General features: G+C 71.1%; 49 protein-coding genes and 1 pseudogene (1 of these 50 cut by a window edge). 19 read left to right on the top strand and 31 right to left on the bottom strand.

The window, feature by feature from the left end:
* Positions 1-101: 101 nt before the first annotated feature.
* A complete protein-coding gene (locus O1Q96_RS08500) occupies positions 102-1,319 on the bottom strand; it encodes an ROK family protein (RefSeq protein ID WP_269247568.1) in 1,218 nt (405 codons plus the stop codon).
* Between the two features lie 145 nt (positions 1,320-1,464).
* Between O1Q96_RS08500 and O1Q96_RS08495 the strand changes: the two genes are divergently transcribed.
* Together O1Q96_RS08495 and O1Q96_RS08490 are read left to right on the top strand one after the other, a co-directional pair.
* Positions 1,465-2,970 carry an MGH1-like glycoside hydrolase domain-containing protein gene (locus tag O1Q96_RS08495; RefSeq protein ID WP_269247567.1) on the top strand — a complete coding sequence of 502 codons (1,506 nt, stop codon included), beginning with the start codon at positions 1,465-1,467 and terminating at the stop codon, positions 2,968-2,970.
* A complete protein-coding gene (locus O1Q96_RS08490) occupies positions 2,967-4,907 on the top strand; it encodes an amylo-alpha-1,6-glucosidase (RefSeq protein ID WP_269247566.1) in 1,941 nt (646 codons plus the stop codon). The genes O1Q96_RS08495 and O1Q96_RS08490 overlap by 4 nt, the downstream gene beginning before the upstream one ends.
* 114 nt (positions 4,908-5,021) lie before the next feature.
* On the opposite strand, the gene dusB is transcribed toward O1Q96_RS08490, so the two are convergent.
* Positions 5,022-6,200, bottom strand: a complete 1,179-nt coding sequence (gene dusB, locus O1Q96_RS08485; RefSeq protein ID WP_269247565.1) for a tRNA dihydrouridine synthase DusB — start codon at positions 6,198-6,200, stop codon at positions 5,022-5,024.
* A 98-nt stretch (positions 6,201-6,298) separates the two neighbouring features.
* Between dusB and O1Q96_RS08480 the strand changes: the two genes are divergently transcribed.
* Complete coding sequence (locus O1Q96_RS08480; protein WP_269247564.1) at positions 6,299-7,741, top strand: MFS transporter; 1,443 nt, start codon at positions 6,299-6,301, stop codon at positions 7,739-7,741.
* Positions 7,742-7,878: 137 nt separating this feature from the next.
* On the opposite strand, the gene O1Q96_RS08475 is transcribed toward O1Q96_RS08480, so the two are convergent.
* Entirely contained in the window at positions 7,879-8,862 is a 984-nt protein-coding gene (locus O1Q96_RS08475) for a helix-turn-helix transcriptional regulator (RefSeq protein ID WP_269247563.1), read from the bottom strand.
* A gap of 102 nt (positions 8,863-8,964) precedes the next feature.
* On the opposite strand from O1Q96_RS08475, the gene O1Q96_RS08470 reads away from it, so the two are divergent.
* Positions 8,965-10,392, top strand: coding sequence for an MFS transporter (locus tag O1Q96_RS08470; RefSeq protein ID WP_269247562.1), 1,428 nt, complete (start codon positions 8,965-8,967; stop codon positions 10,390-10,392).
* A 119-nt stretch (positions 10,393-10,511) separates the two neighbouring features.
* Complete coding sequence (locus O1Q96_RS08465; protein ID WP_269247561.1) at positions 10,512-10,721, top strand: hypothetical protein; 210 nt, start codon at positions 10,512-10,514, stop codon at positions 10,719-10,721.
* A gap of 202 nt (positions 10,722-10,923) precedes the next feature.
* Here O1Q96_RS08465 and O1Q96_RS08460 read toward each other — a convergent pair whose 3' ends face one another.
* A complete protein-coding gene (locus O1Q96_RS08460) occupies positions 10,924-11,856 on the bottom strand; it encodes a DUF4394 domain-containing protein (protein WP_269247560.1) in 933 nt (310 codons plus the stop codon).
* 229 nt (positions 11,857-12,085) lie between these two features.
* The gene (locus O1Q96_RS08455) at positions 12,086-13,468 is read right to left on the bottom strand and encodes a glycine--tRNA ligase (protein WP_269247559.1); all 1,383 of its coding nucleotides are present in this window, start codon (positions 13,466-13,468) and stop codon (positions 12,086-12,088) included.
* Positions 13,469-13,700: 232 nt separating this feature from the next.
* On the opposite strand from O1Q96_RS08455, the gene O1Q96_RS08450 reads away from it, so the two are divergent.
* The 4 genes from O1Q96_RS08450 (at position 13,701) to O1Q96_RS08435 (ending at position 16,931) form a co-directional block, all read left to right on the top strand.
* Positions 13,701-14,684 (top strand): metal ABC transporter solute-binding protein, Zn/Mn family, encoded by a 984-nt coding sequence (locus O1Q96_RS08450; RefSeq protein WP_269247558.1) that lies wholly within the window; start codon positions 13,701-13,703, stop codon positions 14,682-14,684.
* A gap of 44 nt (positions 14,685-14,728) precedes the next feature.
* Positions 14,729-15,523: a metal ABC transporter ATP-binding protein gene (locus O1Q96_RS08445; RefSeq protein WP_269247557.1), complete on the top strand. Its 795-nt coding sequence runs from the start codon at positions 14,729-14,731 to the stop codon at positions 15,521-15,523.
* A 5-nt stretch (positions 15,524-15,528) separates the two neighbouring features.
* Complete coding sequence (locus tag O1Q96_RS08440) at positions 15,529-16,443, top strand: metal ABC transporter permease (RefSeq protein ID WP_269247556.1); 915 nt, start codon at positions 15,529-15,531, stop codon at positions 16,441-16,443.
* A 68-nt stretch (positions 16,444-16,511) separates the two neighbouring features.
* A complete protein-coding gene (locus O1Q96_RS08435; RefSeq protein WP_217454462.1) occupies positions 16,512-16,931 on the top strand; it encodes a Fur family transcriptional regulator in 420 nt (139 codons plus the stop codon).
* Between the two features lie 159 nt (positions 16,932-17,090).
* Here O1Q96_RS08435 and O1Q96_RS08430 read toward each other — a convergent pair whose 3' ends face one another.
* The 7 genes from O1Q96_RS08430 to O1Q96_RS08400 all read right to left on the bottom strand — a co-directional run bounded on the left by O1Q96_RS08430 (position 17,091) and on the right by O1Q96_RS08400 (position 23,342).
* Positions 17,091-17,942 carry an isoprenyl transferase gene (locus tag O1Q96_RS08430; protein ID WP_269247555.1) on the bottom strand — a complete coding sequence of 284 codons (852 nt, stop codon included), beginning with the start codon at positions 17,940-17,942 and terminating at the stop codon, positions 17,091-17,093.
* Positions 17,943-18,070: 128 nt separating this feature from the next.
* Complete coding sequence (gene recO, locus O1Q96_RS08425; protein ID WP_217454464.1) at positions 18,071-18,823, bottom strand: DNA repair protein RecO; 753 nt, start codon at positions 18,821-18,823, stop codon at positions 18,071-18,073.
* Between the two features lie 22 nt (positions 18,824-18,845).
* Entirely contained in the window at positions 18,846-19,460 is a 615-nt protein-coding gene (locus O1Q96_RS08420) for a DUF1266 domain-containing protein (RefSeq protein ID WP_269247554.1), read from the bottom strand.
* A gap of 93 nt (positions 19,461-19,553) precedes the next feature.
* A complete protein-coding gene (locus tag O1Q96_RS08415; RefSeq protein ID WP_217454465.1) occupies positions 19,554-19,769 on the bottom strand; it encodes a hypothetical protein in 216 nt (71 codons plus the stop codon).
* 669 nt (positions 19,770-20,438) lie between these two features.
* Entirely contained in the window at positions 20,439-21,311 is an 873-nt protein-coding gene (locus O1Q96_RS08410) for a hypothetical protein (protein WP_269247553.1), read from the bottom strand.
* Between the two features lie 36 nt (positions 21,312-21,347).
* The gene (locus O1Q96_RS08405) at positions 21,348-22,499 is read right to left on the bottom strand and encodes a glycoside hydrolase family 113 protein (RefSeq protein WP_269247552.1); all 1,152 of its coding nucleotides are present in this window, start codon (positions 22,497-22,499) and stop codon (positions 21,348-21,350) included.
* A 402-nt stretch (positions 22,500-22,901) separates the two neighbouring features.
* A complete protein-coding gene (locus tag O1Q96_RS08400) occupies positions 22,902-23,342 on the bottom strand; it encodes a protein-tyrosine phosphatase family protein (RefSeq protein ID WP_269247551.1) in 441 nt (146 codons plus the stop codon).
* Between the two features lie 336 nt (positions 23,343-23,678).
* On the opposite strand from O1Q96_RS08400, the gene O1Q96_RS08395 reads away from it, so the two are divergent.
* From O1Q96_RS08395 to O1Q96_RS08375, 5 genes are all read left to right on the top strand, one after another.
* On the top strand, positions 23,679-25,307 hold the full coding sequence (locus O1Q96_RS08395) for an ABC transporter substrate-binding protein (protein ID WP_269247550.1): 1,629 nt from the start codon (positions 23,679-23,681) through the stop codon (positions 25,305-25,307).
* Between the two features lie 124 nt (positions 25,308-25,431).
* Positions 25,432-26,394 (top strand): ABC transporter permease, encoded by a 963-nt coding sequence (locus O1Q96_RS08390; protein WP_269247549.1) that lies wholly within the window; start codon positions 25,432-25,434, stop codon positions 26,392-26,394.
* Positions 26,394-28,382 carry a dipeptide/oligopeptide/nickel ABC transporter permease/ATP-binding protein gene (locus O1Q96_RS08385; protein WP_419587042.1) on the top strand — a complete coding sequence of 663 codons (1,989 nt, stop codon included), beginning with the start codon at positions 26,394-26,396 and terminating at the stop codon, positions 28,380-28,382. Before O1Q96_RS08390 ends, O1Q96_RS08385 begins: the two co-directional genes overlap by 1 nt.
* A gap of 1 nt (position 28,383) precedes the next feature.
* A complete protein-coding gene (locus O1Q96_RS08380; protein WP_269247547.1) occupies positions 28,384-29,457 on the top strand; it encodes an oligopeptide/dipeptide ABC transporter ATP-binding protein in 1,074 nt (357 codons plus the stop codon).
* A complete protein-coding gene (locus O1Q96_RS08375) occupies positions 29,454-30,389 on the top strand; it encodes a dihydrodipicolinate synthase family protein (RefSeq protein ID WP_269247546.1) in 936 nt (311 codons plus the stop codon). The genes O1Q96_RS08380 and O1Q96_RS08375 overlap by 4 nt, the downstream gene beginning before the upstream one ends.
* 88 nt (positions 30,390-30,477) lie before the next feature.
* Here O1Q96_RS08375 and O1Q96_RS08370 read toward each other — a convergent pair whose 3' ends face one another.
* From O1Q96_RS08370 to leuA, 5 genes are all read right to left on the bottom strand, one after another.
* Positions 30,478-31,146, bottom strand: coding sequence for a response regulator (locus O1Q96_RS08370; RefSeq protein ID WP_269247545.1), 669 nt, complete (start codon positions 31,144-31,146; stop codon positions 30,478-30,480).
* Positions 31,143-32,447: a sensor histidine kinase gene (locus tag O1Q96_RS08365; protein ID WP_269253531.1), complete on the bottom strand. Its 1,305-nt coding sequence runs from the start codon at positions 32,445-32,447 to the stop codon at positions 31,143-31,145. The genes O1Q96_RS08370 and O1Q96_RS08365 overlap by 4 nt, the downstream gene beginning before the upstream one ends.
* Before the next feature lie 167 nt (positions 32,448-32,614).
* The gene (locus O1Q96_RS08360) at positions 32,615-34,711 is read right to left on the bottom strand and encodes an MMPL family transporter (RefSeq protein WP_269247544.1); all 2,097 of its coding nucleotides are present in this window, start codon (positions 34,709-34,711) and stop codon (positions 32,615-32,617) included.
* Positions 34,712-35,000: 289 nt separating this feature from the next.
* Complete coding sequence (locus O1Q96_RS08355; RefSeq protein WP_269247543.1) at positions 35,001-35,711, bottom strand: TerB family tellurite resistance protein; 711 nt, start codon at positions 35,709-35,711, stop codon at positions 35,001-35,003.
* A gap of 173 nt (positions 35,712-35,884) precedes the next feature.
* Positions 35,885-37,606 carry a 2-isopropylmalate synthase gene (gene leuA, locus O1Q96_RS08350; RefSeq protein ID WP_269247542.1) on the bottom strand — a complete coding sequence of 574 codons (1,722 nt, stop codon included), beginning with the start codon at positions 37,604-37,606 and terminating at the stop codon, positions 35,885-35,887.
* Between the two features lie 416 nt (positions 37,607-38,022).
* On the opposite strand from leuA, the gene O1Q96_RS08345 reads away from it, so the two are divergent.
* The 3 genes from O1Q96_RS08345 to O1Q96_RS08335 all read left to right on the top strand — a co-directional run bounded on the left by O1Q96_RS08345 (position 38,023) and on the right by O1Q96_RS08335 (position 40,813).
* On the top strand, positions 38,023-39,093 hold the full coding sequence (locus O1Q96_RS08345; protein WP_269247541.1) for a M4 family metallopeptidase: 1,071 nt from the start codon (positions 38,023-38,025) through the stop codon (positions 39,091-39,093).
* Between the two features lie 39 nt (positions 39,094-39,132).
* Positions 39,133-39,399 carry a protealysin inhibitor emfourin gene (locus tag O1Q96_RS08340; RefSeq protein WP_269247540.1) on the top strand — a complete coding sequence of 89 codons (267 nt, stop codon included), beginning with the start codon at positions 39,133-39,135 and terminating at the stop codon, positions 39,397-39,399.
* Positions 39,400-39,478: 79 nt separating this feature from the next.
* Positions 39,479-40,813 carry a GH1 family beta-glucosidase gene (locus O1Q96_RS08335; RefSeq protein ID WP_269247539.1) on the top strand — a complete coding sequence of 445 codons (1,335 nt, stop codon included), beginning with the start codon at positions 39,479-39,481 and terminating at the stop codon, positions 40,811-40,813.
* A gap of 57 nt (positions 40,814-40,870) precedes the next feature.
* On the opposite strand, the gene era is transcribed toward O1Q96_RS08335, so the two are convergent.
* Positions 40,871-41,830: a GTPase Era gene (gene era / locus O1Q96_RS08330; RefSeq protein ID WP_269247538.1), complete on the bottom strand. Its 960-nt coding sequence runs from the start codon at positions 41,828-41,830 to the stop codon at positions 40,871-40,873.
* A gap of 186 nt (positions 41,831-42,016) precedes the next feature.
* Between era and O1Q96_RS08325 the strand changes: the two genes are divergently transcribed.
* The gene (locus O1Q96_RS08325; protein ID WP_269247537.1) at positions 42,017-43,342 is read left to right on the top strand and encodes an ammonium transporter; all 1,326 of its coding nucleotides are present in this window, start codon (positions 42,017-42,019) and stop codon (positions 43,340-43,342) included.
* The gene (locus O1Q96_RS08320; RefSeq protein WP_269247536.1) at positions 43,339-43,677 is read left to right on the top strand and encodes a P-II family nitrogen regulator; all 339 of its coding nucleotides are present in this window, start codon (positions 43,339-43,341) and stop codon (positions 43,675-43,677) included. The genes O1Q96_RS08325 and O1Q96_RS08320 overlap by 4 nt, the downstream gene beginning before the upstream one ends.
* Here O1Q96_RS08320 and O1Q96_RS08315 read toward each other — a convergent pair.
* The 13 genes and pseudogenes from O1Q96_RS08315 to O1Q96_RS08255 all read right to left on the bottom strand — a co-directional run.
* A pseudogene (locus O1Q96_RS08315) lies at positions 43,574-44,584 on the bottom strand (DUF916 domain-containing protein); the annotation flags it as partial. The gene O1Q96_RS08320 and the pseudogene O1Q96_RS08315 sit on opposite strands and share 104 nt — an antisense overlap.
* Positions 44,585-44,676: 92 nt before the next feature.
* Positions 44,677-46,002 carry a WxL domain-containing protein gene (locus tag O1Q96_RS08310; protein WP_269247535.1) on the bottom strand — a complete coding sequence of 442 codons (1,326 nt, stop codon included), beginning with the start codon at positions 46,000-46,002 and terminating at the stop codon, positions 44,677-44,679.
* Between the two features lie 256 nt (positions 46,003-46,258).
* On the bottom strand, positions 46,259-46,735 hold the full coding sequence (locus tag O1Q96_RS08305) for a hypothetical protein (protein ID WP_269247534.1): 477 nt from the start codon (positions 46,733-46,735) through the stop codon (positions 46,259-46,261).
* A gap of 366 nt (positions 46,736-47,101) precedes the next feature.
* Positions 47,102-47,455 carry a cytidine deaminase gene (locus O1Q96_RS08300; RefSeq protein ID WP_269247533.1) on the bottom strand — a complete coding sequence of 118 codons (354 nt, stop codon included), beginning with the start codon at positions 47,453-47,455 and terminating at the stop codon, positions 47,102-47,104.
* Positions 47,456-47,637: 182 nt separating this feature from the next.
* Positions 47,638-47,997, bottom strand: coding sequence for an MmcQ/YjbR family DNA-binding protein (locus tag O1Q96_RS08295; protein WP_269247532.1), 360 nt, complete (start codon positions 47,995-47,997; stop codon positions 47,638-47,640).
* Complete coding sequence (locus tag O1Q96_RS08290) at positions 47,994-49,298, bottom strand: hemolysin family protein (RefSeq protein WP_269247531.1); 1,305 nt, start codon at positions 49,296-49,298, stop codon at positions 47,994-47,996. The genes O1Q96_RS08295 and O1Q96_RS08290 overlap by 4 nt, the downstream gene beginning before the upstream one ends.
* Positions 49,295-49,792 carry an rRNA maturation RNase YbeY gene (gene ybeY / locus O1Q96_RS08285; protein ID WP_269247530.1) on the bottom strand — a complete coding sequence of 166 codons (498 nt, stop codon included), beginning with the start codon at positions 49,790-49,792 and terminating at the stop codon, positions 49,295-49,297. Before ybeY ends, O1Q96_RS08290 begins: the two co-directional genes overlap by 4 nt.
* Before the next feature lie 12 nt (positions 49,793-49,804).
* Positions 49,805-50,863, bottom strand: a complete 1,059-nt coding sequence (locus tag O1Q96_RS08280) for a PhoH family protein (RefSeq protein ID WP_269247529.1) — start codon at positions 50,861-50,863, stop codon at positions 49,805-49,807.
* Between the two features lie 140 nt (positions 50,864-51,003).
* Positions 51,004-52,113 (bottom strand): carbohydrate kinase family protein, encoded by a 1,110-nt coding sequence (locus O1Q96_RS08275; RefSeq protein WP_269247528.1) that lies wholly within the window; start codon positions 52,111-52,113, stop codon positions 51,004-51,006.
* A 202-nt stretch (positions 52,114-52,315) separates the two neighbouring features.
* Positions 52,316-53,308, bottom strand: coding sequence for an adenosine deaminase (locus tag O1Q96_RS08270; protein WP_269247527.1), 993 nt, complete (start codon positions 53,306-53,308; stop codon positions 52,316-52,318).
* 20 nt (positions 53,309-53,328) lie between these two features.
* Positions 53,329-54,234, bottom strand: a complete 906-nt coding sequence (locus O1Q96_RS08265) for a ribonuclease Z (RefSeq protein ID WP_269247526.1) — start codon at positions 54,232-54,234, stop codon at positions 53,329-53,331.
* A 32-nt stretch (positions 54,235-54,266) separates the two neighbouring features.
* On the bottom strand, positions 54,267-54,620 hold the full coding sequence (locus O1Q96_RS08260) for a histidine triad nucleotide-binding protein (RefSeq protein WP_269247525.1): 354 nt from the start codon (positions 54,618-54,620) through the stop codon (positions 54,267-54,269).
* A gap of 235 nt (positions 54,621-54,855) precedes the next feature.
* Positions 54,856-57,413: the 3' portion of a S41 family peptidase gene (locus O1Q96_RS08255; protein ID WP_269247524.1), read on the bottom strand. The gene runs 670 nt beyond the window's last position; the window shows 2,558 of its 3,228 coding nt (coding positions 671-3,228); the start codon falls outside the window, past its right edge; the stop codon is at positions 54,856-54,858.

Genomic DNA, 57,413 nt, shown 5'->3' with positions numbered 1-57,413 from the left:
AGAATCACGCCCGTGCCGGCGCCCGGATTTCACCATGCGGACCCGTCTCCGGAAGGAAACGCCGCCGTCACACCGGGCCCGGACACCCGAGCACACCGCTTTCAGACACCCATGGCGAGCAGCCGCTCCTCGACCCGCTCGGGCGCGTACAGGTGCTCCACGACCAGCGCACCCGCTCCGACCAGGCCCGCTCGTTCACCGAGCCGGGACGTGACCACCTCCAGCCGGGCGGTGGAGCGGGGCAGTGCGCGCTGGTAGAGCAGTTCGCGGACACCGGTGAGGAACGGCGTTCCGGCCAGATCCCCGGCGATCATGAGGACGCCCGGGTTGAGCAGGGTCACCACGGTCGCCAGGACGTCGCCGACGTGCCGCCCGGCCTCCCGCGCGAACGCGGCCGCGCCCGGGTGCCCGGAGGTGAGCAGGTCGCGCACGTCCGAGCCCGACGCCGCCGGAACCCCGGTCTCCGCCAGTCTGCGGGCCACGGCGCCCCCGCTGGCGACGGCGGCGAGACAGCCGTACGACCCGCACCTGCACAGCGCGTCGGCGCCTTCCGGCACCCGGATGTGCCCGATGTCGCCGGCACCTCCGTCGATGCCCCGGTAGATCGTGCCTCCTACGACCACCCCGGCGCCGATACCGGTGGAGACCTTCACCAGGACGAAGGCCGAGCAGTCGGGGTGGCCGGTGCGCTGCTCCCCGTACGCCATGAGGTTGGCGTCGTTGTCCACCAGGACCGGGACGGCCCCGGCGCCCGTGTGCTCGGTGAAGGCCCGGGTGAGGCGCCCTCTTATGTCGTAGCCGTCCCAGCCGGGCATGATCGGCGGCTGGACGACCCGGCCGGTGCCGAGGTCGACGGGACCCGGCACGGCGAGCCCGATGCCGCACACCTCCCCCGGCCGGTGCCCGGCCTTCTCCAGCAGTTCGCCGAACCAGCGGCCCAGCTCGCCGAGCACCGCGTCCGGGCCGTCCTCGACGAGCAGTGGTCCCGCGTGCTCGGCCAGCAGTTCACCCGTCAGGGACAGCACGGCGGCGCGCGCGTGCCGGGTGTCGAGGTCGGCGGCGAGGACGACGGCGTGGGAGTCGTCGAACTCCAGCCGAACCGAAGGGCGGCCGCCGAGCGGCGAGTCCACCGGACCCGCGGCGCCCTCGCGCAGCCAGCCGGCCCGGAAGAGCCGGTCGAGCCGCTGCCCGACCGTGGCCCGGGACAGTCCCGTGACCTGCTGCAACGCCCCACGGGTGATGGCCCGTCCGCTGCGCACCAGCTCCAGCAGGTCACCGGAGCTCGCCTGACTCCCGGTCTTCTGGGCCCTTGTGGCCATTCCTCTGCTCCCTGTGGTTCCGGTCGTGCGAACCTCTTGCGTTCACCAACTCTGCATTACATATTGAGTTTTGCGTGTTAAATAGACGTAACCCTACGGTAGCTACTGCCGAACTGGTCGGCCGCATGTCTTCGGGGAGACCTGAGTGGACCGCACAACCCAGCTCACCGCCCGCCGCGCCACACATCCTGATCCCGTACGCACCCACGCCCCGCCGCCTTCGTCCGGCCGCGTCGGGAACAGCCGGGCCCAGGAGGCCGTATACGATCCGGCCCACCGGTCGGCGCCGCTGCGCCTGCGGGCGGCCCAGGTGCTGGACAGCAACTGGACGGGCACGTCCACGGTGCCCTCGCGCAGCCTGTATCCGCACCAGTGGTCCTGGGACTCGGCGTTCATCGCGATCGGGCTGCGCCAGCTGTCGCCGCTGCGCGCCCAGACGGAGCTGGAGACGCTCCTCGACGCGCAGTGGGACGACGGACGGATCCCGCACATCGTCTTCAACTCCTCCGTCCCCCTCGACGCGTACTTCCCGAGCCCCGACTTCTGGCGTTCCTCGACCGCGGGGCGCGCCGCGGGCGCCCCGCGCACGGTACAGACCTCGGGCATCGTGCAGCCACCGGTGCACGCCCTCGCCGTGTGGCTGGTGCACGCCGCCGACCCGGGTCTGTCACGGGCGCGGTCCTTCCTCCCCCGGATGTACCCGCGCCTCGCGGCCTGGCACCGCTACCTGCTGCACCGCCGCGACCTCGGCGGCGGCGGTCTCGCCTCGGTGGTCCACCCGTGGGAACAGGGCATGGACAACGCACCGAGCTGGGACGCGCCGCTCTCCCGCGTCACGCCCGCCCCGGCCCGCTCCTTCCGCCGCGCCGACCTGGACCACGGCGCCGCCGAGGACCGGCCGACGGACCTGGACTACGGCCGGTACGTACGTCTGGCGACGGACTACCGGGACGGCGGGTACGCGGACGGCGGACACCCGGCCGGCGGCGGTGGTTTCGCCGTGGAGGACCCGGCGTTCAACGCCCTGCTGATCGCCTCCGAACACGCGCTCGCGCGCATCGCCGGGGAACTGGGTGCCACGGGAACCGCCCGGCACGCGCGCGCGGAGCGGCTCACGGCCGCGCTGGTGGACCGGCTGTGGGCTCCCGCGGAGGGCATGTTCCTCTGCCGGGACGTGCGCACCGACGAGCTGATCCCCGAGCGCGGGGTCTCCGGCCTCGTCCCGCTGCTCCTGCCGGCCCTCCCCCGTGAGACGGCCGCGGCACTCGTCCGGACGCTGCACGGGCCGCACTTCGGGCTGGGCGACACCACACGGCTCGTCCCGAGCTACGACCTGACCGGGCACGCCTTCGATCCGCACCGGTACTGGCGCGGTCCTGCCTGGTTCAACACCAACTGGCTGCTGGAGCGCGGGCTCAGGCAGCACGGGGAGCACGCCCGCGCGCACGCACTGCGCGACGCCCTGCTGGAGACGGCGGACACGTCCGGGTTCGCCGAGTACGTGGACCCGTACACCGGCGAGGCCTGCGGAGCGCTCGGCTTCAGCTGGACCGCGGCGCTGACCCTGGACCTGCTGCACGAGGCACCCGACGCGGTGCACGGCACGGCGCGAGAGTTCGGCGAGGACGCCGAGGGAGGAGACCTGCGATGACGGACCGGCATCATCTGCTCGTACACGGCGGGACGTTCGCGGCCGTGGACGACGGCGGAGACATCAGTGGAGTGCGCGGCGGCAGCTCGCACTCGACTCCCGACGGGCTGTTCGTGCGAGACGCCCGGCACCTGAGCCGCTGGCAGCTGACCGTCGACGGAGCGGTGCCCGAGACGCTGTCGCCGGTCGCCGACGGCGACAGCGCCCGCTGCGTGCTCGTGCCGCGCGGCGGTCGGCAGGAGCCGCCCGCCCACACGCTCTTCCGTGAACAGGCAGTCACGGACGGCTCGTTCGTCGAGTCGCTGCGGGTCACCAGCAACCGCCCGGTACCGACGACGATCCGGATAGCGGTCACCGCGGACGCCGATTTCACGGACCAGTTCGAGCTGCGCTCCGACCACCGGACGTACGCGAAGACCGGCGCCGTCCGCTCCCGCCGGATCCTGGACGACGGCGTGGAGTTCGGATACCGGCGCGGTGAGTGGCGGTCCTTCACGACCGTCACCTCCGACCCCGTGCCGGACGGTGTCGAGGAGACGGGCACGGGCGCGCGTCGCCTCGTGTGGACTTTCGACCTCGAACCGCACGGTTCGGCCGAGCTGGCCCTCCGGGTGGCGGCGCGCCCGCACGGTATGCCGCACCCGGAGGTGCCTCTCACGCCGGCCGCCGCGAACGCCCGACTCCGCGCGCTGGAGGGGGAGTTCGCGGAAGGCGTGCCCTTCCCGACGGGCTGGCCCGAGCTGGCCGCGGCCTGCGCGCGGGGCCTGTCCGACCTGGCCGTGCTCCAGGTGCCGGCAACAGGCCCCGACGGAGAGGAACTTCGCGTCCCCGCCGCCGGAGTCCCCTGGTTCCTGACGCTGCTCGGCCGCGACGCCCTCCTCACGTCGCTCTTCGCGCTCCCCTACCGCCCCCGGCTGGCCGCCGCCACCCTGCCCGCGCTCGCCGCGGCCCAGGCGACGGAGGTCGGAGCGGGCACGGTGGCCCAGCCGGGCAAGATCGTCCATGAGATGCGGCACGGGGAACTGGCGCACTTCGGGCAGGTCCCGTACGGGCGGTACTACGGCTCGGTCGACGCGACCCCGCTGTTCCTCGTCCTCCTCGGCGCGTACGTCGAGCAGACCGGCGACACGGCGCTGGCCCGCAGGCTGGAGCCCAACGCCCGCGCGGCGATCGGCTGGATGCTGGACCACGGCGGGCTGACCTCGCGCGGCTATCTCGTCTACCGCGCGGACGAGGGCGGTCTCGCCAACCAGAACTGGAAGGACTCCCCCGGCGCCATCTGCTCCGGCGACGGCAGCCGGCCGACCGGCCCGGTGATGGCCGCGGGCGCCCAGGGCTACGCGTACGACGCGCTGCGCCGGACCGCGCACCTGGCCCGGACGGTGTGGGACGACGAGGTGTACGCGGCGCTGCTGGAGCAGGCCGCCGGGGATCTCCGTGACCGGTTCCAGCGGGACTTCTGGATGCCGGACCACTCCTTCCCCGCGCTCGCCCTCGACAGCGACGGCAACCACGTCGACGCGCTCGCGTCCGACGCGGGTCACCTTCTGTGGTCCGGTCTGCTGGACAAGGAGTACGGGGAGGCCGTGGGGCGCAGGCTCCTGGAGCCGGACTTCTTCTCCGGGTGGGGCGTGCGGACGGTCGCCTCGGGCCAGCCCGCCTACCATCCGCTGTCGTACCACCGGGGGTCGGTGTGGCCGCACGACAACGCGCTGATCACGCTGGGGCTCGCCCGGTACGGGCTCCACGACGAGGCGCGGACGGTCGCCCACGGCCTGGTGGACGCGGCGACGGCGGCGGGGCATCGGCTGCCGGAGGTTCTCGCGGGTTACGGGCGCGAGACGCATGCGGAGCCGGTGCCGTATCCGCATGCGTGCGTGCGCGAATCCCGGTCCGCGGCGGCCCCACTGGCGCTGCTCACGGCCGTGGGCGCCTGAGGTTCGGTGTGTCGGGTGCGGGTTCGTTCGGGCTGGTCGAGCAGTTCCCCGCGCCCCTGCTTTCAAGGGGCGCGGGGAACTGCGCGAGCAACCCCACCGGCCCGCGGCCGACTCTCAACCGCCGGAGGTATCCAGCTCCGCGTCCTCACTGATGCCCGCGCAGTCGTAAGGGTCCTTGAGCCAACCGTCCGGCAGGACAACCCTGTTGTTGCCGGACGTCCGCCCGCGGGGCCCGTCAGCGCCCAGCGGCCAGGGCTGGTCCAACTGCAACTCCTCAAGCCCCTCGGAGAGTTCGGCCAGGGACGAGGTGATCGCGAGGCGCTTGCGCATCTCCGACCCGACGGCGAACCCCTTCAGATACCAGGCCACATGCTTGCGGAAGTCGATGACTCCGCGCGCCTCGTCCCCGATCCACTCCCCGAGCAGGGTCGCGTGCCGGACCATGACGGCCGCCACCTCACGCAGGGTCGGACGGGCGCCGTATCCGTCGGGGCCCCCGGCCCGCGCACCGGCCGGGCCCTCGAAGGCTGCCACCAGGTCACCGAAGAGCCAGGGCCGCCCGAGGCAGCCCCGGCCGACGACCACCCCGTCGCAGCCGGTCTCGCGCACCATCCGCAACGCGTCGTCGGCCGACCAGATGTCGCCGTTGCCGAGGACGGGGATCTCCGGGACGTGCTCCTTCAGCCGCGCGATGGCCTCCCAGTCGGCCGTCCCGCCGTAGTGCTGCGCGGCGGTGCGGCCGTGCAGCGCGATCGCCGTCACGCCCTCCTCGACGGCGATCCGCCCCGCGTCGAGATAGGTGATGTGGTCGTCGTCGATGCCCTTGCGCATCTTCATGGTGACCGGCAGGTCGCCCGCCCCGGACACCGCCTCGCGCAGGATCGCCCGCAGCAGGTGCCGCTTGTACGGGAGGGCCGAGCCGCCGCCCTTGCGGGTCACCTTGGGGACCGGGCAGCCGAAGTTCAGGTCGATGTGGTCGGCGAGGCCCTCGTCCGCGATCATGCGGACGGCCTTGCCGACGGTCGCGGGGTCGACGCCGTACAGCTGGATCGAGCGCGGGGTCTCCGACGCGTCGAAGTGGATCAGCTGCATGGTCTTCTCGTTGCGCTCGACCAGCGCCCGCGTGGTGATCATCTCGCTGACGAACAGCCCTTTGCCTCCGCTGAACTCCCTGCACAGCGTGCGGAAGGGCGCGTTCGTGATGCCCGCCATGGGGGCGAGCACGACGGGCGGCTGGACGGTGTGGGGGCCGATCCGCAGGGCGGACTTCACCGTGGACGTGGGCGTGGACATTCCCCCATTGTCGCGCACGCCGACCGGTGCCACGGAAGCCCCTGACGACCATGGTCGTTAGTTAGGCACACTACCGAAACGGGCGTACGCTGATGGGCATGCCCGAGCTCAGCCACCGCCGGCGACTGCTGGTTCTCGCGATCTGCTGCATGAGCCTGCTGATCGTGAGCCTCGACAACACCGTCCTGAACGTCGCGCTGCCCTCCATGCAGAAGGACCTGCACACGAGCCTGGCCGGCATGCAGTGGACGATCGACGCGTACACCCTGGTCCTGGCCGCGCTGTTGATGCTCGCGGGTTCGACCGCCGACCGCATCGGCCGCAGGAAGGTCTTCCTCGCGGGACTGATCGTCTTCACGATCGGCTCGGTCCTCTGCTCGCTCGCGCCCAACCTCGAATCGCTCGTCGCCTTCCGCATGATCCAGGCGGTCGGCGGCTCCATGCTCAACCCGGTCGCCATGTCGATCATCACCAACACCTTCACCGACCCGCGCGAGCGCGCCCGCGCGATCGGCGTCTGGGGCGGCGTGGTCGGCATATCCATGGCCGCCGGCCCACTGGTCGGCGGCCTTCTCGTGGACTCGGTCGGCTGGCGCTCGATCTTCTGGGTCAACCTTCCGGTGGGCCTGGCCGCACTCCTGCTCACCCTCCGGTACGTGCCCGAGTCCCGCGCCCCGAAGGCCCGCCGCCCGGACCCGGTCGGCCAGCTCCTGGTGATCGCCCTGCTCGGCTCCCTGACGTACGCGATCATCGAGGCGCCCGACTCCGGCGCGGCCAAGACCCTCGCCTTCGGCACCATCGCGTTCGCCGCCCTGGCCGCCCTCCTGTGGTACGAGCCCCGCCGCGACGAACCCCTCATCGACCTGCGCTTCTTCCGCTCGGCCCCTTTCAGTGGTGCCACGGTGATCGCGGTCAGCGCGTTCGCGGCGCTGGGCGGGTTCCTCTTCCTCTCGACGCTCTACCTCCAGAACGTGCGGGGCCTGAGCGCCCTCCACGCGGGCCTGTGGATGCTCCCCATGGCTGCCATGACGTTCGTCTGCGCGCCGCTGTCCGGCCGGCTGGTCGGCAGCCGCGGCCCCCGGCTGTCCCTGCTGGTCGCCGGCACCGCGATGACCGCGAGCGGAGTGCTCTTCGCCGCCTTCGAGGCCGAGACGGCGAACACGACACTCGTCATCGGGTACGTCCTGTTCGGGCTCGGCTTCGGCTTCGTGAACGCCCCGATCACCAACACCGCGGTGTCGGGCATGCCGCGCGCCCAGGCCGGTGTGGCCGCCGCCGTCGCCTCCACCAGCCGCCAGATCGGGCAGACGCTGGGTGTCGCCGTGATCGGCGCGGTGCTCGCGTCCGGTGTCGGCTCGTCCTCGTACCGGGACAGCTTCGTCGCGGCGGCCCGCCCCGCCTGGTGGATCATCGCCGCGTGCGGTCTGGCGGTGCTGGCCGTCGGCGCCCTGACCAGCGGCCCCTGGGCCCGGCGGACCGCCGATCGCACGGCACGGCACCTCTCGTCGGCGGAGCTCAAGGAGTCGGCGGGCGTCGTCTGACAGCGCGGGCCGGTGGCGCGCGGTCCGCCACACCCCACGGACGAAAGGCAGGGGCGCGTCCCGTCCAGCTGGAGCGCCGGGAACTGCGCGACCAGCCCTCCTCCCGGCCCGTACGCGACGATCGGCCCCGCCGGAGCTCAGCCCCGCTCCACCGCCAGCGCGTGCAGCTTTTCCAGGCGCTCGCGGGACTCGTCGTCGACGGGCGCGTACGTGACCATGCGCGGCCCCTCCGCGGGACCGAGCCACAGGTCGGTGTGGACCAGGTCGAGCCGCCCGACGTACCTGTTGTCGAAGAACTTGGTCTTGCTGCGCGAGCCGACCACCTCGTGCCGCTCCCACACCGCACGGAACTCCTCGGACTCCGCGAGCAGCCGCTTGAGCAGCATCTTCCAGGCGGGGTCGGCGAGATGCCCCGCCATCGAGGCCCGGAACTTGGCGGCGATCAGCCGCAGCGTCTCGTCCAGCAGCACGATCGAGGAGCGCCACTGCTCGTTCGTGGTGATGAGGACCATGCAGTTGCGGTCCTCCGGCGGCACGTCGTCGAGGTCGCACAGCAGCCTGCCGTACGTGCGGTTGTAGGCGAGGATGTCGTACCGGCTGTTCTGGATGCAGGCCGGGAGGGGCTCCAGCTGCTCCAGCGTCCGCAGCAGCGCCGGGGTGATGGTGGGGCAGCGCGAGGCCGGGGTGGGGTCGACGGCACCGGCCAGCCGGAAGAGATGGGCCCGCTCGTTCCCGTCCAGCATCAGGGTGCGGGCGAGCGCGTCGAGGACCTGCACCGACACCTGGATGTCCCTGGCCTGTTCGAGCCACGTGTACCAGGTGACGCCGACCGCGGAGAGCTGCGCGACCTCCTCCCGGCGCAGGCCGGGGGTGCGTCGGCGGCTGCCCCGGGGCAGGCCCACCTGCTCGGGGGTGATGTGCTCGCGGCGGTGCCGCAGGAAGGCGGCGAGCTCGTGCCGCCGGATCTCCGACTCGCCCGAGGGCCGGCTGCCCGCTCCGCCGGTCGGGCCGGACCCGGGCAGGCCGCCCGGCCCGCTCGGGGACCCGCCGGTCTCCCGGCGCCCGGCGACCCCGACGGCTTCGCCCGCCCGTACCGTCGTCTTCTCGGCCATGGTCGTCATGCCTCCAGCCTGCCGCCCCGCGGACCCTGTTTCCAGGTACTCCTTGTACCAGGACAAGAAGACTCTGGTACCACCCTTGGGAGGAGGCGCACGCTCGACTCCGTGACCGAAATCCTCGCTCCCCGCACCGCCCGCTCACCCGTCGCCCCACCCGTGCTCGGCGGACTCGGGCTGTTCACCGTGCTGCTCGGCGCGGCGCTGCCCCTCATCGACTTCTTCATCGTGAACGTCGCCCTGCCCACGATCGGCCACGACCTGGCCGCGGGGGACGCCGTCCTCGAACTCGTCGTCGCCGGATACGGGGTCGCGTACGCCGTGCTCCTCGTCCTAGGCGGCCGGCTCGGCGACATGTTCGGCCGGCGCAGGCTCTTCCTCGGCGGGATGGTGGCCTTCGGGCTGACCTCGCTGGCGTGCGGCCTCGCGCCGACGGCCTGGACGCTCGTCGCCGCGCGCGTGGCCCAGGGCGCCGCGTCCGCGGCGATGCTCCCGCAGGTCCTCGCGACCATCCAGTCGGCGACCGAGGGGCCGCGCCGCGCCCGGGCGATGGGCCTGTACGGCGCCACGGCCGGGCTCTCCATGGTGGCCGGGCAGATACTCGGCGGGGTTCTCGTGGCGGCGGACATCGCGGGCACCGGCTGGCGCGCGGTCTTCCTGGTGAACGTGCCGGTCGTGCTGCTGGGCCTGTTCCTGGCCGCCAGGACCGTTCCCGAGACGCGCTCGCAGCATCCGCAGCCGGTGGACGTGCCCGGCACGCTGCTGCTCGCCGTGGCCCTCGTGTCGCTGCTCGCCCCGCTGACCGAGGGCCGGGCGGCGGGCTGGCCCCTGTGGACGTGGCTGTCACTCGGCCTGTTCCCCGTCGCCGCGACGGCCTTCTACCTGGTCGAACGCCGGGCGGAACGCGGGGGCCGTACCCCGCTGGTCCCGCCGGGTCTCTTCGCCAATCTGCCGCTGCGCCGGGGCCTGGTGATGATCCTGCCGTTCTCCATCGGCTTCAGCGGCTTCATGTTCGTCATCGCGGTGGCGCTGCAGCAGGGCGTGGGTCTGAGCCCGGTCCGCGCGGGACTCACTCTGGCGCCGATGGCTGTGTCCTTCTTCGTGGTCTCGTTGCTGGGTCCCCGCCTGGTGTCGCGGTGGGGTACGCGCGTGGTGACCGCGGGCGGTCTGCTCCAGGCGGTCGGCGTGGGTGTCCTCGCGCTCACGGTGTGGGGCTCGTGGCCCCACGTCGGCGGCCTCGAACTGTGGCCGGGGGTGATCGTCGCGGGTGCCGGTCAGGCCCTTCAGCTGCCCGTCCTCTTCCGCGTCATCCTCTCCGAGGTCCCCGCGGCCCGAGCGGGTGTGGGCAGTGGCGTCATGATCACCGCCCAGCAGTCGGCGCTGGCCCTGGGCGTCGCCACCCTGGGCACCCTGTTCCTCACCCTCGTGCCGGGCCACGGCATGCGGGACGCCCTGGTGGTGACCCTGCTCGTCCAGCTCGCCGGGGTCGCGCTGACGACCGCCCTGAGCCTGCGACTGCCGCGCGTCATCGCCTGAGACGTCCACACCGTGCGCGGAACTCGCACACAACGCACCACCCCTGTACCCCTGTTGATGTTGTTCTTGCTGCACACTCCTTAGCGCGCGCAAGCGGAGCGCGACCACCAGGAGGCGTCATGCTGCAGACCAACACCAGCAAGGTGAGCCGCTGGGACCAGCACGGCCGCGAGCACATCGTCCGGGTCCAACGCGCGGGTGTGCAGCGGACGATCAGATGCGACACCTGCGGCTGGCGCAAGCCCGCCCAGTTCCTGCCCTGGCTCAAGGCCGAGGAACACCTCGCGGAGGCACACCAGGCGACGGTGGACCCGGCGCCGAAGGGCTGAGCACACCGGTCGCCCGGGCCCGGCGTCACGACGCCACGGCGCGGCGCGTCGGGAGTCGAACCCACGACTCCCGACGCGCCGCGCTGTCGTTCGGAGCAACATCCACGACATGGGCGATCGGGACAGGAACAGGTGCCTGACGGCGGGCGGCGATGTCCACCGCCCGTCGGTCAGTTCCCGGCAGCCGCTCCCGCCACCGTCGTCACCCCTGGTTCAGCGGCAGCGCGATGTCCACCACCTGCCGGCCGTGCCCGAAGGTGCCCAGTGAACTCAGCTTCCCCGTCAGCAGGTTGACCCGCCACGCCGTACGGCCGGTGACCGCGTAGCCGGTGTTCGTGCCGTTGCGCGTCGAACTGTGGATGTCGAAACCGGAGTTCAGCGGCACGTCCACGCCCTGCTTCCCCGTCGGCGCGAGGTTGCCCGCATTGGCGGGCGACTGCACCGACACCTGGTCCAGTGCGGTGTCGAGGTCGAAGAGGGTGGTGGCCGTCGACGCGTCGAGGTCGTTGTTCGTGTACGCGGCCCCGCTCACGCCGAGCGCGGTGGCACCCGGGTTCGGGGGCACCGGCGGGTTGGTGAGGATCCCGTCGACGGCGGTGGTGCCGGGAGCCGGGGCGCCCGCCTGGTCGTCGAGGTTGTGACGGAGGTTCTGGCCGGTGTCGCTGATGACCCGCAGCCGGTTGGCGGCCGGGTTGAAGTCGACACCGAACCCCTTGCCCTGCAGTGCCACGCTGAGCTGCGAGACCTTCGTGGCGCGGGCGCCCACCTCTCGGATCGTGTAGATGCCGCCCTGGTCCCCGACGGCGTACAGCTTCTTGTTCTGGACGCGGTGGTCGATCCCGACCAGCGTCCTGTCGCCCTTGAGTCCGTCGACCTTCCCGAGCGGCAGCGCGGCGCCCGGCCGGTCGACCCGGAACGACACCAGCCGCTGGTCCGCCGTGAGCCCGACGGCCCGCAGCCCGCTCGGCGTGAGCGCCTCCGGCAGACGGCCCGCACCGCCCTTGGCCTCGATCCCGGCCCCGGCCCCCGCGGACCCCTTCTCCGAGGACCCGCCCAGCGCCCCCGCTCCCACGGCCCCCACCGTCCCGATCGCCACGGCCATCGCCAGTACGCCAACAACTGCCTGCTTACGCATGAGTGCCCCCGTAGAAGGTGCCGGCCCGCCCCCTGCGAGCCGTACGCCCTTCCTTCGGAACCCCCGGCCCTCTGGATTGCAAAAGCCCCGGTTCCATTACATCCGTTACGGACGTGACAGAACCGGGGCATTTGCAGGGGCTGCGCGCCTTCAGGGACACGGGGCTTGTCACATGGCGGCTCCGCCGCGGGGCGCGACCGGCCCCCACCGCCGCGCCTCCGCGGAGCGACTAGCAGCCGATGAGGCGGCTCGCCAGGTACCCCTCGATCTGGTCCAGGGACACGCGCTCCTGCTTCATGGAGTCACGCTCGCGGACCGTCACCGCGTTGTCCTCGAGCGTGTCGAAGTCGACGGTCACGCAGAACGGCGTACCGATCTCGTCCTGCCGACGGTAGCGACGCCCGATGGCACCGGCGTCGTCGAAGTCGATGTTCCAGTTCTGCCGCAGAGCGGTGGCGAGACCCTTCGCCTTCGGGGACAGCTCCGGGTTGCGGGACAGCGGAAGCACGGCGACCTTCACCGGCGAGAGGCGCGGGTCGAGGCGCAGGACGGTCCGCTTCTCCATCTTGCCCTTGGCGTTGGGCGCCTCGTCCTCGACGTACGCGTCCAGGAGGAACGCGAGCATCGCGCGGCCGACACCGGCCGCCGGCTCGATGACGTACGGGGTCCAGCGCTCGCCGGCCTCCTGGTCGAAGTACGAGAGGTCCTGGCCGGAGGCCTTGGAGTGCGCGGAGAGGTCGTAGTCCGTGCGGTTGGCGACGCCCTCCAGCTCACCCCACTCGTTGCCGCCGAACTGGAAGCGGTACTCGATGTCGGCGGTGCGCTTGGAGTAGTGCGAGAGCTTCTCGGCCGGGTGGTCGTACCAGCGCATGTTCTCCTCGCGCATGCCGAGGCCCGTGTACCAGTTCCAGCGCTCCTGCATCCAGAACTCCTGCCACTTCTCGTCCTCGCCCGGCTTGACGAAGAACTCCATCTCCATCTGCTCGAACTCGCGGGTGCGGAAGATGAAGTTGCCGGGCGTGATCTCGTTGCGGAAGGACTTGCCCATCTGCGCGATGCCGAACGGCGGCTTGCGGCGCGAGGTCTGCTGGACCTGGGCGAAGTTGGTGAAGATGCCCTGCGCGGTCTCGGGGCGCAGGTAGGCGACGGAGCCGCTGTCCTGCGTGGGGCCGAGGTGCGTGGAGAGCAGGCCGGAGAACTGCTTGGGCTCGGTGAAGGTGCCCTTGTTGCCGCAGTTGGGGCAGTTGAGGTCGGTCAGGCCGTTCTCGGGCACGCGGCCGTGCTTGGCCTCGTAGGCCTCTTCGAGGTGGTCGGCGCGGTACCGCTTGTGACACGAGGTGCACTCGGTGAGCGGGTCGGAGAACGTGGCGACGTGACCGGAGGCCACCCAGACCTCGGTCGCCAGGATCACGGACGAGTCGATACCGACGACGTCCTCGCGCGACGTCACCATGTAGCGCCACCACTGACGCTTGATGTTCTCCTTGAGCTCGACACCCAGCGGCCCGTAGTCCCAGGCGGCTCGCTGGCCGCCGTAGATCTCACTGCACGGGTAGACGAAGCCACGGCGCTTGCTCAGGCTGACGATGGTGTCGATCTTGTCGGCGGCCACGGTGCTCTCTTCATTACGACGACGGGCGACGAAGCAGGGTTGCTTCACAGCGATTGCTTCAGAGCGAATGCCTCAGATTACCGGCGGCCCCGCCCCCCGGATCAAATCGGTTGGGGTCCTGGCCGGACACCGTCCCCCCGCCCACCGTCACACCCTTCTCATACCGGGATGAAGCCCAGATCACAAGACAGCTTATTGACAATCGTTTCCACACCAGCTGAAAATGAGTGTCATGAACGTACGACGACGCCTCGCCGCCTCTCGAATAAACACAGCCGGGATCGCGGTCGCGGCGGCCACCGCCCTCACGCTCGGCTCCCTCTCCGCCTGCTCGTCCGACTCCAGCGCGGCCGACGGCGACAGCAGCGGGAAGCTCGACGTGGTGGCGTCGTTCTACCCGTTGCAGTTCCTCGCCGAGCGGATCGGCGGGAACCACGTCGACGTGAGCACCCTGACCGAGCCCGGCCAGGAGCCGCACGACCTGGAGATCAGCGCCAAGCAGACGGCGCAGCTCCAGGAGTCGGACGTCGCCCTGTACCTGAAGAACCTCCAGCCCTCCGTCGACGACGCGGTCGCCCAGTCCGAGATCAAGACCAAGATCGACGCGGCCACCCTCACCAGCCTGGAGAAGCACGGCAACGAGGTCGGCGGCCACGCGGCCGAGCACGACGACCACGAGGGCGAGGAAGGCTCGGGCGAAGACCCGCACATCTGGCTCGACCCCGTGAAGTACGCCGAGGTCGCCGAGGGCGTGGGCAAGGCCTTCGAGAAGGCCGACCCGGACAACGCGGCGGACTACAAGAAGAACACCGCGGACCTGGTGAAGGAGCTGGACGGCCTCAACACCCAGTTCGAGGACGGCCTGAAGAACACGAAGACGAAGGTCTTCATCACGACGCACGCCGCCTTCGGCTACCTCGCCGAGCGCTACGGCCTCACCGAGGAGGCCATCAACGGCCTGGACCCGGAGAGCGAGCCCAGTGCCAACCGCGTCAAGGACCTTGAGAAGATGGCCAAGGCCGACGGCGTCTCCACGGTCTTCTACGAGACCCTCGTCAGCGACAAGACCGCGAAGACCATCGCCGCGGACGCGGACCTCAGGACGGATGTGCTCGACCCGATCGAGGGCATCACGGAGAAGTCCCGGGGTGACGACTACTTCCAGGTCATGGAGGCCAACCTCAAGGCGCTGCAGTCGGCCCTGGGCGCGAAATGACCGCGAAATGACCGCCACATGATCAGCTTCCGGAGGACGCCGGCATGACGAACGAGCCCGGCACATCGCCCGACACCCCGCCTGTCATCTCCCTGCGCGGTGTGACGGCCGAACTCGGCTCACGCCCCGTCCTGCGCGGCATCGACCTCACCGTGAACCGCGGTGAGGTCGTCGCGCTGCTCGGCGCCAACGGCTCCGGCAAGTCGACCGCCATCCGCACGATCATCGGCCAGGTCCCGGTCACGAGCGGCGAGATCGAGCTGTTCGGCACCGCCCGGCGCCGCTTCCGCGACTGGGCGCGCGTGGGGTACGTACCGCAGCGCACGACGGCCGCCGGCGGGGTGCCCGCGACGGTGACCGAGGTGGTGTCCTCCGGGCGGCTGTCCCGCGCCCGCTTCGGCATCCTGCGCAAGGCCGACCGCGAGGCCGTACGACGCTCCCTGGAGCTCGTCGGTCTGGCGGACCGCGCCAAGGACTCGGTGAACGCGCTCTCCGGCGGCCAGCACCAGCGCGTCCTGATCGCCCGCGCCCTCGCCTCCCAGCCCGAGCTGCTGATCATGGACGAGCCGATGGCCGGCGTGGACCTGGCCAGCCAGGAAGTGCTCGCGAGCACCCTGCGGGAGCAGGTCGCGGCGGGCACCTCCGTCCTCCTCGTCCTGCACGAGCTGGGCCCGCTCGAACCGCTGATCGACCGCGCGATCGTCCTGCGTGACGGCTGCGTCCAGCACGACGGCCCACCCCCGCGGGCTCTCGGCCAGCACGCTCTGCCGGGCCACGACCACGTACACCCCCATGCGGCTCACGACGCCGAACCGATCCGGACGGGACTGCTGAGCTGATCGCCATGAACCTCGAAATCCTCGACTACGCCTTCATGCAGCGGGCCCTGCTCGCCGCCGTCCTCGTCGGCATCACCGCGCCCGCCGTCGGCATCTATCTGGTGCAGCGCCGCCAGGCCCTGCTGGGCGACGGCATCGGCCATGTCGCGATGACCGGCGTCGGCCTCGGCTTCCTGCTGTCCTGGTCCCCGGTGTGGATGGCGACCGCCGTCTCCGTACTCGGCGCGGTGCTGATGGAGCTGATCCGCTGGTACGGGAAGACGCGCGGCGACATCGCGCTCGCGATGCTCTTCTACGGAGGCATGGCGGGCGGTGTGATGTTCATCAACCTCGCGCCGGGCGGTTCCAACGCCAATCTGACCTCGTACCTCTTCGGCTCGCTCTCCACGGTCTCCGAGGAGGACGTGACGGCGATCTGCCTGCTGGCGGCCTTCGTGGTCCTCGTCACGATCGGGCTGCGCCGGCAGCTGTTCGCGGTCAGCCAGGACGAGGAGTTCGCCCGGGTGACCGGACTGCCCGTGCGCGCGCTCAACCTCCTCACGGCCGTCACCGCGGCGGTCACGGTGACGGTCGCCATGCGCGTCGTCGGCCTGCTGCTGGTCTCCGCCCTGATGGTGGTCCCGGTGGCCGCCGCGCAGCAGCTCACCCGCAGTTTCGCGGCCACCTTCGCGATCTCGGTGGCCATCGGCGTCAGCGTGACCATCGGCGGCACGGTGACCTCGTACTACCAGGACGTACCGCCCGGCGCGACGATCGTCCTGCTGACCATCGGCGCGTTCGTCCTGCTCACGGTGCTGGCGACTCCGCTGGCCCGCCGCAGGGCACGGGCCGCCGCGCAGGTCGCGGCACAGGAGGCCGGCGATCCGGCGGAATGTGCGATTCCGGCCACCCGGACGCCCACCGGGAAGGTCGGCGTCTGACGGAAACTCGTCGACCTTGCCCGAGCTGGCACAATGGCCCGGCAAGCCGCAGACGTTTGGAGGCAACGGTGACGACCGCTGGACCGCCCGTTCGGGGCCGTTCCACCCGGCAGCGTGCCGCCGTGGCGGCGGCGCTCGACGAGGTCGACGAGTTCCGCAGCGCGCAGGACCTGCACGACATGCTCAAGCACAAGGGCGACTCCGTCGGACTCACCACGGTGTACCGCACGCTGCAGTCCCTCGCGGACGCCGGTGAGGTCGACGTCCTGCGTACGTCGGACGGCGAGTCCGTGTACCGCCGCTGCGCCAGCGGTGATCACCATCACCACCTGGTGTGCCGGGTGTGCGGCAAGGCCGTCGAGGTGGAGGGACCCGCGGTGGAGAAGTGGGCCGAGGCCATCGCGGCGGAGCACGGTTATGTGAGCGTCGCCCACACCGTGGAGATCTTCGGCACCTGCGCGGAGTGCGCTGCGCGCGGCCAGGCGTAGAGAAGCAGGTGGCCGGCGGGTCGTTCTCGGATGCGGCCCGGTCCTGGCTGGTCGCGCAGTTCCCCGCGCCCCTGAGAAGCGGGGCTCCGCCCCTGCTCGCAAGGAGCGCGGGAATTGCGCGACCAGCCAGGAACCGGTCGGCACCCGAGATCGAACCGCTCAGGCCCCTTCGGGGCGCCCCCGCATGCCCTCCTCCATCGCGAGGAGGTCCTCGTTCGGGACGGCGCCACCGAAGCGGCGGTCCCGCGAGGCGTACTCCACACACGCACGCCACAGATCGCGGCGGTCGAAGTCCGGCCACAGCACGTCCTGGAACACCATCTCGGCGTAACTCGACTGCCAGATCAGGTAGTTGGAGGTCCGCTGCTCACCGCTCGGGCGCAGGAACAGGTCCACGTCCGGCATGTCCGGGTAGTACAGGTACTTCTGGATGGTCTTCTCGGTGACCTTGTCCGGGTCGAGCTTCCCGGCGGCGACATCGGCGGCCAGCGCCTTCGCGGCGTCGGCGAGCTCGGCGCGGCCGCCGTAGTTGACGCAGAAGTACAGGGTCATCGCGTCGTTCTTCTGCGTCTGCTCCTGGGCGATCTGGAGCTCGTGGACGACCGACTTCCACAGCTTGGGCATCCGGCCGACCCAGCGGATCCGGATGCCGAGCTCGTCCATCTCGTCGCGGCGGCGCCGGATGACGTCCTTGTTGAAGTTCATCAGGAAGCGGACCTCCTCGGGCGACCGCTTCCAGTTCTCCGTCGAGAAGGCGTACAGCGACAGGTTCTTGACGCCCAGCTCCAGACAGCCCTTGAGGACGTCCATGACGACGCCCTCGCCGACCCGGTGCCCCTCGGTGCGCGGCAGACCGCGCTCCTTGGCCCAGCGGCCGTTCCCGTCCATCACGCACGCCACATGGCCCGGGACCAGCTCGCCGGGGAGCTTGGGCACGCGGGCGCCGGACGGGTGCGGCTCCGGCGTCTTGTACTCGCGGCGCTGGCGCCCCAGGATCCCGCGTACCACCATGTGCTTCTCGTCTCCCTCAGGCTCGTACGACTGTCAGTCGTCCTGCTACTGCTGCTGTGCTGCCGTGCCGCTGGTGTGCGGCTGTGCGTGGCTCGTCGCCGCGCGTTTCCCTCGCCAGGTGCTCTTCGCTAGCTGCTCTTCTCCACGTACCGCAGGGAGCGCAGCCCACGCTCCAGGTGCCAGTGCAGATAGGCCGACACCAGGCCGCTGCCCTCCCTGACGTACCGCGGCTCGCACGCGTCCGCGGTCGCCCAGTCCCCCGTCAGCAGCGCGCTGAGCAGTTCGAGGGCCCCCGCCGAGGGTACGACGCTGCCCGGCACCCGGCAGTCGACGCAGACGGAACCTCCCGCGGCGACGGAGAAGAACCGGTTCGGGCCGGGCATTCCGCATTTCACGCAGTCGCTGAAGCTCGGCGCGTAGCCGTTCACGGCGAGCGAGCGCAGGAGGAAGGCGTCGAGGATGAGGTGCGGTTCGTGCTCGCCCTGGGCGAGCGTGCGCAGTCCGCCCACGAGCAGCAGGTACTGCTGGACGGCGGGCTCGCCCTCGTGGTCCGTGAACCGCTCGGCCGTCTCCAGCATGGCCGTCCCGGCGGTGTAGCGGGCGTAGTCGGTCACGATCCCGCCACCGTACGGAGAGATCGTCTCGCTCTGCGTGCACAGCGGCAGCCCGCGTCCGATCAGCTCGCTCCCGCGCGCGAAGAACTGCACGTCCACGTGCGAGAACGGTTCGAGACGGGCCCCGAACTTCGACTTCGTCCGGCGCACTCCCCGCGCGACGGCCCGCACCCGTCCGTGACCACGGGTGAGCAGCGTGATGATGCGGTCCGCCTCACCCAGTTTCTGGGTGCGCAGCACGATGCCGTCGTCGCGGAACAGACTCATGGGCCCATTCTCGCGTACGGAGTCAGCGTGCGTGGTCGGGGTGGCTGATCGTCTCCCACGGCGCCATGATCCACGGGCTGGACCTGTTCGCCGGGTCCAGGAGTGACGTCAGGTGGGCGTCGGACACGGCCTGCGGGGCGGGGAGATCCGCGTCCCGCGCGCCGCGGAGATTGTCCCGCCAGACCATCCGCCCCAGCAGATAGTGCTCGCCGTACTCCTTCCAGGAGCCGTACGACCTCACCACCGCCGGCACGATGTTCTTGAGCGCGGTCCAGGTGCCGGCCTCGCTCAGCATCCCGCTCGCGAAACCCCTCCGGGAGATGTCCACGTACAGTCCGGCGTCCCACGCGAGTGGCTCGACCCCGAGCCGCAGCCGTGCGCGGGCCCGGTATCCGCTCCGTGCGAGGCCGTCGAGCCGGCCGACCAGCTCGTCACGGGAGGTGATCTCCCACTGGTCGGCCAGCCACTGCCGGGCCTTGTCGTCGTCGATGCGGGTGAACGGGTACAGGGTCGTCCGCGAGGCGTCCTTGTCACGGCTCACCGGCGCGCTGAGCGACACCATCCACAGCTGGTGCATGGTGAGCGGAACGGGGTACTTGCGCGCGGCCTTCTGCCTGCGACGTCTCCATATCGCCATGGCGCCGCACCCTGTGCCGGACCGTTCCCCGGCGATCCGGGGCGCCCCTCCCCTTCACAGAGCCCCTTCAAGAGGGCCTGACCGGGGGCTCCTTCAAGGGACCTCTCCACGGCTGCGTGCGTTGGTGTACGCGGTCGCCGCGCTGAGCCGCTCCGCCGCGGTGGCCCCCCGGACGGCGTCCGGGGCACAGTCCCACTCCCTGCCGCCGCCGTACGGCCTGAGTTGTACGTACGGGCCCTCGTGCCCCATCACCACGCCCACCCGCCCGGTTCGCGTGTCGACGACGTACGTCCCGACCTTCGGCTTCATCCGAGCACCGCCGCGCGCCGGGGCGCCGCCTCGACGGAACGCCGGCCCCGTGCCACGAGTGGGCCGACAATCCGTACCGGGCGCCGTGGATGCCGTGCGGGACTTTCAAAGCGACTTCCAAAGCACCCTCTGGGCGCCTGACGCACCAAAGTTGCCGGGCCGAACCCGAGTGTCGGCAGTGTAATTCCTGCCGTCGCGAGTGCTTCGCGCAATTCCTTCACCGTTTCCTCCGCTTGTTCGACACACGCCGTCGAGTGCCGTGCGTCGTGTCCCTGGCGGGCAGACTTCACGGTGTTCCCCCTTCTTTTTGGGTTTCACTCTTTTCGTCTCCACCGGGGCGCTTGCCGCTTAGACTTTGGAAGACCTCTACGCTCATCAACGTTGGTGCAGCGCAGGGGGTGTTCGGCCACACGGCGGACGGTTCACACCGGACGGCCTGGGAGTTCTCCGGAACGGAGTCGCGGAGACGCCGGGAGGAAGTCGGTTCGGCCCGGGTCGAGTCGGGTTATCGCGCTTTTGTGTCGGGCGACTTCATCAGGCAATGCGAACGGGCCATTCGGCGGCCGCAGTTGAAAGCGTCGCAAAGAATCGAAAAGCCTCCGCGAACCGGAGGCCCTTTCGAGAGGTCATGGCGAAATGCCGGTCAAGGACCGGCGTCGGGCGCCGACTTCAACCGGCGAGTGCGTAGAGAAGCGCTCCCGCCCACACCAGCAGGACGACCAGGCCGGTCAGCACCAGGAACAGCGTCACCGACACATGGTGGAAGCTGAGCGGGCCCGTCGCGGTGCGCGGGTCGAGCGGGTCGTAGGTGACGTCGACCGGTCCCACCCCGAGCGTCCCCCCTCCGACGGAGCCGCGTGACTCGACCCGGGTGAACTCCTCGCCGTCGAGCGTCCGGTAGCCGAGCCGCCGGAAGTAGAAGACGTTGCCGCCGAAACCCCGTACCGTCCCCTCGCCGCGGCCGGAGACCGTGATACCCCGGCGGCGCAGGGCGACGATGTCCCGTATCAGCCGGACCCAGCAGAAAAAGAGCAGGCCCGCACCCGCGGGCCCCATCCAGCTGGTGACCGCGAGTGCGATGCCCGCGCCCTCGGGGCCCTGCCACCCCACGGCCCCGAGCACGGCGGCGTACGCGAGGACGGCCACGCCGATCGCGGCCAGTCGGCGGACCCGCGGGCTCAGGATCCGCTGCCGGGTGTGGACGAGGACCAGAGCGTGGCCGTCGGCCGCGGTCGCCGTGGTGCTCAGAGCCCGCTGGAGCTGCTCGGTGAAAGCCCGGGCCGCATGGGCGTTGCGGCACGGGATCGACACCCCCGCACCGAGCCCGTGCCGGGCCGCCCGGCCGTCTCCCGGATCACCGCTCAGGTCGATGCGGACGCCCCCGCCCTGCGTCGGCTCGGCTGCCCGCACGGCCCGTACGGGCATGGTCCAGGTGGTGGTCCCCCGGACGATCCTCAGCCGCTGCCCGTCGAACCGGGCGGTCGTTCCCCCACCGGTGAGCACCACTTCGGGCACACCGGTTCTCGCTCGTCCGTCTGACATGACCGGATCATAGTGGTACGTACGGCTCGCGCCGCCTCAGCGGTGTGCCGCCCGGCCGTAGTGCCGGGCCACCGCGCGGTACGCCTCCTTCGGCTCCCAGTGCCAGTCCGACTCCGGGTCGTCGGGCCGGTCCTTGATGGGCTTGACGATGGCGTAGGAGGCCATGTCGAGGTCGTACCGCGGATCGTCGGGGCGATGCGGGGAGTCGGCGGTGACGAACTCGAACGCCATCGCCGCGTGCAGGTTCATCGACTCGAAGACGTCGAGAAGGTCGGTGAGGTACGCCGCCTGTACGCGTTCGCTGCGCACCACGTTCCCCTTGATCTCCGGCGGCGTCTTCTCGTGGTCGACGATGCTCCAGCCCATCCCGCCCTGCTCCGGGGCTCCGACGAACGTGCAGGTACCGAACTCGGTGATGGCGAGCGGCTTGCCCCAGCGCAGGTACCCGCGCAACTCGCGTACGTAGTCCTCCCGTCGGGGGAAGTACGAGTAGTGGTCGATCCCCACGATGTCGAAGAGGTTCCAGTCGACCGGCTCGAACGACTCGTCCTGTGCGGCGGCGTAGCTGAGCCTGCCGCCGAAGACGGAGCGGCCGACCGCCGCGGCCTTCGCGGTGAACCGGGCGAGCCGCTGCTGCATCTTCGCGAAGTCGACGTTGCCCTTCTGCAGGTTGTCGATCCGCTCCAGGACGTCGGCTCCGGGCACGATCCCCGGTACGAACAGCCAGAACTCGCAGCCCACGGCGAGTGTGACCTCGGCCCCCTGCTTCCGCAGCCGCTCCCCGTGGCGGCCCGTCTCCGCGAGATGGTCGAGGATGTCCCGCTCCGGCACGTCCCCCAGTGTCGGCTGCAGCCAGACGTGCAGGCCCCGTTCCGCCACCTCGCTCGCCGTGGCGTTGAGCCGCTCCACCCCGTCGCCGGTGACCTCGACGGAGTCCGCGTGCAGTTCGCGGCCGATCAGCCGGATGTCCCTGCGCATCCGGCGCTCGCTCCACGCCGTCCCCGGGGTCTCCCCCGCCCCGACGGTGTAGACGACCCCGCGGTGGGTGAGCCCCCGGCGCGTGCCCGCCGCAGCGGCCGTGGCGGCCGGCGCCGGGAGGCCGACCGCGGCTCCCGCCCCCATGGCGGCCGCCGCGCCCATGAACCGTGCCCGGCTGATCCCCTCGGTCTTCCCCGTGTTCTTCTCCATGCCGCAAGTCTGTTGACCCGGGGCACTTCCGGCTGTCGGCCGATGGTCTACGGCACCCCGACCAAGGGATGAGCTCCGGTCGCCCGAAGTGGGCGGTCGCCGACGGCGAGCTGTGCGTCATCTGTGGCCGACGTCGACGCCTTCATGGACCGGGACGGCGGACACGGCGCCACGAGGACCCGGCCGACTTCATGGCCTGGATCGCCAAGGTGACGGGGCACAGGAAGCGTTCCGTGAAGTAGCCCACGTCCGCCCCGCACACCCGGTGTACGTGCCCGTCAGGACGCACACCGCCCCACCGCGACGCCGATTCCCCTGGACCAGAGGTTCGGCGTCGCGGCGTTGCCCGTCGCGTTCAGGGCGACCCGGGCCCGTCGGCCCGTCGGCCGCACCCAGGGCCGGTCACTCCCCGAACCTGCGTACGTACCTGCGCTGCCACGGTGTCTCCACGGCGTGGCGGTCGTAGTTCCGCCGTACGAACTCCACGGCCTCCGCGGCCGGCACGCCGTCCAGGACCGCGAGGCAGGCCAGGGCCGTGCCCGTCCGGCCACGGCCACCCCCGCAGGCGATCTCGACGCGTTCGGCGGGATCCGCGGCCCGCTCCCAGGTCTCCGCCAGGACCTTCCGCGCGTCCGCCCGGTCCCGGGGCAGCCGGAAGTCGGGCCATCTCAACCACCGCGTGTCCCAGGGGACTTCGGGCGGCTCCTTGCCGAGGAGATAGACACCGTACGTCGGGTGGGCCGCCGCGGGGTCGAGGCCCTTGCGCAGTCCCCGGCCCCGCACCAGCCGCCCGGACGGCAGTTGGAGCACCCCGGGTTCCCTCTCGTCCCAACTCTCGCTCACGCGCACCCCCTTGACTCCTGCGCGGCCCCTGCCCCGGCCTCCCGGAAGTGATCCGCCATCGCCTTCCGCACCCCCTCGATGTCGTGTGCTCACAGGGCGCCGACTATGCCACGGCGCCGGCGACCGCTGCCCCGGATCGCGGTCGCGCCCGGCACCGGTGCCGGAGGTCCGCGGGCCCGTCGATTCCGGGCGTTTCAGGGCGACATTGGTTGTGCCTTTGACGATGCCGGGATTCGTGCGTGTTCCCTTGACCGCCCCCGCGCCCCCTCCTATCGTCACGCTGCACCTATGACGTAGGACGTCGTATCTCCCCCCACCCTCGCTGCTGGAGGAACCGTGCGCGACGCGACCCCCGCACCGGCGCTGCACCGCCGGTCGTTCCTGAAGTACTCCGGCGCGCTGGGCACGGCCGCCGCCGTCACCTCCACCCTCTCCGCCTGTTCGGCCGGGCCGGAGTCCACGAACGAGACGGGCGACGAGGGTCAGGGCGCCGACCGGACACTCACCGCGGTGATCGGCTACGGCAACGACCAGAGCTGGGACCCCCTGATGACGGCCTCGGCGTTCTCGATGGCCGCCAACCACCACGTGTACGAGGGGCTGCTGGACACCGACCCGATCAGCCGTGAGCCGTATCCGGCCCTGGCGACCGGCATCCCGGCGGATCTCGGGGCGACCACCTGGAGATTCACGCTGCGGGAGGGCGCGACTTGGCACGACGGGCAGCCCGTCACCGCCGACGACGTGGTCTTCACCTACGGGCGTGTACTTGATCCGGGGACGACGACGCTCGCCAGGAACTTCTTCGCGTCCTGGCTGAAGGAGGTGAAGAAGGTCGACGAGAAATCGGTCGAACTCATTCTCCGGTTCCCGTTCCCCGACGGGGTCCAGCGGCTCACCCTCGCGAAGATCATGCCGAAGCACGTGTTCTCGAAAGCGGGCGCGCTCGACGAGGCGACGACGGGAAAGGCCGTCGGTTCGGGCCCGTACCGGCAGAGCGCCCACCACCCGAAGTCCAACACCACATTCGAGGCGTTCGCCGACTACAACGGGCCGCGAAAGGCCACGTTCAAGAAGATGAACTGGCTGACCATCGTGGACGCCGCACCGCGTGTCGCGAAGATCTCCGGTTCGAGCGCGGGCGCGCAGATCTCCGACAACATTCCGTACGCCAACGTCTCCCAATTGGAGAAGGGCGGCCTCGAGGTCGAGGGCGGGGCGGGAATGAACCACCTTTTCCTCCTCTTCAACACCGCCCGCAAGCCGTTCGACGACGTACGGGTTCGGCAGGCGCTGCATTACGCAATCGACAGGGAGAAGATGATCCGGGCCGCGCTGCGCGGTCACGGAACGCCGGCCTCGTCGTATCTCAACGAGGGAAATCCGACGTACCGGAAGGCCGGGACCGTCTACGGATACGACCCCGACAAGGCCAAGGCGCTCCTGAAGGAGGCCGGGGTCGGCGGGCTGACGGTCCGTCTGATGGCGGTCAACGTGAGCTGGATCGTGGACTGCCTGCCGACGATCAAAGCCTCCTGGGACGCCATCGGCGTCCGGACGACCCTGGAACCCCAGGAGACCGCCGCGCTCTTCACGAAGCTCGACCAGAAGAAGGACTTCCAGGTCGTCGCGGCCGCCTCCAATCCGAACCAGTTCGGCCTCGACGCCGACCTGATCATGCATTACAACTACGGGCCCGGGAACACCTGGATGCGGTATGCCCGCTGGGAGGAAAGCTCCGCGGCAAAGGACCTTTTCAAGCGGATGGACGCGGCCACGCGGGAGCCGGATGCCGAGAAGAAGAAAGCGATGACTCAGGACTACATCGACGTCGTCGCCGAGAACGCCGTCATCTATCCGGTCGTGCACAACGAGCTGATCACCGCGTGGGATCCCCGGGATCTCACGGGCGTGCGGGCTCAGCCCTATCCGGGGATAAACGTGCTCCAGGCGAAGTGGATCTGAGGGTTGCACCGGGAGTGCGGGCCGGCGGTGACCGGTCGCGCCGTTCTCCGCGCCTTCGAAGGACCGGTCGTGGACCGGCCCGAACGGCCGGGGGCGGCCCGTACCAGCGAGGGGACACCATCCAGTGGTCGCGGTCGTCAGGATTCTGATTCGGCGAATTCTCCTGCTTGTTCCGTTGATGCTCGGGATCATTCTGTTCGTGTTCGTCGTGATGCGGTTCTCGGACAGTGATCCGGCGTCCGCCTACTTCCAGGGCGCGAACCCGACCGAGCAGCAGCTGCACGACTTCCGGGAGCGCAACGGACTGCTCGATCCCTTCCCGGTGCGGTACTTCGACTTCGTCGGGGACCTGCTCCGCGGTGACATGGGCGTCAGCGCGCTGACGCGGTCCCCGGTCGTCGACCAGGTGACCACGGCCCTGCCGCTCACCATGCAGCTGACCTTCCTGGGCCTGGGCATCGCGGTGGTGCTGTCCCTGGTCGGCGGGGTCACCGCCGCGATCCACCGGGACCGCCTCCCCGACCAGCTCATCCGGGTCGTCTCGCTGACCGGTGTCGCGGCGCCGGGCTTCTGGCTGGCGCTGCTGATGATCCAGTACCTCGCCGTGGACCTGGGGTGGTTCCCGACCAGCGGATACGTCAACCCGGCCGACTCGTTCACCGGCTGGCTGAAGACCATGACGCTGCCCGCGCTGGCGCTGGCGCTGCCGGTCGCCGCCCAGCTCACCCGGATCGTCCGCACCGCCGTGGTCGAGGAGCTGGACAGGGACTACGTACGGACGGCGATCGGCAGCGGGCTGCCCCCGGTGGTCGTCGTCGGGCGGAACGTGCTGCGCAACGCCCTGATGAACCCGCTGACCGTACTGGGCCTGCGCGTCGGCTATCTGCTCGGCGGCGCGGTCGTCATCGAGACGATCTTCAACCTGCCGGGGATGGGGAAACTCATGATCGACGCCGTGAAGAACGGTGATCCCGCCGTCGTGCAGGGCGGCGTCCTCACCATCGCCTTCGGGTTCGTCGTCGTGAACCTGGCCATCGACATCCTCTACCTGCTGGTCAACCCGCGTCTGAGGAGTGCCGAGGCATGATGCTGATGTACCGGAAGCGGCTCACCGACGCGCTTTCCCTGCCCGGCATCCGTCTCAGGGGCTTCACGCGGCTTCCGCTGATCTCGCGGATCGCCGTCGTCGTCATCGGGATCGTCGTCCTCACGGCCCTGCTGGCGCCCCTCGTCGCCCCGCACGACCCGCTCGAACAGTTCCCCCTGGTCGGCGACGGCCGCGGTGAGGGCGCGCCGTCGGGCCGGCACTGGATGGGCCAGGACAGCCTGGGCCGCGACATCCTCAGCCGGCTGATGTACGGGGCGCGCTGGTCCCTGGCGATCGGCCTCGGCGCGACCGCGCTCGCACTGGTCGTGGGCGCCGTCGTCGGCGCGGTGGCGGCGACCTCGCGCAAGGCGGTCGACGAGACGCTGATGCGCTGCCTCGACATCGTCATGGCCTTCCCCGGCATCGCGCTCGCGGCCGTCTTCGTCGCGGTGTTCGGCGGTGGCATCCCGATCCTCATCGGCGCGATCGCGTTCCTCTACATGCCGCCGATGGCGCGGGTCGTACGGGCCAACGTGATGGCCCAGTACGGCGAGGACTACGTGACCGCCGAGCGGGTCATGGGGGCGCGGACCCCGCACATCGTGCTGAAGCACGTGGCCGTCAACTGTGCCGCCCCGGTCCTGGTGTTCTGCACCGTGCAGGTCGCCGAGGCGATCGTCTTCGAGGCGTCGCTGTCCTTCATCGGCGCGGGCGTGCGGCCCCCGGACCCGTCCTGGGGCAGTGTCATCGCGGACGGCAAGAACATGGTGCTCACCGGCGGCTGGTGGGCGACCGTGTTCCCGGGCCTGCTGATGCTGGTCACCGTGCTGGCCCTGAACATCCTCTCCGAGGGCGTCTCGGACGCGTGGGCGGCGCCCGCGGCACGGGACGTGACGGGGCGCGAGGAGGACCGTCTGGAGGCGCCCGAGCCGGGCAGCGGGGAGGTCCTGGAGCTGCCGGGCCTCGCGGAGGCGGCCCGGCGACTGCGCGCCCGGGCCCGCCCTCTCGGCGAAGGCCGACCGGTGTTGAGCGTCGAGAACCTGGCCATCGGCTTCGACGGCCGCCACGGGGGCGTGGACATCGTGGACGGCATCAGCTTCGACGTACGGCCCGGTGAAGTCCTGGGCCTGGTGGGCGAGTCGGGCTGCGGCAAGTCGCTGACGGCCCTCGCGGTGATGGGCCTGGAGCCGAAGGGCGCCCGGGTGCGCGGTCATGTCCGCTTCGACCAGCGGCAGTTGGTGGGCGAGCCGATGAGCGTGCGGCGCCGGCTCCTCGGCCACGAGATGGCGATGATCTACCAGGACGCCCTCTCCTCCCTCAACCCGGCGATGACCGTCCGCGCCCAGCTCAAGCAGGTGGTCCGCAGGGGCGGCACCCGCGGCGGCGCCGAACTCCTCGAACTGGTCGGCCTGGACCCGGAACGAACCCTGCGCAGCTACCCGCACGAGCTGTCCGGCGGCCAGCGCCAGCGCGTACTGATCGCGATGGCGCTCTCCCGAAGCCCCCGCCTGATCGTCGCCGACGAGCCGACGACGGCCCTCGACGTCACCGTGCAGGCGCAGATCATGGCGCTGCTGCTGCGGCTGCGCGCCGAGCTGGACTTCGCCCTCGTCCTCGTCTCGCACGACCTGGCGCTCGTCGCGGACGTCACCGACCGGGTCGTGGTGATGTACGGCGGCCAGATCGTGGAGTCGGGCGTCACGGCGGACCTGGTGGAGTCGCCGTCCCACCACTACACGCGCGGACTCCTCGGCAGCGTCCTGTCGTTGGAGTCGGCGGCCGAGCGGATGACACAGATCAAGGGGGTCGTGCCCTCCCCCGCCGACTTCCCGGCGGGCTGCCGGTTCGCCGGCCGCTGCCCGATGGCGACGGACGTCTGCCACGAGACGGCTCCGCGGCTGGTGGGTCCGCCCCGCCGTCACGAGGTCGCCTGCCACCACCCGGCGATCGAGCCGGCCCCGGCCGGGCCGACGGAAGCGAGGCCGTGAAGTGAGCCGACCAGCCAGTCCCCTCGTGGAGTTGTCCGGCGCGCATGTCGTCCACAAGGCGCGCAGCGGCGGCCTGTTCGCACGGGACCGTGTGTACGCCCTGACCGGCGCCGATCTCACCGTCGCGCCCGGTGAGACGGTGGGTGTCGTCGGCGAGTCGGGCTGCGGCAAGTCGACACTCGCCAAGGTCCTGGTGGGGGTGCAGCGGCCGACGTCGGGGACGGTGTCGCTCCGCGGCCGTGACCTGTGGACGATGGCTCCGGCCGAGCGCCGGACAGCGGTGGGCGCGGGCATCGGCATGATCTTCCAGGACCCGTCCACGGCCCTGAACCGCCGGCTGACGGTCCGGCAGATCCTGCGCGACCCCCTCGACGTGCACAGGCGGGGCACGGTCCCTCAACGGAACGAGCGGGTGCGGGAGTTGATGTCCCTGGTCGGACTGCCCGGAGCGCTGGCGGACGGTCTCCCCGGGCAGTTGTCCGGCGGGCAGCGGCAGCGGGTCGCCATCGCGCGGGCGCTGGCCCTCGACCCGGACCTGGTGGTCGCCGACGAACCGACGAGCGCGCTGGACGTGTCGGTCCGGGCCCAGATCCTCAACCTCCTGCTGGACCTGAGGGAGCGGCTGGGTCTGGCCCTGGTGTTCGTCTCCCACGACATCCAGACCGTGCGCAGGATGAGCGACCGCGTCGTCACGATGTACCTCGGCCGGATCGTCGAGGAGTCCCCGGCCGGCGAGGTGACGGACCGGTCCCGGCACCCGTACACGCGCGCCCTCTTCTCGGCGACGCCCGGGCTGCTGGATCCCGTCGACCCGATCCCCCTGGTGGGCCCCGTGCCGTCGGCGACCCGTCCGCCGAGCGGCTGCCCCTTCCGGACCCGGTGCTGGAAGGCGGACCAGGCGTGTGCGGACACCATGCCGGACTTCCGGACCACCGGAGCGTCGGGGGCCGGACACCGCTTCAGGTGCCACCATCCTGTGGAGGACGGCCGGTCGACACATGATCTCGTCGCACAGGCCGTCGCCGCCGTACCGGAAGCCACCGCCATGGCCGATGTCCCCAGGGAGCCCAGATGACCTTGCCCGCCCCGTTGACCGGTGTCGTTCCGCCCGTCTGCACGCCCCTGACACCGGACGGCGAGGTGGACGTCCCCTCGCTGACCAGGCTGGTCGACCACCTGGTGGAGGCCGGGGTGGACGGCCTGTTCGTCCTCGGATCGTCCTCGGAGGCCGCTTTCCTGACGGACCGTCAACGCAAGCTGGTCGTCGAGACGGTGGCCGGCCATGTCTCGGGCGGGCTGCCCGTCCTCGCCGGCGCCATCGACATGACGACCCCCCGCGTGCTCGACCACGTCCGGTCCGTCACGGAGTCGGGCGCCGACGCCGTGGTCGTCACGGCGCCCTTCTACACGCGCACGCATCCGGCGGAGACCGCCCGCCACTACCGCCTCGTCGCGTCCCGCTCGCCGGTGCCGGTCCTCGCGTACGACATCCCGGTCGCCGTCCACACCAAACTGGGCGCGGACCTGGTGCTGGAGCTCGCCGCGGAGGGCGTACTGGCCGGGCTGAAGGACTCCAGCGGGGACCAGGGCGCCTTCCGGGAAGTCGTGACCGGCGCCCGGGCACACCCCGCCGTGACCGGCTTCAGTGTGCTGACCGGGTCCGAGCTGGTCGTCGACACCGCCTTGGCCATGGGGGCGGACGGGGCCGTGCCCGGGCTCGCGAACGTGGACCCCCACGGGTACGTGCGCCTGACCCGTCTGTGCCGCGCGGGCGACTGGGAGCGGGCGCGGGCCGAACAGGAGCGCCTGTGCACCCTGTTCGGGATGGTGCGGGCAGGGGAGGCGGGCCGGATGGGGGCTGGTTCGTCGGCGCTCGGGGCCTTCAAGGCGGCACTGCATCTGCGGGGTGTCATCGCGTGCCCGGCCACCGCCGAGCCGCAGATCCCGCTGTCGGCGGAGGAGACCGCCGTGGTGGGGAAGTTCCTGGCGGGGGCGGGGTTGCTGTAGGAGTTGTCACGCCCCCGCCGCCCTCCGCCTCCTCCTGCCCTGAGCGGCGTCCGGCGAAGGGGTGCGGACGGATGCCTGAAGGGAGGGCTCAGACCGCTCCGGGTGTCACGAGTCCCGATTCGTAGGCCACGATCACCAGTTGCGCCCGGTCGCGTGCTCCCAGCTTCCCCATGATCCGGCTGACGTGTGTCTTCGCGGTGAGCGGGCTGAGCCCCAACGCGTCGGCGATCTCGGTGTTGTTGAGCCCGCGCGCGACCAGCGTGAGCACCTGCCGCTCCCGCTCGGACAGCCCGTCCGGCCCGCCCACCGCGGACGTCACGGTGTCGGGCGCGCGCAGGAAGCGGGCGATGAGCCGTGAGGTGGGACCGGGCGAGAGCAGGGACTCCCCCGCCGCCACGGTCCTTATGGCGTCGAGGAGTTCGGCCGGCCGGATGTCCTTCACGAGGAAGCCGGACGCCCCGGCCCGCAGCGCCTCGACGATGTGCTCGTCGGTGTCGTACGTCGTCAGGACGAGCACCTTCACACCGGCGAGGTCCTCCTCGGCGGCGATGAGCCGGGTCGCCTCGATCCCGTCCAGGTCGGGCATGCGGACGTCCATCACGACGAGGTCGGCCCGCGCGGAACGGGCGAGCTCCACCGCCTCCCGCCCGGTGCCCGCCTCGGCGACGACCTCCATGTCCCCGGCCGAGGAGACGAGCATCGCGAACGAGGCCCGTACGAGTGTCTGGTCGTCGGCGAGCAGGACGCGGATCGTCATCGGTGCTCCTCCCTGGGCAGCGGCAGCGCGGCGGTCACCTCGAAGCCTCCGGCGGGGCCCGGTCCGGCGTCCAGTGTGCCGCCCACGCTACGGGCCCGCTCGCGCATCCCGACGAGCCCGAACCCCGAGGTGTCGTCGACGGCCTCCGGCCCGCACCCCGCCCCGTCGTCCGTGACGCTCACCCGCAGGGTTCGCTCCGCCGTCCGCAGACCCACCCGGACGGTGAGGTCGTCGCGGCCGCCGTGCCGTACGGCGTTGGTGAGCGCCTCCTGCACGATCCGGTAGGCGGCGGCGCCCACGGAGGGCGGTACGCCGTCCGCGTGGACGGACAGTTCGACGTCGGCCCCGGCGGCCCTGGCCGTCTGCGCGAGACCGGGCAGCCCGTCGAGCCCGGGCAGCGGCCCGCGCCCGTCCGCGAACCCGGAACCGGAGCCGGAGCCGGAGCCGTCCATGGGCTCCCCGCCGACGCTCACGCTCACCTCGTTCGCCCGCAGCACCTCCAGCGTCGTACGCAACTCCCCCCGGGCCGTCCGGCAGGTCCCCGCGATGTCGTCCAGGGCCTGCGCGACGGCCTTCCGGTCGAGCCGGTCCGGATCGGCGGTGAGGACGTGGGCCGCCACGGACGTCTGCACGCCGATGAGCGTGATGCTGTGCGCGAGCAGGTCGTGCAGGTCGCGTGCGATCCGCAGCCGCTCCTCCGCGACGCGGCGCCGGGCCTCCTCCTCACGGGTGCGTTCGGCGCGTTCGGCACGTTCGACGATCGAGGCGACGTACTGGCGGTAGAAACGGGCGTCGACACCGAAGAAGAGCATCGCGACGACCCAGCCGGAGATCTCCAGCAGTTGGAGGGCCTCCTTCGCGCTGACGCTGAGCATCACGCTCACGGACACGCCGATGACGCCGACACCCACCAGGACGGTGCGCAACGGACGGCCGGTGGCGGCGACGGTGTAGAGCGCGAAGTAGGCCGCCGGGGTCGGCGCTGCGTGGTTGTAGTCGAGGCCGTGGTACGGGGCGACGCAGGCCACCACCGCGAGCATGACGAGCACCGGACGGCTGCGCCGCCACACGAGCGGCACGTGCGCGCCGAACAGCAGGGCCCAGCCGAGCGGGCCGAGCGGGCGTCCGTCGTCGACGAGCAGCGCGAGGGCGACGGCGAGCACGGCGACGCCGCAGGCGATGAACGCGTCGTTGCGGGTGCGGTGCGGCGCGGTGAGCGGATCGCGGTTGACGACCGCCATGACGCGCTCGATCCGGCGGGACCGTGTGCCGCCGCCGGCCGTCACCGCCCTGTCCCGCATGGCCGCCCCCGCCCTGTCGCGTACGGCCGTCACCGGCCTGTCGCCCATGTCCGTGGCCGTCCCGTCGCGTACGGCTGTGGTCGCTCCCCGTTCCAGCACGGCTCCATCTTCCGGTACGGGGGCGCCTCTCCGGCAGGAGAGGCGCCCGGTCGAATCCGTCGGTCGGGTCAGGGCGCTCCGACCCGCTCCGGCCGCCGTGGTGGTTCGGCCGGCGCCGGTTCACGGGAGAGGCTTCCCGGCCACCACATCTTCCGGCCCAGGGCGACACTGGCGCTGGTCACCAGGTACGTCCGTACGAGGAAGGTGTCGAGGAGGACGCCGACGGCGATCACGAAGCCGAGTTCGACGAGTGGCACGAGGCCCATGTTCGTCAGCACGGCGAAGGTCGCGGCGAGGACGAGGCCTGCCGAGGCGATGACACCGCCGGTGGTCCGCAGGGCGGTCAGCGCGGCGGCCGCCGGTTCGGCTCCGGCCAGGGACTCCTCCCGCATCCGGTGCATGAGGAAGATGCCGTAGTCGACGCCGAGGGCCACGAGGAACACGAAGGACAGCAGCCCGAGCCCCGGATCGGTTCCCTCGAAGCCGAGGACCGGCCCGAAGACCAGCCCGCCGATGCCGAGGGCCGCGCCCCAGACCGCGACCACGGCGGCCACCAGGATGAGCGGCGCGACGAGGCTGCGCAGCAGTCCGGCCAGGATGAGCAGCACGGAGACGAGGACGAGCGGTACGACGATCTTCGTGTCCCGCCGGTTGGTGTCCTCCAGGTCGATCTGCTGGGCGCTGGCCCCGCCGACGTAGGAGCCCTTCAGTTCACCGCGCAGGGACTTGATGGTGGCGGTCTCTCCCGCCGACTGGGGCGCGTCCTTCGCGATGACGGAGATCTCCGTCCAGCCGTCCCCGGTACGGCCCCTCTCGGCGCTCTCGACTCCGCGCGTGTCCCGGATCGCCGCGAGCGTCCGGTCGGCGCGGCTCTCCGGGGTGATCACGTCGATGGGCTGGGTGCCGCGTCCGGGGTAGGCCCCGGCGAGGGTCTCCATGGCGGCGACGGCCTCCGGCTTGTCGACGAAGGAGTCCTCCTGCTTGACCGGCCCGGGCAGGTTGAGCGCGCCGAGGGCGAGGGCGCCGAGCAGGACTGCTCCGGTCGCGAGCACGGTCAGCGGCCTGCGTCCGGCGGAGCTGCCCATGGCGGCGAAGAGGCTCCGCCGCCGCTCCTTGGGCTCGCTGCCGAAGGCGGGCACGAGCGGCCAGAACACGCGCCGCCCCAGCAGGACGAGGAGCGCGGGAAGCAGTGTCAGCATCGCGACGAGGGCGCAGAGCACCCCGACCGTGCCGAGCGGGCCCATGCCCCGGCTGCTGTTGAGGTCGGCTGCGAGCAGGCACAGCAGCCCGGCGGCGACGGTGCCGGAGGAGGCGAGCACGGCGGGCCCGCAGCCCCGCAGGGCGGCGGCCATGGCCTCGTACGGGCGCTCGATGCGCCGCAGTTCCTCCCGGTAGCGCGAGACCAGCAGGAGCGCGTAGTCGGTGCCCGCGCCGAACACGAGGATCGTCATCACGCCCGAGCTCTGGCCGGAGACGGTGGTCCCGAAGGCCTGGTTGAGGCCGTAGGCGACGCCCATCGACAGATAGTCGGCGATCCCGGCGACGGCGAGCGGCACGAGCCACAGCACCGGGCTGCGGTAGATCAGGATCAGCAGGAGGGCGACGACGGCGACGGTGGTGTAGAGGAGCGGCCCGCCGAGTGAGTCGTAGACCTTCCCCGCGTCGGTGGCCAGTGCCCCCGTGCCGCCCACCTCCACGCTCAGCCCGTCCTGGCTCCGGGCGATGTCCCGTACGTCGCCGACGAGGGCGTCCCGCAGCTTCTCGTCGGTCCCGGGCTCGTTGCTGACGACCGGGTACATCAGGGTCGTGCCGTCGTCGGAGGGGATGCCCTCGGGGGCGCCGCCGATCAGCTCGTGCTTTCCGGCGATCTCCTCGACCTGCCTGGCGGCGGTCTCCCGGTCGGCGGCGGCCAGTCCTTCGTCCCGGTGGTACACGATCACCATCTCGGTGCTCTCGCCCCCGGGCAACTCCTCCTGGATCTTGGCCACCTGGGTCGAGTCGGCACTCGCCGGCAGGTAGTCGGTGACCCGGTCGTGCTGCACGTCGGCGAGTTTCGCCGCGAACGGTCCGACCAGGGCGAGCACGGCCACCCACAGCCCGAGCAGCGCCCACGGAACGGCTCGCCTGCGCCCCGCCCTCGTCGTGGTTGTCTTCCCGTCCCCCATGTGACGGCTCTCCTTCCGGCTGACGTCTGCTTCGGTCTCCAGATTTCCGGTGGAGAGCACGGCTTACGTCAGGCAGGAGAGCGAGGTACGACGTACTGCCAGGGGCGACAGCGCGGACGGATTACTCCCCCGGGAGTAACCACCGCGCCCCATAAGGGGCGCGGGGAACTGCGCGACCAGCCACAGCGGACCCGCTGCAGGAATCACTCCCCGCCGGAAGGGCAGGACCGGGGCGGGCAGGACCGCGCCGGGCCGGGCCAAGGCGGCGGCCGCCGGGGACCCGCCCGGTTCACGACGGCGTCCGCGCCGCCGTGAGCAACCGGGTCACATCATCCGCACAGATCGTCAGCGCGGCGCCCACCGTCGTCAGGGTCTCGCGCTCGGCCGGTGTGTACGGGCCGTCGGCCAGGGCGATGCGGGCGCCCTGCAGAAGGATGGCCTCGCGGCCGGTGGGGGCGAGGTGCGGGGCCAGCGGGTCCAGCGCCTCGTGAAGCTCTATGGCCAGCCCCGGCCCGCAGGGTTCGCCGAAGAGACGGCCGGTGTCGGCGGCGAGGGCCTCGACGAGGGCGGCGAGCTGTTCCTCGGTGCAGTCGTCGAAGCCGGCCGAGCGGACGGCGCTCGCGGCGGTCTCCAGCGACGTACGGGCGCAGGTGCCGCCGGCGGCGAGGACGGCGAGGGCGACGGTGTGGACGGCGTCACGCAGCATCGCCGAGAAGCGGGTCGTGGTCGGGTGGTCGAGGACGTCCGCGCTGTAGTGGTTGCCGCAGGCCGCGCACTCGACGACGGGGCCCGTCTCGCCGCGCGGGAGGACCGGGACGCCGAGGCAGGTGAAGCGGCGGCGGCCGGTGAGGCGCTGGTAGTTGCGGTCTCCCCCGCAGCCCGGGCAGAAGAACTCGCCGTCGCCGACGGTGGTCCACGCCGTCCTGGTTCCGAGGATGCGAGAAACGCCCATGGTGCCGGCGCGGACAAACCGGCCGTTTCGTCCCCATCCTGGCAGCACGTTCGCACCTCCGTAATGCCGCGGCAACATCGCCGCGTTGGCGTGATGTTAGCCACATTGTTGATGCGGAGTCAGTACCCCGGGCGAGGCCGCTCGGCGACATGGCCGGATAAACGCCGCGGTCCCGCCCGCCTGTGAGGCGGACGGGACCGGAGAAACGCAGGTGAACGGCCTTATCGCGTCGCGCGGTTGACGGCGGAGACGACGGCCTTCAGTGAGGCGCGTGTCGTATTCGCGTCGATGCCGATTCCCCACAGCACCTTGTCGTCGATCGCGACCTCGATGTACGAGGCGGCCACCGCGGAGGCGCCCTCGCTCATCGTGTGCTCCTGGTAGTCCAGCAGGCGGGCGTCGACCCCGATGCCCTGCAGGGCGTGGAAGAACGCGGAGATCGGACCGTTGCCGGTACCCACCAGGGTGGTCTCGGTTCCGTCGACCTCGGCCTCGACGGTGAGCGTGTCCACACCGTCCTTGTCCGTCATGGACTGGCCGTTGCGGACCTGGACACGGCCCCACGGGTTGCGGGGGTTGGGCAGGTACTCGTCCTGGAAGGCCGCCCAGATGTCCTTCCCGGTGACCTCACCGCCCTCGGCGTCGGTCTTCGCCTGGATGATCTTCGAGAACTCGATCTGCATCCGGCGCGGCAGGTCGAGGCTGTGGTCGTTCTTCAGGACGTACGCGATACCGCCCTTGCCGGACTGCGAGTTGACCCGGATGACGGCCTCGTACGAGCGGCCGACGTCCTTGGGGTCGATCGGCAGGTACGGGACGGCCCACTCGATGTCGTCGACCGTGACGCCCTGGGTGGCCGCGTCGGCCTCCATGGCGTCGAAGCCCTTCTTGATGGCGTCCTGGTGGGAGCCGGAGAAGGAGGTGTAGACGAGGTCGCCGACGTACGGGTGGCGTGCGTGGACCTCCATCTGGTTGCAGTACTCGGCGGTGCGCCGGACGTCGTCGATGTTCGAGAAGTCGATCTGCGGGTCGACGCCCTGCGAGAACAGGTTCATTCCCAGGGTGACCAGGTCGACGTTGCCGGTGCGCTCGCCCTGGCCGAACAGGCAGCCCTCGATGCGGTCGGCGCCGGCCATCAGCGCCAGCTCGGCGGCCGCGACGGCCGTACCGCGGTCGTTGTGCGGGTGGACGGACAGGCAGACGTACTCGCGGCGGGACAGGTTGCGGGACATCCACTCGAAGCGGTCCGCGTGCGTGGAGGGGGTCGAACGCTCCACGGTGGCGGGCAGGTTGAGGATGATCTCGCGGTCCGGGCCGGGCTGCCAGACGTCCATGACGGCCTCGCAGACCTCCAGGGCGAAGTCCAGCTCGGTGTCGGTGAAGATCTCGGGGCTGTACTGGTAGCCGAAGACCGTCTCGGGGCCCAGCAGCTTCTCGGCGTACTCCATCACCAGTCGCGTGCCGTCGACGGCGATCTGCTTGATGTCGTCCTTGGAGCCGCGGAAGACGACCCGGCGGAAGACGGGCGCGGTGGCGTTGTAGAGGTGGACGGTGGCGCGCTTGGCGCCCTTCAGCGACTCGACGGTCCGCTCGATCAGGTCCTCGCGGGCCTGGGTCAGTACGGAGATCGTGACGTCGTCCGGGATCGCGCCCTCTTCCTCGACGATCGAGCGCACGAAGTCGAAGTCGGTCTGGCCGGAGGCCGGGAAGCCGACCTCGATCTCCTTGTAGCCCATCTTGACCAGCAGGTCGAACATCTCACGCTTGCGCGCGGGCGACATGGGGTCGATCAGGGCCTGGTTGCCGTCACGCAGGTCGGTGGAGAGCCAGCGGGGGGCGACGGTGATCCGGTTGTCCGGCCACGTACGGTCGGCGATGTCGACCTGGTCGTACGGGCGGTACTTGTGGATCGGCATGGAGGTGGACTGCTGGCGGTTCGCCATGATGCGAGGGGCTCCTCTTGGTCCGCTTGATCCTCGGAGAGACTCCGAGGGACGGCCGACGGCGCAACGCCGAACTCCGCGGGGAGGGGGTCGGCCTCGACTACAGGCCCTCGCCGCGGCAGCTAAGGAGAAGCAGCCCGAAACGCATGATGCACGGCAGCCTATCCGAGCCACGCCCTGTGTGAGGGGTCGTATCAGTATGCGGGACGCCAGGGACCTGCGGCACAAAAGGTGCAGAACGTCACACTCGCACCTATGACGACCCCCCGCGCAGGCGCAAGAACCCTCGCGATCAGCCACGACCGGTCGCCCGCCCGTAACACAGCGTCCACCCCGCAGCCCCTCTTATCCCCGCATTTCACCAATCATGGTTGCCCCTGGTGACAGTCGGGTCACGCAGTGCAATGGTGCCGGACATGACGACAAACGGGGGCTTCGAGCCCGTCTTCTGCACGATCGTCCCACCACACGTCCTCGACACACTGGCCCAGGCCGAGGACTCCGCCCTCGCGGGCAAGGCGCGCCGCACCCTGGAGCGCGACGCCCTCGAGCGCACCCACCGCAGGCTGACCACGGTCATCGGCGCACCCGGCCTGGCCCCGCCGAAGGGCGCCGCCGCGGACAGGCCGAACCGCACGATCCACGACGCCAGGCACAAGCAGGACCTGCCGGGCAGGAAGGTGCGCGGCGAGGGCGACAAGCCCGGCAAGGACGCCACCGTCAACCGCGCGTACGCGGGCCTGGGCGCGACCTTCGACCTGTTCCTGAACGCGTACCGGCGGAACTCGATCAACGGCGAGGGGCTGCCGCTGAACGCGACGGTGCACTTCGACGAGGACTACAACAACGCCTTCTGGAACGGCGAGCAGATGGTCTTCGGCGACGGTGACGGCGAGATCTTCCTCGACTTCACGATCCCGGTCGACGTCATCGGCCACGAACTCGCGCACGGTGTCACGCAGTACACCGCGAACCTCACGTACTTCGGCCAGTCCGGCGCGCTCAACGAGCACTTCTCCGACGTCTTCGGCTCGCTCATCAAGCAGTACACGCTCGGCCAGACCGCCGCCGAGGCCGACTGGCTGATCGGCGCCGGACTGCTCGCCCCGCGCGTCACGGGCACGGCCCTGCGCTCCATGAAGGCCCCCGGCACGGCGTACGACGACGACGTGCTCGGCAAGGACCCGCAGCCCGCCACGATGGACACCTATGTCCACACCAGCCGTGACAACGGCGGCGTCCACATCAACTCCGGCATCCCCAACCACGCCTTCTACCTGGCCGCGAACGCGCTCGGCGGGCACGCCTGGGAGCGGGCCGGGCAGGTCTGGTACGACGTGCTGACCGGCGGCGAGCTGGGCTCGCAGGCGGGCTTCACCGACTTCGCGACGCTGACCGTGGCGAAGGCGCGCGCCTCCTACGGCGAGGGCGACGAGCTGCAGGCCGTGACGAAGGCGTGGGAACAGGTCGGGGTACGGACCCTGTGATCGTGGCCCGGCCCGCCGTTTCGTACTAGACAGGACCCCATGCGTATTCAGGTGAGGCGCACGGGTGGATTCGCGGGCATCGAGCGGCACGCCGAGGTGGACACCTCGGGGCGCGCCGACGCCCAGGAGTGGCACGCCCTGGCCGGGCGGGTGATCGCCTCGGGCCGGGGCACGCCCCCCGTCGGCGTCCCGGACGGCTTCGCCTACCGGATCACGGTGGACGGGAAGACGGTGTACTGCGCGGATCCGCGCCTGACGGAGGAGCAGCGCACGCTGATCTCCCGAGTGCTGAAGGAGGGTTGCTGAGACGCGGCCGCCCCCACGCACCACAGGCCCCACCAGCCAGTTCACCCCACCCCGTTGACTTCCGTTACCGACGGTACAGATGATCGCGCGCATGGCGACGAACGCGACCGACCCGATACCCCAGTTCCCGGCCGGCTTCCTCTGGGGGGTCTCCACCTCGGCCCACCAGATCGAGGGCGCGGCCGACCTGCGCGAACCCTCCGTGTGGGACACCTTCACGGCCGAGCCGGGCCGGGTGAAGGACGGCTCGACGGCGGCGGTGGCCTGCGACCACTACCACCGCTATCCCGAGGACGTGGCGCTGCTGCGCGACCTCGGCGTCGACGCGTACCGCTTCTCGGTCTCCTGGCCGAGGGTGAACTCCCCCGGCGGCCTGGACTTCTACGACCGGCTGGTCGACGAGCTGTGCGCGGCGGGCGTACGCCCCGTGCCGACCCTCTTCCACTGGGATCTGCCCGTGTCGCTGGACTGGCTGGAGCGGGACACGGCCGGGCGGTTCGCCGAGTACGCCTCCCGGGTGGCGGCCCGCCTCGGGGACCGGATCACCAAGTGGATCACTCTCAACGAGCCCGCCGAACACACCCTGCTGGGCCACGCGCTCGGCGCCCACGCGCCCGGCAGGCAGCTCCTGTTCGACTCGCTCCCGGCGGCCCACCACCAGCTGCTGGGCCACGGGCTGGCCGTGCAGGCCCTGCGCGCCGCCGGAGCCTTTGACATCGGCATCGCCAACTCGCACGGCCCGACCTGGCCCGCGTCCCAGGAGCCGGCGGACCTGGAGGCGGCCGGCTTCTACGACCTGCTCCTCAACCGGCTGTTCGCGGACCCGGTGCTGCTCGGGCAGTACCCGGAAGGCGTCGCCGAGTTGATGCCCGGCGACCCCGAGGACGTCGCGTCGGACCTGAAGATCATCGGGGAGCCGGTCGACTGGTACGGGATCAACTACTACGCGCCGACGAGGGTGGGCGCGCCGCAGGGCTCGGAGATCGAGTTCGGCGGACTGACGATGCCCGCCGAACTCCCCTTCTCGGTAAGGGAGATCGAGGGCTATCCGGTGACGGACTTCGGCTGGCCGGTGGTCCCGGAGGCCCTCACGGAACTGCTGGTGGACTTCCGCGGGCGGTACGGCGACCGGCTCCCGCCCGTCGTCATCACGGAGAACGGATGCTCGTACGAGGGCCTCGACGACCAGGACCGGATCACGTACCTGGACGGTCATCTGCGGGCGCTGCACCGGGCGTCGGAGCAGGGCGTGGACGTCCGCGGATACTTCGTGTGGTCGCTCCTCGACAACTTCGAGTGGGCCGAGGGGTACGCGCGCCGCTTCGGTCTGGTGCACGTCGACTTCGAGACGCTGGAGCGGACCCCGAAGGCGTCGTACGGCTGGCTGCGGGACGTGGTCCGAGCCCAGCGGTGACACACCTCCGCGCTGTTTCCCGCGCCCCCTCGGGGGCGCGGGACAGGAGAAAGGCCGTCAGAAGCCGAGCTTGCGCAGCTGGCGCGGATCCCGCTGCCAGTCCTTCGCCACCTTCACATGGAGGTCCAGGAAGACCGGGGTCCCCAGCAACGCCTCGATCTGCTTGCGCGACTTGATCCCGACCTCCTTCAACCGCTTGCCCTTGGGCCCGATGACGATGCCCTTCTGGCTGGGCCGCTCGATGTAGACGAAGGCGTGGATGTCGAGGAGCGGCTTGTCCGCGGGCCGGTCCTCGCGCGGCAGCATCTCCTCCACGACGACGGCGATGGAGTGCGGCAGCTCGTCCCGCACTCCCTCCAGCGCGGCCTCGCGGATCAGCTCGGCCACCATGACCTGCTCGGGCTCGTCCGTGAGGTCGCCCTCGGGGTAGAGCGCCGGCCCCTCGGGGATCAACGGCACCAGCAGGTCCGCGAGCAGATCCACCTGCTTGTCCCCGACGGCGGACACGGGCACGATCTCGGCCCACTCGAACCCGAGCTCCTTGCCGAGCTGGTCGATGGCGATGAGCTGCTCGGCGAGCGTCTTGCTGTCCACGAGGTCGGTCTTCGTGACGATCGCGATCTTCGGCGTCCTCTTGATGGACGCAAGCTCCTTCGCGATGAAGCGGTCACCGGGACCGAGCTTCTCGTTCGCCGGCAGGCAGAAGCCGATCACGTCGACCTCGGCCCACGTCGCGCGCACGACGTCGTTGAGCCTCTCGCCCAGCAGCGTGCGCGGCTTGTGCAGCCCGGGGGTGTCCACCAGGATCAGCTGCGCGTCGGGCCGGTGCACGATGCCGCGTACCGTGTGCCGCGTGGTCTGCGGCTGGTTCGCGGTGATCGCCACCTTCTGGCCGACCAGAGCATTCGTGAGGGTGGACTTGCCCGCGTTGGGGCGGCCCACGAAGCAGGCGAAGCCGGCGCGGTGGGGTGCCCCCGAGGATTCCGGCGGCTCGGATGACTGGGTACGAACGCTCATGGCGCCCATTGTCCCTGATCGTCGGGCACCTGCCGTACCAGGATTCCGGCGTCCGCCAGCGATCCACCCCCGGTGAGCTTCCGGAAACCCCCGCGCAACACGAAACGTCACGGAAACACAGCTGTACGCGACCGGAAACGCGTACCGGTGACGCTCTCCCGAGCCCCCCACCCCGTTGGAGAGACCGTGACTCTGACCGCCGCGTCCATAGACACCGGCGACACCGCCTGGCTGCTCGCAGCCACCGCGCTCGTCCTGCTGATGACTCCGGGCCTCGCCCTGTTCTACGGCGGCATGGTCCGCACGAAGAGCGTCCTCAACATGCTGATGATGAGTTTCGTGTCGATCGCCCTGGTCACGGTCGTGTGGCTGGCCGCCGGCTACTCGCTCGCGTTCGGCGACGACGCCGGCGGCGGACTCATCGGCGGGCTGAAGCACGCGGGCATGGCGGGCCTCGGGCCGGACAGCGTGCAGGGCACGATCCCGACCCTGCTCTTCGCCACCTTCCAGCTCACCTTCGCGATCATCACGGCGGCGCTGATCAGCGGGGCGGTCGCGGACCGCGCGAGGTTCGGCGCCTGGCTGGTCTTCGTCCCGCTGTGGGTCCTGCTCGTATACGTTCCGATCGCCCACTGGGTGTGGGGCCCGGGCGGCTGGATCCTGGAGGATCTGGGCGCCCTGGACTTCGCGGGCGGCCTGCCGGTCGAGATCACCTCGGGGGCGTCCGGGCTCGCGCTGTGCCTGGTCCTGGGCCCGCGGCTCGGTTTCCGGAAGGACGCGATGCGCCCGCACAACCTGCCGATGGTGATGCTGGGCGCGGGTCTGCTGTGGTTCGGCTGGTTCGGCTTCAACGCGGGCTCGGCACTCGGCGCGAACGGTCTCGCGGCCGCCGTCTTCCTCAACACCCTCGCCGCGGGATGCACCGGTCTCCTCGGCTGGCTCTTCGTGGAGCAGCGGCGCGACGGCCACCCCACCACGCTGGGCGCGGCGTCCGGAGTGGTCGCGGGCCTGGTCGCCATCACCCCCTCCTGCGGGTCGGTCTCCCTCCCGGGCGCGCTGGTCGTCGGTCTCGCCGCCGGTGTCGTCTGCTCGTACGCCGTGGGCTGGAAGTTCCGGCTGAACTACGACGACTCGCTGGACGTCGTCGGCGTCCACCTGGTCGGCGGTGTCATCGGCACCGTCCTCATCGGCGTCTTCGCCACCGAGGCCATGACCGGCGGGGCCGAGGGTCTCCTGTACGGCGGCGGCTTCGGTCAGCTCGGCAGGCAGCTGGTCGCGGTCGTGGCCGTCGGCCTGTACGCCTACACCGTCACGTACGGGGTCGCCAGGCTGATCGACAAGGTCATGGGATTCCGGGCGGACGAGGAGCAGGAGCAGACCGGCCTGGACCTTACGGTGCACGCCGAGACCGCTTACGATCACGGGGTCCTGGGCCACGGCGCCCCGGTCTCCGCTTCTTCTTCCCTTTCTTCCGTCGTCCCCACCGCACAGAAGGTCAAGCCCCAGGAATGAAGCTCATCACCGCGGTCATCAAGCCGCACCGCCTCGACGAGGTCAAGACCGCCCTGCAGGAGATCGGCGTGCACGGCCTGACCGTCACGGAGGCCAGCGGGTACGGGCGCCAGCGCGGCCACACGGAGGTGTACCGAGGTGCCGAGTACCGCGTCGACCTCGTCCCGAAGGTCCGTATCGAGGTGGTCGTCGAGGACGCGGACGCCGAACCCGTCATCGAGGCGATCGTGAAGGCCGCGCAGACGGGGAAGATCGGCGACGGAAAGGTGTGGGCCGTGCCGGTGGAGACGGTGGTTCGGGTACGGACGGGTGAGCGCGGTCCCGACGCCCTCTGACGCGGGTCACGACCACCGCGGCCGCGATTCCCGCTCCCAGCACCACCGCCATGAGCCACGGCAGTGCGAAGAACGAGGTGCTCGACGACTCGCGGGTGTCGCGTGCGCTGACCGTCAACGTCACGTCGCCCCAGTCGAGTTGGGGGGCGCCGTGCCAGGGCTCGGTGAGCCGTACCGTCTGCCCGGGAAGCAGCTCCGAGGGGACCTTGGCCAGGTCCCGGGAGAGCAGCTCACGGCCGAAGAGCCCTTCCGCCCTCAGCCGCACCTCGGGATCGAGGGTGACGTTGCCGGTGTTGCGGAGCGTGTACGAGACAGTGGCCGTGCTGTCGCCGATGCCCGGGACCAGGGGCTGGTGGTGGCTGATGCGGACCTTCTCCACGGCGACGGCCGGTACGGTCGGCCCGCCCACCCGCAGGTAGATCCGGGCGCCGACGGCCCGCTGCACACCGACCTCGACCGCGCCCTCTCCCGGGTCGATCCGCTCGTCCAGGGCGACCAGTGCACCGGGGTGATCGCCCGGTTCGGCCGTCTCGGGCACCCGGATCGTGAACGGCACGGTGACCTTGCCGTGCGCGGACACCTCGACCCGGTCCTTGGCGGGCTTCGCCCAGGCGCCCACGCCCCGCTGTTTCTCCTTCGAGGTGCGGACGGCGAACCCGCCGTCCCGCGCGGTGTTGTAGGCGTCGGCCGCGTAGAGGCGGAACGTCAGGGGCCGACCGGTCTTGTTGGCGACGGTGACCTTGTCCTGGAGGGTCGCGCCCGGGTCGGCGGAGAGATGGAAGTAGGGCCGCGAGGCGAGTTCCGACGACACGGGGAAGACGGACCAGCTGCCGTTGTCGGCGGCGTGCGCGGGTGCCCCGGCCAGGGCGAGGAACAGCAGCAGGAGGAAGAGGAACGGCTTGCGCATGGGTGCGGACCCCCGATGGCGAGTCGGACGGACGAGGTGGGCGGGCGGGTGCGCGCCCTGCCCACCGATGGAAAGTGCCTGCTGACGAGAGATCAGGTGAGCGTCAGCGTCAGCACGCCGGAGTAGGAACCGGGCGGGGTGAACGCCGGGACGTTCAGCGAGAGCCGGGCGTCGACGGTGAACTCACCACCGGTGAGCGTCCCGTTGGGAGCGGACGCCAGAGTCGCTCCCGCGCTGCCGACCGCACCGGGCGAGCCGGGCCGGCAGGTGCTCGGGCTGCCGGCCTTGGTGCCGCAGACCGGGGTCCAGCCGAGCTTGCCCGCGTCGATCTTCGCGCCGCCGGGACCGGTGAAGTCGGTGACCTTGCCGGTCAGGGACCAGCCCGCGGGTCCGCCGCGGAAGTCCTTGACGGTCACCGTCTGCAGGGAGCCGCGGGAGAACCCGCCCTTGCCGTAGTCGACCGCCGCGAGTTCGACGGTGTCACCGGCCTGGGTCATGGACAACGTCCCTGCTTTGACCGAGGAGTTGAGTTTCTGGCTGCCTTCGGGGAGAGGCGTGTCGTCGATGACGACATAGGCGGCGGGACCCGCCCCCTTGTCGTCGCTCCAGGCACTCCCCTCGTACGCCACGACTCCGGTGGTCGCCTTGTCGCTGACGGCCAGGGTGCCGCTGAAGGCGCCCTGGGCGTTCGCGGTGGCGCCGGCCTTGTCCGCCGTCTGCGCGGCCCCGGCCCGCCCCGCGAGGGTGACGGTGGCGCCGGGTGCGAAGTTCGTTCCGGTGACGGTCACGCTGTCACCGGGCTTGCCGGAGGCCGAACCGAGGCTGATGGCACGGTTGTTGGTCTGTCCGCCGTCCGTCGCGGTGACCGTCTCGGAGACCGGGGCGGGCGGGCTGGTGACCGTGCACGGGGTGTCCAGCTCCAGGAGGTAGCTGGTGTGGATGTTGTAGTCGCCGGGCGAAAGGGTGATCGCGCCGGGTGTGGTGACCGTGAAGGTGCCGGTCATCGAGAACGACGGGAAGGCCCCCTTCCCTGGTACCGGGTCGTTCTTCTTCGGGCCCGTGACCGTGACGGCACCGGTCTGCACGCCACCGAGGGTGACCTTGCCGGTGGGCGTCATGATGTCGGCGGGCAGGGCGATGTCGACCGGGTTGCTCGCCGCCGGCTTGACCACCGTGTACGTGACGGTGACGGTGTCGCCGACCTTGGGCGCGGCGTTGTCCACCGTGATCCTGGCCGTGGTGGTGCCGTCGATCGGGGGGATGCCCGCGATGGGCGGCGGTACGCAGTGCGTGGCGAAGTCGACCTGCTGGGGTTCCGCGCTCGCGGGGCAGGCGAGTGCGCCTCCCGCGGTGACCGAGAGTGCGGTCGCTCCGAGAAGTGCCGCCCAGCGATGGCGTCTTCGGGTTCCTGAACCCATGTGTGCCCCTCCTGAGGATGTGGGCGCAGCGGCTCTTCCGCGTTCTTCTGCGCCGCCAGGAGGTCATTGATGTGCGGGTTGTGTGAAAAGTCAATGGAACCATTACGCGCCAACTGATGGCCCATCAGTTTCTGTCAACTTCCCATCCCTGTGCGGCAGTTACGGGAGGCGACAGCACACGGACCGGTGCCGCTGCGCGCGGGCGGCACCGGTCCGTGCTCGGCTCTGTTCGTGGGGGGAAATTACGTCACTGCGCTCACTCGAACACGAACGGGCCCGGCGACTGCGGCCCCTCCGCCGTGCAGGTCACGGTGATGAACCCGAAGATCACCATCTTCAGGGAACCACCGAAGGCATCAAGGCTGTCGCCGGCTGCGACAGTGCCGGTCAGCGGGCCGACCGAGACACCGTCACCCGCGGCCATCGCCGGGTTCTTGGTGCCCGTGAAGGCTGTCGTGCCACCGCTCGCCTTGGACAGCGTGAGCGTGGACGCGATCGAGTCCTGGGCGAGGGCGAGCGGGGAGGTGATCTCGGAGGAGCTGAGGGTGATGGTGGCCTGGGTGCCGTTCTGGGTGGCCGTGAGGGTGGCTTCACCGCCGCCGTAGGTGCCGCAGTCGGCGATGATGGTGGCGGACTGGGGGACGACGGCCGCGGCGCCCGGCGCGAGCGCCAGGCCTGCGGCGAGGGTGCCTGCGGCTAACGCCGCGCCGATTCCGAGTCGGTTACATCTCATGGGGGTTCCCTTCCCTTGTACGGGAATTGCCAGGTGGGGACAGCCGACGGGCACGCCTGCCGGCGCTGGTGCGGGATTTCTTGACGCACGGACGACTCGCCACGAGCGGTGTGCGGCACGCTGTGGCTCACGAATCTGACGGTCCGTCGGAAGAGCTGTCGTCCATTGAGACGCGAGCGGCCCGGGATTGCAAGAGAAGCGGTAGTGATTCTTCCGGTGGGTCGTGACGGGGCCGACGCCGACGGCTCGCGTTCCCGCCCCCGCCGCCCCTGCCCTTCCCGTCGTTCCCGTGCCTTCCGGGTCCTCTCGGGATCCGCCCGCGCCCCCGCTCCTCAAGGCGCCGGCGGGTCCGGGACCGCCGGGGCCTCAGCCCGCGGTCAGCCGCTCGCGCACTTCCCCGTCCACTCCCGCGACCAGCACAGGCGTCCCCGCCCCGCCGAGGTCCCGCACGGCCGCGAGGTCACCGTCCCCCAGGGACTCCCCCTCGCTCACCACCGCCGCGGCCTCCAGCGACTTCGCCCCGGACGCCACGGCCATGGCCACCGCGGTCCGCAGCGCGCTGAGCCGCAGCGACGGCAGGGCGACGGTGCCCGCCACGTAGGTACGGCCGTTGTCGTCGCGTACGGCCGCTCCCTCGGGCACTCCGTTGCGGGCCCGGGCGGCACGGGCCAGGGTGACGATCTTGCGGTCCTCGGGATCGAGCGCGGTGCTGTCGGTCATGCCCAGAGCATACGAAGCCCCACCCGGACCGCGCGCGGCGGTACACGACGCGGCCCGCACCCGTGCCGCGTCGGGTACCGCCGCGCGGACAGCGACCCGGCCGCCCGGGTCCCGGCGCGAAGGCCGCCCCGTCGCGCCCCGTCCCGGACAGCCCCATCGCGGCGACCGGTCGGCAGACCGGCTCAGGGGCGGTCCAGGCGCAGCCGCTCGGCCCTCGGCAGACCGGCCACCACCAGGTCGTACGAGTCCTCGACGAGCTCCCGGACGACACGGTCCGGGAGGCCGCCGTCGACCGTGACCGTGTTCCAGTGCCGCTTGTTCATGTGGTAGCCGGGGGCGATCAGACCCTCGTACTCGGCGCGCAGCCGCACCGCGTCCTCAGGGTCGCACTTCAGGTTGACCGTCAGCGGGCGGGCGTCCAGGGCACTGAGCGCGAACATCTTCCCCAGCACCTTGAAGACCGAGGTCTGCGGGGTGAAGGGGAAGTCCTCGACGGCCGCGTTCAAGGAGAGGCAGAGCGTCCGCAGCTCCCGCGGGGTCATTCCGGTTTCTCCTCCTCCGCGGAACCGGCCGGGCCGACGGGCTCGACCAGCACCGTGACGATCTTGTTCCGGCGGCCGGCCGAGGCCTCGGCCGTCAGCCGCAGTTCACGCCCGTCGGGAAGCTCGACCACCGAGGAGGCCCCGGCGATGGGCACACGCCCCAGCGCCTTCGCGAGCAGTCCGCCCACCGTCTCGACGTCCTCGTCGTCGTACGCCTCGAAGCCGTACAGCTCTCCGAGGTCCCCGATGTCGAGCCGCGCCGTCACCCGGTAGCGGTCGTCGCCGAGGTCCTCCACCGGCGGCAGCTCCCGGTCGTACTCGTCGGTGATCTCGCCGACGATCTCCTCGAGGATGTCCTCGATGGTGACGATGCCCGCCGTGCCGCCGTACTCGTCGATGACGACGGCGACGTGGTTGCGGTCCTGCTGCATCTCGCGCAGCAGGTCACCGGCGTTCTTCGTGTCCGGGACGAACGCGGCGGGCCGCATCGCCGTGGACACCAGCTCGCTCTCCGCGTCCCGGCTGATGTGGGTCTTGCGGGCCAGGTCCTTCAGGTACACGATCCCGACGACGTCGTCCTCGCTCTCCCCGGTGACGGGGACGCGCGAGAAACCGGACCGCAGGGCCAGCGTCAGCGCCTGCCGGATGGTCTTGTGGCGCTCGATGACCACCAGGTCCGTACGCGGGACCATGACCTCCCGGACCAGCGTGTCGCCCAACTCGAAGACGGAGTGCACCATCCGGCGCTCCTCGTCCTCGATGAGCGACTCCTTCTCGGCGAGGTCGACCATCGCCCGCAGCTCGGCCTCGGAGGCGAACGGGCCGCGCCGGAAGCCCTTGCCGGGCGTGAGGGCGTTGCCGATGAGGATGAGCAGGGGCGGGACGGGGCCCATGATCCGGGCCAGCGGCAGCAGCACGTAGGCGGCGGCCGTGGCCGTGTTCAGCGGGTGCTGGCGGCCGATGGTGCGGGGCGAGACCCCGACCGCGACGTACGAGACGAGGACCATCACCCCGATGGCGACGGCCAGCGCCTCCCAGGTCTCGGCGAACTCCCGCAGGCAGGCGTACGTGACGAGTGCGGCGGCGGCCATCTCGCAGGTGACGCGCACCAGCAGTGCCACGTTCAGGTAGCGGGTCGGGTCGGCGGCGACCTGGGCGAGCTTGGCGCTGCCGCGGCGGCCGGACCGTACCGCCTCCTCGGCCCGGAAGCTGGAGACGCGGGCGAGACCGGCCTCCGCGCAGGCGGCGAGCCAGGCGATCACGACCAGGGCGATGGCGCCCAGAACGAGTTGGGGGCTCATGAGACGGTCGGAGCCGGGGACGGGCCGGTCAGGCCCTTCTCCGCACGCCAGCCGTCCACGATGGCCGCCTGCAGACCGAACATCTCGGCCTTCTCGTCCGGCACCTCGTGGTCGTAACCGAGCAGGTGCAGCACCCCGTGGACGGTGAGGAGGTGGAGCTCCTCGTCCATGGAGTGCTGCGTCGGGGCCTCCCGGCCCTGCCGCTCGGCGACCTCCGGGCAGAGCACGATGTCGCCGAGCAGGCCCTGCGGCGGCTCGTCGTCGTCCTTCGTCGGCGGCCGCAGCTCGTCCATCGGGAACGACATGACGTCCGTCGGGCCCGGCAGGTCCATCCACTGGATGTGCAGCTGCTCCATGGCTGCGGCGTCCACGACGATCACCGAGAGCTCGGAGAGCGGGTGGATGCGCATCCGCGCGAGCGCGTAGCGGGCGATGTCGAGGATCGCCTGCTCGTCGACCTCGGTTCCGGACTCGTTGTTGACGTCGATCGACATGGTCGCGCTGGTCTACTTCCGTTTGTTACGGGCGCCCTTGTGGGTGCCGTTCTCCGTACCGTTCTCGCTGTCGTACTTCTCGTACGCGTCGACGATACGGCCGACCAGCTTGTGCCGTACGACATCGTGGGACGTGAGCCGGGAGAAGTGGACGTCGTCGAGGCCCTCCAGGATGTCCTGGACCTGACGCAGACCGGACTTCGTGCCGCTCGGCAGGTCGACCTGCGTCACGTCACCGGTGATCACGATCTTCGATTCGAAGCCGAGCCGGGTGAGGAACATCTTCATCTGCTCGGGGCTCGTGTTCTGGGCCTCGTCCAGGATGATGAAGGCGTCATTGAGAGTACGGCCCCGCATGTACGCCAGCGGCGCCACCTCAATGGTCCCCGCCGCCATCAGCCTCGGAATCGAGTCCGGGTCCAGCATGTCGTGCAGCGCGTCGTACAGCGGGCGCAGGTACGGGTCGATCTTCTCGTAGAGCGTGCCGGGCAGGAAGCCCAGGCGCTCTCCGGCCTCGACCGCCGGGCGGGTCAGGATGATGCGGTTGACCTGCTTCGACTGCAGGGCCTGCACGGCCTTGGCCATGGCGAGGTAGGTCTTGCCCGTACCGGCCGGACCGATGCCGAAGACGATGGTGTGCTTGTCGATGGCGTCGACGTACCGCTTCTGGTTGAGCGTCTTGGGGCGGATGGTGCGTCCGCGCGAGGACAGGATGTTCTGGGTCAGGACCTCGGCCGGGGTCTCCTCGCCGTCGCCCTCCCCGTTCTCGCTCGCCCGCAGCATGGCGATCGACCGTTCCACAGCGTCCTCCGTCATCGGCTGTCCGGTGCGGAGCACCAGCATCATCTCGTCGAACAGGCGCTGGACGAGGGCCACTTCACGGGCGTCGCCGACGGCGCTGATCTCATTGCCCCGGACGTGGATGTCGGCCGCCGGGAAGGCCTTCTCGATCACGCGCAGGAGGGCGTCTCCGGAGCCCAGCAGGGTCACCATGGGGTGCTTGGCCGGGACGGTGAACTGCGCTCGCGCCTGCCCCTGGGCGGGGGTCTGTGCTGTGGGTGTCTGCGTCATGGGCCGGCTCTGTAGGCCTGCTCATCCTCCTCCGTGAGGCACGCTTGCCGGTTACGGCAGCCTTGTGCTTCCAAGAGTACGTCGGGGCACCGACAACGCCGTAGGACTTTTCCGCCGCACCTGTGGCCTCATGCGTCACGTCATGCGGAACTGCGGAATCCGATCGTCGGTACGGCCCGTCTCAGGGGCCACGCCCGGGTGGTTTCCGGAAGCAGGGGTTCCAGGAAGGCGTACCGGCCGAGCGCGGCGGGATCCTGGTGGGCGTAGGACTGCACGCGGCGCCACCACGCGGCGATCTCCGACCAGCCGGGCGCGGACAGGGACCCGCCGAACTCCTGGACCGACAGGGCCGCGGTGAGGCCCGCGAAGGCCAGGCGGTCGGCGAGGGGCCAGCCGGCCAGCGTGCCCGTCACGAACCCGGCGACGAAGACGTCCCCGGCGCCGGTCGGGTCCATCGCCTCGACCTCGATGGCCGGAACCTCCGCGGTCTCGCCGGTCCGGCCGTCCACGGCGTACGCGCCCTCGGCACCGAGAGTGACGACGGCGAGCGGCACGTGTCCGGTGAGCGCGTGCGCGGCCGCGCGGGGGCACGAGGCGCCCGTGTACCGCATGGCCTCCTCGGCGTTCGGCAGGAAGGCCTCGCAGTGCCGCAGGTCGGGCAGTCCCGCGAGGTCCCAGCGTCCCGTGTCGTCCCAGCCGACGTCGGCGAAGATCCGGGTGCCCTTGCTCGCGGCGCCGGCGATCCAGGGCGCGCGCGTGCCGGGCGTCAGCGACGCGACGGCCGCCCGCGCGCGGGGCGGGCAGTCGGGGGCGGGCTCCTCCGGCGGCGGCTCGTGTCCATGGCTCACCATGGTGCGCTCGCCCTCGTACGCCATCGAGACCGTCACCGGGGAGTGCCAGCCGGGGGCGGTGCGGGACGTGGAGAGGTCGATGTGCTCGCCCTGCTCCAGGGCGTCCCAGCAGTACTCCCCGTAGTGGTCGTCCCCGAAGGCCGCCGCGAGTGACGTCCGCAGGCCCAGCCTGGCCAGCGCGGTCGCCATGTTCGCGACGCCGCCGGGGCTGGAGCCCATCCCGCGGGCCCAGGACTCGGTGCCGCGGACGGGGGCGGAGTCGAGTCCGGTGAAGATGATGTCGAGGAAGACGGTCCCGGTGAGGTAGACGTCCCAGGGCGGGTCGTCGGAGCGGCGCAGTTCGGCGAGGGGGTCGAACTGGGCCTGGCGGTACGGTCCCTTCCCGTTGGACGCGGTCACTGTGCGCTCCCATGCGGTGGTGCGGATTCAGGCCAGTGTGCACCAGACGCTCCGCCGGGGCGCTCAGGGTGACGTGTCGGCGGGGACGTGCGGCTCCGCGTGGCCGGTCGCGCCCAGGCGGCGGAGCCCGCGGATCGTCACGGTCCCGCGCCCCTGGGTACCTGAGGGTGCGGGGAACTGCGCGGTCTTTCCGGGCTCCCGGTCAGGGGAACTCGTACGCCTCCACCTCGGCGATGTACCGGCTCCGCCGCTCCTCGTCGTCGTCGAGGAAGGACGCGACGAACGAGTTCCGCGCGAGCTCGCGCAACCGCTCCGGGGACAGTCCCAGCGCCTCCCGCACCGCACGGAAGTTGTCCCCGGCGTACCCGCCGAAGTACGCGGGGTCGTCCGAGTTGACCGTGCACAGCAGTCCCGCGTCGAGCATCGCGGGCAACGGGTGATCCGCCAGGACGTCGACGGCCCGCAGCCGCACGTTGGACAGGGGGCACACCGTCAGCGGCACCCGGTCACGCACCAGCCGGGCCACCAGGCCGGGGTCCTCCATGCACCGGAGCCCGTGGTCGATCCGCTCGACGCCGAGCACGTCGAGCGCCTCGGTGATGTACGCGGGCGGCCCCTCCTCGCCCGCGTGGGCGACCCTTCGCAGGCCGAGCGCGGCGGCGGCCTCGTACACCTCGCGGAACTTGGCCGGCGGGTGTCCGACCTCGGCGGAGTCGAGTCCGACGCCGATGATCCGGCCCAGATACGGCTTCGCGGACTCCAGGGTCTCCAGCGCGGACTCGGCGGACTCGTCCCGCAGGAAGCACATGATCAGCCGGGTGGAGATCCCGTGCGCGGCCTCGCTCCGGTCGAGCGCCCGCCCGAGCCCCTCCACCACGGTCCCGATCCCGACGCCCCGTGAGACGTGCGCCTGGGGGTCGAAGAAGATCTCCGCGTGCCGCACGCCCTGCGCGGCGGCGCGCGCGAGATACGCGTCGACGAGGTCCGCGAAGTCGTCCTCGGTGCGGAGCACCGCCATGAGCTCGTAGTACAGGTTGAGGAACGACTGCAGATCGGAGAACTCGTACGCCTTGCGGAGCTCCTCCGTATCGGCGTAGGGCAGCGCGATCCCGTTGCGGGCGGCCAGCGCGAAAGCCAGCTCGGGTTCGAGAGTGCCTTCGATATGGAGGTGCAGTTCAGCTTTGGGGAGGGGCATCGAAGCATGGTACGGGCGTTTCACCGACGCTTCGGAACCGGCACCCTCTGCAGATCGTGTGCCACCGTCAGCTCCCCCTCGAACCCGGCGGCCCGCGCCTGCCGCTCGAACTCCTCGGGCTCGGAGTAGCGCTGGCTGAAGTGGGTGAGCACGAGATGCCGCACACCGGCGTCCCGGGCCACTTCTGCTGCCTGACCTGCGGTCAGATGCCCGTGGTCGACCGCGAGTTGCACGTCCTCGTCCAGGAACGTCGACTCGATGACGAGCAGGTCGCAGCCCTCCGCGAGCGCGTGGACCCCGTCGCACAGCCGGGTGTCCATGACGAACGCGAACCGCTGTCCGCGCCGCACCTCGCTGACGTCGTCGAGCACGACGTCCCCCAGCGCCCCCTCCCGCTGGATCCGCCCCACGTCCGCGCCCCTGATCCCGTACGAGGCGAGCCGTTCGGGCAGCATCCGGCGCCCGTCGGGCTCGACGAGCCGGTAGCCGTACGACTCGACGGGGTGGGAGAGCTTGCGGGCCTCCAGCGTGTACGACGCCGTGGACGCGAGGACGCCGTCGGAGTCGGCCGGCGCCTCGGTGAGCGAGACCGTCTCGCGGTAGGCGGTCGCGTACCGCAGCCGGTCGAAGAAGCGCTGCCCGGAGCGCGGGTAGTGCGCGCTGATCTCGTGCGGCACGCGGTCGAGGTTGATCCGCTGGATCACCCCGGCGAGTCCGAGGGAGTGGTCGCCGTGGAAGTGCGTGACGCAGATCCGGTGCAGGTCGTGCGCGGCGACCCCGGCACGCAGCATCTGCCGCTGCGTGCCCTCGCCGGGGTCGAAGAGGATGCCCTCGCCGTCCCAGCGCAGCAGGTAGCCGTTGTGGTTGCGGTGCCGGGTGGGGACCTGGCTGGCGGTGCCCAGGACCACCAGTTCACGTACGGACACGTCGAGTTAGCCGCGCTTTCCGAGTGGTGCGGTCATCCGGGGGGCCACTGCATGCCGCGGCCGCCCAGCACGTGGGCGTGCGCGTGGAAGACCGTCTGGCCCGCTCCGCTGCCGGTGTTGAAGACGATGCGGTAGCTGTCGAGCTTCTCCTCCGCGGCGACCTCGCCGGCCTCCCGCACGACGTCGGCGAGGACCTCGGGTTCCGCGGCGGCGAGGGAGGCGGCGTCCCGGTGGTGGGCCCTGGGGATCACCAGGACATGAGTGGGTGCCTGCGGGCTGATGTCCCGGAAGGCGACGGTCGTGTCGGTCTCGCGGACGACGGTCGCCGGGATCTTCCCCCCGACGATCTTGCAGAACAGACAGTCGTCCTGCGGTTCCCCTGCCATGCGCGGCCTCCTCACGCTGGATGATCGTTGCCCCGGCATGGTACCGAGCACCGCACAAGGGCCGCGGAGAACGGCACGACCCCTCCACACACGCCCACATCCACGCCCCGTCAGGGGCGCGGGGAACCGCGCGACCGGCCCCCACGCACCCGCACCCGAAGTGCCGCAAGTACCGGACGGGGACGGGGGCTTGGGGGCAGAGCCCCCAAGGACGGCGGCACCCGGCCCGGGGTGCCTACGCCCCCGGCAGCACAGGAGCCGTCTTCGACGGGTTCTCCTCCAGCGCGGCCAGCGCGATCCGGATCGCCTCGTCGAGCTGCACGTCCCGCCCGGCGGCGTGATCCTGCGGGGCCTGGACCACCTCGACGTCCGGATCGACGCCGTGGTTCTCCACGCCCCACTCGTAACCCTCCAGCCAGAACGCGTACTTGGGCTGCGTGACGAGCGTGCCGTCGACGAGCCGGTAGCGGCTGTCGATGCCGATGACACCGCCCCAGGTGCGGGTGCCGACGACGGGACCGATGCCGAGCGCCTTGATGGCGGCGTTGACGATGTCGCCGTCGGAGCCGGAGAACTCGTTGGCGACGGCGACGACGGGCCCGCGCGGCGCGTCCTCCGGATAGCTGGTGGGCCGCATGCCCCGCGCGAGGTCCCAGCCGACGATGCGCCGGGCGAGCTTCTCGATGACCAGCTGCGAGGTGTGACCGCCGCGGTTCTCGCGGACGTCCACGACGAGGCCCTCCCGGGCCACCTCGATCCGCAGGTCGCGGTGGATCTGCGCCCAGCCGGGCGCCTGCATGTCGGGCACATGGAGGTATCCGAGCCGTCCGCCGGACTTCTCGTGGACGTAGGCCCGCCGGTCGGCGACCCACGCGTGGTAGCGCAGCGGCTCCTCGTCGGACATCGGCACGACCACCGCGTGCCGCGGATCGCCGCCGCCCGCCGGGGAGACGGTCAGCTCGACGGGCTTGCCCGCCGTGCCGACGAGCAGCGGTCCGGGACCGGTCAGCGGGTCGACGGGCCGCCCCGAGACGGCCACGATCGCGTCCCCGGCACGCACGGCGACCCCGGGCGCCGCGAGCGGTGACTGCGCGTCGGGGTCGGACGTCTCCGACGGCAGGATGCGGTCGATGCGCCACAGTGCCGCCCCCTGGGGGCCGTCCTCGTGACGGGAGAGGTCGGCCCCGAGCAGCCCCTGCCGCTCGCCGCCGCCGTAGCCGCCGCGCGGCATGACGTAGGCGTGCGAGGTGCCGAGCTCTCCCTGCACCTCCCAGAGCAGGTCGACCAGGTCGTCGTGGGTGGCGACCCGTTCGAGGACGGGCCGGTAGCGGTCCAGTACGGCGTCCCAGTCGGTGCCGCCGAGGTCGGGGCGCCAGAAGTTGTCACGCATGAGGCGGCCGGTCTCGTCGTACATCTGCCGCCATTCGGCGGCCGGGTCGACGGTCTGGCGGATGCGCGACAGGTCGACACTGATGTTGGTGTCGCTCTCGTCGTCGTTCGAGGCGCGCCGGTCGCTCGGTACGACCTTGAGCTTGCCGTCGGTCCACAGCAGGATCCGCTTGCCGTCGCCGGTGACCATGAAGCCGTCGGCGTCCGAGGCGAGATGCTCGATGCGCTGCTGGGCGAGGTCGTAGCGCTCCAGGTCGGTCTTCGGGTCCGGGTCGTCCGGGGTGGCGCGGGAGGAGCCGAGCACGCCGCGCACCGGGTGCCGCAGCCACAGGACGCCGTCCTTGGCCGCCTTCAGGCCCGTGTAGCGGGCGGCCTCGACGGGGAAGGGCACGATGCGGTCGCCGAGCCCTTCGAGGTCGATCCGCGTGGCCGGGGAGCCTTCGCTGTCGGGTGTCTCGTCCTTGTCGGGCGCCTCGAAGGGCCGCCCGTGCCGCTGCGGCCCGAAGGGCGAGGGGGTGGTCGCGGCGAGGGTGATGAGATGCGGCCGCGAACCGCCGACGAAGGCGAGGTCGAAGACGTGCTCGTCGTAGACGGGGTCGAAGGACCGTGCCGACAGGAACGCCAGGTGCTTCCCGTCGAGGGTGAACGCGGGCGCGTAGTCGCGGAACCGCAGCGGGGTCGCCTCGGTCACCGACAGGTCGGCGGCGTTGGCGAGCTTGAGCTGGCGCAGCGGGCGCGGGCCGGGGTGCGACCAGGCGAGCCAGGCCGAGTCGGGTGAGAAGACGAGCCCGGAGACCTCGCCGTCCTCGCTGCGGTCGACCTCGCGGACCTCGCCGGTCTCCCGCTCGACGAGGAGCACGCGTCCGTCGTGCGAGGCGACCGCGGCACGGCTGCCGTCGGGCGCCATGGCGAGCCCGAGCACGCGCCCCAGCTGCCCGGCGGCGAGCCTGCGCGGGGTCGCCCCCGGTGCCATGCCCGTCGCCGGGGCGAACTCCAGTGCGTCGTCGCCCTCCGCGTCCGTCGCCCACACCACGTGCTCCTCGCCGTCGGCGCGGAAGGTGCGGGGCAGCCTCGCCCGTACGCCCGGTTCGGCGGCGAGCGCGCGGGCCGGACCGGAGCGGTGGGTGATCCAGTGGACGGCCCCGCGCACGGAGACGGCGCTGCCGCGGCCGGTGTGGTCGGGAGCGGCTGCCCCGAACCAGCGTGACGCGTTCACGGGATGGGGCTGCAGGTCGACGCGCTGTCCGCCGAGCCGGACGTCGAGCCGCCGCGGCTCGGCCCCGTCGAGGTCGTCGAGAATCCACAGCTCCCCGGCGGACGCGTACACGACGCGCGTCCCGTCGGTCGAGGCGTGCCGGGCGTAGAAGCCCTCGACTCCCGTGTGCCGCCGCAGGTCCGAGCCGT

Origin of the sequence: Streptomyces aurantiacus (assembly GCF_027107535.1) — a bacterium.
GTDB lineage: Bacteria > Actinomycetota > Actinomycetes > Streptomycetales > Streptomycetaceae > Streptomyces.
Note: the sequence above shows the minus strand (reverse complement) of the source record. Positions and strands in the feature narration are given on the sequence as shown.

Coding starts and splice junctions, on each gene's coding strand:
- O1Q96_RS08345 (WP_269247541.1), top strand. CDS start 38,023: ATGACGACAAACGGGGGCTTCGAGCCCGTCTTCTGCACGATCGTCCCA.
- O1Q96_RS08365 (WP_269253531.1), bottom strand. CDS start 32,447: ATGCGGGACAGGGCGGTGACGGCCGGCGGCGGCACACGGTCCCGCCGG.
- O1Q96_RS08335 (WP_269247539.1), top strand. CDS start 39,479: ATGATCGCGCGCATGGCGACGAACGCGACCGACCCGATACCCCAGTTC.
- O1Q96_RS08410 (WP_269247553.1), bottom strand. CDS start 21,311: ATGTCAGACGGACGAGCGAGAACCGGTGTGCCCGAAGTGGTGCTCACC.
- O1Q96_RS08320 (WP_269247536.1), top strand. CDS start 43,339: ATGAAGCTCATCACCGCGGTCATCAAGCCGCACCGCCTCGACGAGGTC.
- O1Q96_RS08340 (WP_269247540.1), top strand. CDS start 39,133: ATGCGTATTCAGGTGAGGCGCACGGGTGGATTCGCGGGCATCGAGCGG.
- recO (WP_217454464.1), bottom strand. CDS start 18,823: ATGAGTCTGTTCCGCGACGACGGCATCGTGCTGCGCACCCAGAAACTG.
- O1Q96_RS08370 (WP_269247545.1), bottom strand. CDS start 31,146: ATGACGATCCGCGTCCTGCTCGCCGACGACCAGACACTCGTACGGGCC.
- O1Q96_RS08295 (WP_269247532.1), bottom strand. CDS start 47,997: ATGACCCCGCGGGAGCTGCGGACGCTCTGCCTCTCCTTGAACGCGGCC.
- O1Q96_RS08440 (WP_269247556.1), top strand. CDS start 15,529: ATGAACCTCGAAATCCTCGACTACGCCTTCATGCAGCGGGCCCTGCTC.
- dusB (WP_269247565.1), bottom strand. CDS start 6,200: ATGTCCACGCCCACGTCCACGGTGAAGTCCGCCCTGCGGATCGGCCCC.
- O1Q96_RS08420 (WP_269247554.1), bottom strand. CDS start 19,460: ATGGCGATATGGAGACGTCGCAGGCAGAAGGCCGCGCGCAAGTACCCC.
- O1Q96_RS08500 (WP_269247568.1), bottom strand. CDS start 1,319: ATGGCCACAAGGGCCCAGAAGACCGGGAGTCAGGCGAGCTCCGGTGAC.
- O1Q96_RS08445 (WP_269247557.1), top strand. CDS start 14,729: ATGACGAACGAGCCCGGCACATCGCCCGACACCCCGCCTGTCATCTCC.
- O1Q96_RS08465 (WP_269247561.1), top strand. CDS start 10,512: ATGCTGCAGACCAACACCAGCAAGGTGAGCCGCTGGGACCAGCACGGC.
- O1Q96_RS08415 (WP_217454465.1), bottom strand. CDS start 19,769: ATGAAGCCGAAGGTCGGGACGTACGTCGTCGACACGCGAACCGGGCGG.
- O1Q96_RS08280 (WP_269247529.1), bottom strand. CDS start 50,863: ATGACGCAGACACCCACAGCACAGACCCCCGCCCAGGGGCAGGCGCGA.
- O1Q96_RS08490 (WP_269247566.1), top strand. CDS start 2,967: ATGACGGACCGGCATCATCTGCTCGTACACGGCGGGACGTTCGCGGCC.
- O1Q96_RS08375 (WP_269247546.1), top strand. CDS start 29,454: ATGACCTTGCCCGCCCCGTTGACCGGTGTCGTTCCGCCCGTCTGCACG.
- O1Q96_RS08305 (WP_269247534.1), bottom strand. CDS start 46,735: ATGAGATGTAACCGACTCGGAATCGGCGCGGCGTTAGCCGCAGGCACC.
- O1Q96_RS08310 (WP_269247535.1), bottom strand. CDS start 46,002: ATGGGTTCAGGAACCCGAAGACGCCATCGCTGGGCGGCACTTCTCGGA.
- O1Q96_RS08270 (WP_269247527.1), bottom strand. CDS start 53,308: ATGCCCCTCCCCAAAGCTGAACTGCACCTCCATATCGAAGGCACTCTC.
- O1Q96_RS08450 (WP_269247558.1), top strand. CDS start 13,701: ATGAACGTACGACGACGCCTCGCCGCCTCTCGAATAAACACAGCCGGG.
- O1Q96_RS08360 (WP_269247544.1), bottom strand. CDS start 34,711: ATGGGGGACGGGAAGACAACCACGACGAGGGCGGGGCGCAGGCGAGCC.
- O1Q96_RS08385 (WP_419587042.1), top strand. CDS start 26,394: ATGCTGATGTACCGGAAGCGGCTCACCGACGCGCTTTCCCTGCCCGGC.
- ybeY (WP_269247530.1), bottom strand. CDS start 49,792: ATGTCGATCGACGTCAACAACGAGTCCGGAACCGAGGTCGACGAGCAG.
- O1Q96_RS08300 (WP_269247533.1), bottom strand. CDS start 47,455: ATGACCGACAGCACCGCGCTCGATCCCGAGGACCGCAAGATCGTCACC.
- O1Q96_RS08290 (WP_269247531.1), bottom strand. CDS start 49,298: ATGAGCCCCCAACTCGTTCTGGGCGCCATCGCCCTGGTCGTGATCGCC.
- O1Q96_RS08405 (WP_269247552.1), bottom strand. CDS start 22,499: ATGGAGAAGAACACGGGGAAGACCGAGGGGATCAGCCGGGCACGGTTC.
- O1Q96_RS08260 (WP_269247525.1), bottom strand. CDS start 54,620: ATGGCAGGGGAACCGCAGGACGACTGTCTGTTCTGCAAGATCGTCGGG.
- O1Q96_RS08475 (WP_269247563.1), bottom strand. CDS start 8,862: ATGACGACCATGGCCGAGAAGACGACGGTACGGGCGGGCGAAGCCGTC.
- O1Q96_RS08460 (WP_269247560.1), bottom strand. CDS start 11,856: ATGCGTAAGCAGGCAGTTGTTGGCGTACTGGCGATGGCCGTGGCGATC.
- leuA (WP_269247542.1), bottom strand. CDS start 37,606: ATGGCGAACCGCCAGCAGTCCACCTCCATGCCGATCCACAAGTACCGC.
- era (WP_269247538.1), bottom strand. CDS start 41,830: ATGAGCGTTCGTACCCAGTCATCCGAGCCGCCGGAATCCTCGGGGGCA.
- O1Q96_RS08430 (WP_269247555.1), bottom strand. CDS start 17,942: ATGGTGGTACGCGGGATCCTGGGGCGCCAGCGCCGCGAGTACAAGACG.
- O1Q96_RS08480 (WP_269247564.1), top strand. CDS start 6,299: ATGCCCGAGCTCAGCCACCGCCGGCGACTGCTGGTTCTCGCGATCTGC.